Source organism: Rothia sp. HMSC078H08 (genome assembly GCF_001808955.1).
Classification (GTDB): domain Bacteria; phylum Actinomycetota; class Actinomycetes; order Actinomycetales; family Micrococcaceae; genus Rothia.
This window is the reverse complement of sequence record NZ_KV795257.1, coordinates 347227-404897: the sequence shown is the minus strand read 5'-3', so window position 1 is coordinate 404897 and position 57671 is coordinate 347227. Positions and strand designations below refer to the sequence as shown.

At 62.3% G+C, this 57671-nt stretch carries 39 protein-coding genes and 1 tRNA gene (1 of these 40 running past the window's edge); 27 read left to right on the top strand and 13 right to left on the bottom strand.

What is annotated here, in order from left to right; genetic code table 11:
• From HMPREF2528_RS08380 to HMPREF2528_RS08350, 7 genes are all read left to right on the top strand, one after another.
• A protein-coding gene (locus HMPREF2528_RS08380) for a FecCD family ABC transporter permease (RefSeq protein WP_083294445.1) crosses the window boundary here: on the top strand, positions 1-373 show its end. Its footprint begins 695 nt before the window's first position; only the last 373 of its 1068 coding nucleotides appear in the window; the start codon falls outside the window, past its left edge; the stop codon is at positions 371-373.
• Positions 373-1479: a FecCD family ABC transporter permease gene (locus tag HMPREF2528_RS08375; RefSeq protein ID WP_012903306.1), complete on the top strand. Its 1107-nt coding sequence runs from the start codon at positions 373-375 to the stop codon at positions 1477-1479. The genes HMPREF2528_RS08380 and HMPREF2528_RS08375 overlap by 1 nt, the downstream gene beginning before the upstream one ends.
• Positions 1479-2321, top strand: coding sequence for an ABC transporter ATP-binding protein (locus HMPREF2528_RS08370; protein WP_060824615.1), 843 nt, complete (start codon positions 1479-1481; stop codon positions 2319-2321). Before HMPREF2528_RS08375 ends, HMPREF2528_RS08370 begins: the two co-directional genes overlap by 1 nt.
• Positions 2322-2899: 578 nt before the next feature.
• Complete coding sequence (locus HMPREF2528_RS08365) at positions 2900-4288, top strand: enterochelin esterase domain-containing protein (protein WP_070543726.1); 1389 nt, start codon at positions 2900-2902, stop codon at positions 4286-4288.
• A gap of 245 nt (positions 4289-4533) precedes the next feature.
• Positions 4534-6234: a (2,3-dihydroxybenzoyl)adenylate synthase gene (locus HMPREF2528_RS08360; RefSeq protein WP_070543725.1), complete on the top strand. Its 1701-nt coding sequence runs from the start codon at positions 4534-4536 to the stop codon at positions 6232-6234.
• Positions 6235-6300: 66 nt separating this feature from the next.
• On the top strand, positions 6301-6528 hold the full coding sequence (locus tag HMPREF2528_RS08355; protein ID WP_005507422.1) for a phosphopantetheine-binding protein: 228 nt from the start codon (positions 6301-6303) through the stop codon (positions 6526-6528).
• Between the two features lie 241 nt (positions 6529-6769).
• On the top strand, positions 6770-11134 hold the full coding sequence (locus HMPREF2528_RS08350; protein ID WP_210397114.1) for a non-ribosomal peptide synthetase: 4365 nt from the start codon (positions 6770-6772) through the stop codon (positions 11132-11134).
• Positions 11135-11326: 192 nt separating this feature from the next.
• On the opposite strand, the gene aceE is transcribed toward HMPREF2528_RS08350, so the two are convergent.
• On the bottom strand, positions 11327-14059 hold the full coding sequence (gene aceE / locus HMPREF2528_RS08345; protein WP_049352774.1) for a pyruvate dehydrogenase (acetyl-transferring), homodimeric type: 2733 nt from the start codon (positions 14057-14059) through the stop codon (positions 11327-11329).
• 480 nt (positions 14060-14539) lie between these two features.
• Between aceE and HMPREF2528_RS08340 the strand changes: the two genes are divergently transcribed.
• Both HMPREF2528_RS08340 and gndA read left to right on the top strand, forming a co-directional pair.
• A tRNA-Val gene (locus HMPREF2528_RS08340) sits at positions 14540-14612 on the top strand.
• A gap of 156 nt (positions 14613-14768) precedes the next feature.
• Entirely contained in the window at positions 14769-16241 is a 1473-nt protein-coding gene (gene gndA / locus HMPREF2528_RS08335) for an NADP-dependent phosphogluconate dehydrogenase (protein ID WP_070506035.1), read from the top strand.
• 206 nt (positions 16242-16447) lie between these two features.
• On the opposite strand, the gene epsC is transcribed toward gndA, so the two are convergent.
• The 7 genes from epsC to HMPREF2528_RS08300 form a co-directional block, all read right to left on the bottom strand.
• A complete protein-coding gene (gene epsC / locus HMPREF2528_RS08330; RefSeq protein WP_005505599.1) occupies positions 16448-17032 on the bottom strand; it encodes a serine O-acetyltransferase EpsC in 585 nt (194 codons plus the stop codon).
• A gap of 298 nt (positions 17033-17330) precedes the next feature.
• Positions 17331-18266 carry a cysteine synthase A gene (cysK, locus tag HMPREF2528_RS08325; protein WP_070506037.1) on the bottom strand — a complete coding sequence of 312 codons (936 nt, stop codon included), beginning with the start codon at positions 18264-18266 and terminating at the stop codon, positions 17331-17333.
• 401 nt (positions 18267-18667) lie between these two features.
• Positions 18668-19444, bottom strand: a complete 777-nt coding sequence (locus tag HMPREF2528_RS08320; protein WP_070543724.1) for a DUF6318 family protein — start codon at positions 19442-19444, stop codon at positions 18668-18670.
• A gap of 117 nt (positions 19445-19561) precedes the next feature.
• Positions 19562-20497 (bottom strand): DUF6318 family protein, encoded by a 936-nt coding sequence (locus HMPREF2528_RS08315; RefSeq protein ID WP_070543723.1) that lies wholly within the window; start codon positions 20495-20497, stop codon positions 19562-19564.
• A gap of 106 nt (positions 20498-20603) precedes the next feature.
• On the bottom strand, positions 20604-21446 hold the full coding sequence (locus HMPREF2528_RS08310; RefSeq protein WP_070543722.1) for a DUF6318 family protein: 843 nt from the start codon (positions 21444-21446) through the stop codon (positions 20604-20606).
• A 266-nt stretch (positions 21447-21712) separates the two neighbouring features.
• Positions 21713-22900, bottom strand: a complete 1188-nt coding sequence (locus HMPREF2528_RS08305; protein WP_070543721.1) for a DUF6318 family protein — start codon at positions 22898-22900, stop codon at positions 21713-21715.
• Between the two features lie 268 nt (positions 22901-23168).
• The gene (locus HMPREF2528_RS08300; protein ID WP_246823921.1) at positions 23169-23996 is read right to left on the bottom strand and encodes a DUF6318 family protein; all 828 of its coding nucleotides are present in this window, start codon (positions 23994-23996) and stop codon (positions 23169-23171) included.
• A gap of 651 nt (positions 23997-24647) precedes the next feature.
• On the opposite strand from HMPREF2528_RS08300, the gene HMPREF2528_RS08295 reads away from it, so the two are divergent.
• Positions 24648-26558, top strand: coding sequence for a dynamin family protein (locus HMPREF2528_RS08295; protein WP_070543720.1), 1911 nt, complete (start codon positions 24648-24650; stop codon positions 26556-26558).
• Between the two features lie 48 nt (positions 26559-26606).
• Positions 26607-28481 (top strand): GTPase, encoded by a 1875-nt coding sequence (locus tag HMPREF2528_RS08290; RefSeq protein ID WP_070543719.1) that lies wholly within the window; start codon positions 26607-26609, stop codon positions 28479-28481.
• Positions 28482-28610: 129 nt separating this feature from the next.
• On the opposite strand, the gene HMPREF2528_RS08285 is transcribed toward HMPREF2528_RS08290, so the two are convergent.
• A complete protein-coding gene (locus tag HMPREF2528_RS08285) occupies positions 28611-29498 on the bottom strand; it encodes an IclR family transcriptional regulator (protein WP_371326313.1) in 888 nt (295 codons plus the stop codon).
• 411 nt (positions 29499-29909) lie between these two features.
• On the opposite strand from HMPREF2528_RS08285, the gene leuC reads away from it, so the two are divergent.
• Together leuC and leuD are read left to right on the top strand one after the other, a co-directional pair.
• Positions 29910-31352: a 3-isopropylmalate dehydratase large subunit gene (gene leuC, locus HMPREF2528_RS08280; RefSeq protein WP_070543718.1), complete on the top strand. Its 1443-nt coding sequence runs from the start codon at positions 29910-29912 to the stop codon at positions 31350-31352.
• Positions 31353-31378: 26 nt separating this feature from the next.
• Positions 31379-31972: a 3-isopropylmalate dehydratase small subunit gene (gene leuD / locus HMPREF2528_RS08275; protein ID WP_005505627.1), complete on the top strand. Its 594-nt coding sequence runs from the start codon at positions 31379-31381 to the stop codon at positions 31970-31972.
• Between the two features lie 191 nt (positions 31973-32163).
• Here the strand turns inward: leuD and HMPREF2528_RS08270 are convergent, their stop codons facing one another.
• A complete protein-coding gene (locus HMPREF2528_RS08270; RefSeq protein WP_049349034.1) occupies positions 32164-33612 on the bottom strand; it encodes a hypothetical protein in 1449 nt (482 codons plus the stop codon).
• 691 nt (positions 33613-34303) lie between these two features.
• Between HMPREF2528_RS08270 and murA the strand changes: the two genes are divergently transcribed.
• The 14 genes from murA to mutM all read left to right on the top strand — a co-directional run bounded on the left by murA (position 34304) and on the right by mutM (position 52353).
• Positions 34304-35737 (top strand): UDP-N-acetylglucosamine 1-carboxyvinyltransferase, encoded by a 1434-nt coding sequence (murA, locus tag HMPREF2528_RS08265; protein WP_012903332.1) that lies wholly within the window; start codon positions 34304-34306, stop codon positions 35735-35737.
• A complete protein-coding gene (locus HMPREF2528_RS08260) occupies positions 35737-36594 on the top strand; it encodes a lysophospholipid acyltransferase family protein (RefSeq protein ID WP_070506053.1) in 858 nt (285 codons plus the stop codon). The genes murA and HMPREF2528_RS08260 overlap by 1 nt, the downstream gene beginning before the upstream one ends.
• A gap of 102 nt (positions 36595-36696) precedes the next feature.
• A complete protein-coding gene (locus tag HMPREF2528_RS08255; protein ID WP_070543717.1) occupies positions 36697-37815 on the top strand; it encodes an NAD(P)H-dependent glycerol-3-phosphate dehydrogenase in 1119 nt (372 codons plus the stop codon).
• A gap of 225 nt (positions 37816-38040) precedes the next feature.
• Positions 38041-39159 (top strand): D-alanine--D-alanine ligase family protein, encoded by a 1119-nt coding sequence (locus tag HMPREF2528_RS08250; RefSeq protein ID WP_070543716.1) that lies wholly within the window; start codon positions 38041-38043, stop codon positions 39157-39159.
• Positions 39160-39689: 530 nt separating this feature from the next.
• The gene (locus tag HMPREF2528_RS08245) at positions 39690-41357 is read left to right on the top strand and encodes a PT domain-containing protein (RefSeq protein WP_070543715.1); all 1668 of its coding nucleotides are present in this window, start codon (positions 39690-39692) and stop codon (positions 41355-41357) included.
• Positions 41358-41435: 78 nt separating this feature from the next.
• The gene (locus HMPREF2528_RS08240) at positions 41436-42791 is read left to right on the top strand and encodes a thiamine-phosphate kinase (RefSeq protein WP_070543714.1); all 1356 of its coding nucleotides are present in this window, start codon (positions 41436-41438) and stop codon (positions 42789-42791) included.
• Between the two features lie 313 nt (positions 42792-43104).
• Positions 43105-44445, top strand: a complete 1341-nt coding sequence (locus HMPREF2528_RS08235; protein ID WP_070543713.1) for a DAK2 domain-containing protein — start codon at positions 43105-43107, stop codon at positions 44443-44445.
• Entirely contained in the window at positions 44442-48101 is a 3660-nt protein-coding gene (locus HMPREF2528_RS08230; RefSeq protein WP_083297894.1) for an ATP-dependent DNA helicase RecG, read from the top strand. The genes HMPREF2528_RS08235 and HMPREF2528_RS08230 overlap by 4 nt, the downstream gene beginning before the upstream one ends.
• A 110-nt stretch (positions 48102-48211) precedes the next feature.
• Positions 48212-48871 carry a 16S rRNA (guanine(966)-N(2))-methyltransferase RsmD gene (gene rsmD, locus HMPREF2528_RS08225; RefSeq protein WP_070506062.1) on the top strand — a complete coding sequence of 220 codons (660 nt, stop codon included), beginning with the start codon at positions 48212-48214 and terminating at the stop codon, positions 48869-48871.
• Between the two features lie 105 nt (positions 48872-48976).
• Positions 48977-49453, top strand: coding sequence for a pantetheine-phosphate adenylyltransferase (gene coaD / locus HMPREF2528_RS08220; RefSeq protein ID WP_070543712.1), 477 nt, complete (start codon positions 48977-48979; stop codon positions 49451-49453).
• Positions 49454-49676: 223 nt separating this feature from the next.
• The gene (locus tag HMPREF2528_RS08215; RefSeq protein ID WP_371326312.1) at positions 49677-50279 is read left to right on the top strand and encodes a YceD family protein; all 603 of its coding nucleotides are present in this window, start codon (positions 49677-49679) and stop codon (positions 50277-50279) included.
• A 30-nt stretch (positions 50280-50309) separates the two neighbouring features.
• Positions 50310-50513: a 50S ribosomal protein L32 gene (rpmF, locus tag HMPREF2528_RS08210; protein WP_005505656.1), complete on the top strand. Its 204-nt coding sequence runs from the start codon at positions 50310-50312 to the stop codon at positions 50511-50513.
• 16 nt (positions 50514-50529) lie between these two features.
• Positions 50530-51219 (top strand): ribonuclease III, encoded by a 690-nt coding sequence (rnc, locus tag HMPREF2528_RS08205; RefSeq protein WP_012903342.1) that lies wholly within the window; start codon positions 50530-50532, stop codon positions 51217-51219.
• Positions 51220-51294: 75 nt separating this feature from the next.
• Complete coding sequence (gene mutM, locus HMPREF2528_RS08200; protein ID WP_070543711.1) at positions 51295-52353, top strand: bifunctional DNA-formamidopyrimidine glycosylase/DNA-(apurinic or apyrimidinic site) lyase; 1059 nt, start codon at positions 51295-51297, stop codon at positions 52351-52353.
• Between the two features lie 177 nt (positions 52354-52530).
• Here mutM and HMPREF2528_RS08195 read toward each other — a convergent pair whose 3' ends face one another.
• The 3 genes from HMPREF2528_RS08195 to HMPREF2528_RS08185 form a co-directional block, all read right to left on the bottom strand.
• Entirely contained in the window at positions 52531-53757 is a 1227-nt protein-coding gene (locus tag HMPREF2528_RS08195; protein ID WP_070543710.1) for an NAD-dependent epimerase/dehydratase family protein, read from the bottom strand.
• Positions 53758-53790: 33 nt separating this feature from the next.
• Entirely contained in the window at positions 53791-56802 is a 3012-nt protein-coding gene (locus tag HMPREF2528_RS08190) for an alpha/beta fold hydrolase (RefSeq protein ID WP_070543709.1), read from the bottom strand.
• 86 nt (positions 56803-56888) lie between these two features.
• Positions 56889-57671: 3-oxoacyl-ACP synthase III (locus HMPREF2528_RS08185; RefSeq protein WP_246823920.1), on the bottom strand; the 783-nt coding region annotated here is incomplete at its 5' end.

Here is a 57671-nt window from a genome sequence, read left to right as displayed (position 1 = left end):
TGTGGCTCCTGCGATTAATGCTTTGAGTATGGGCGAGGAAGCTGCGACCAGCCTCGGCGTGAGTGTGCGTACGACCCAGAATCTGACTCTTCTGGCGGTGACGGTGCTTGCCGGTGCGGCGACTGCTGCGGTGGGTCCGATTGGTTTTGTGGGTTTGGCGGTGCCGTTTGTGGTGCGTGCCCTACTCGGTAATGATGTGCGCTGGGTGAATTATGGTTCGGCGTTGTTGGGTCCGGTGTGGCTGCTGTGTGCTGACGTGTTGGCGCGTGTGCTGGTGGCTCCGCAGGAGACTCAGGTGGGTATTGTGGCGACTCTTGCCGGTGCCCCGGTGTTCTTGTTCTTGATGACTCGTCGTAAGGTGGAGGCTCTCTAATGTCGAATTCTTCCGCTCTTTCGATGGCGACTGCCACCACCTCCGCTAATCGTTCGGCGCGTCGTCGTGGCCGCGATTTGGGTGGCCGCCCGGTGCTGACTGTGCGCGGTCCTGTGAGCGCTCAGGTGCCGTGGCGCGTACTGATTCTGAATGTGGCGTTGGTGGTGCTGATTGCGGCGCTGGCGTTTTGGGGCATGTTGCAGGGTGACTACAATATCGCCTCGGATAAGGTGATCCCGGCGTTGCTGGGTGAGGGCAAGCAGATTACGGTGGCTTTCGCTCAGCAGCGTGCGGCGCGTATTGTGGCGGCGCTTCTGGTGGGCGCGGCGCTTGGTCTGTCGGGTGCGATTTTCCAGGTGATTTCGGGTAATGCTCTGGGTTCGCCGGATATTATCGGCTTCACGAATGGTGCCGCGACCGGTGCGCTTCTGCAGATTATTGTGTTCAATTCCGGCCCCGTTGAGGTTGCTCTGGGTGCCGTTGTTGGTGGCTTGGCGACCTCGGTGCTGGTGTGGTTGTTGACTCGCCGTACGGGTCTGCACGGCTTCCGCCTGGTGCTGGTCGGTATTGGTGTGGGCTCGACCCTGGCGGCGTTCAACGCGTTGCTGGTGGTGCGTGCCTCGCTGACTCAGGCGCAGACCGCGGCGTCCTGGCTTGCAGGTTCGCTCAATGACATCACCTGGGAGCGCACCTACGCGCTGCTGGGCCTGCTACTCGTGGTGACTCCGCTGCTGCTGATGCTGGTCCGCCCGCTGGGCGCGATTCGTTTTGGCGACCAGGTGGCATCCGGTTTGGGTGTGAGCGTGAACGCGTACCGTGTGGCGGCGCTGTTCATCGGTGTGCTTCTGGTGTCGCTGGCGACCGCGACGACTGGCCCGATTGCCTTTGTCGCCTTGGCGGCACCGCACATCGCGAAGACCCTGTCTCGCAGCGGCGGGGTGGGTTTCACCTCCGCGGCACTCATGGGTGCGCTCATGGTGCTCGGCTCTGACCTGATTGGCCGATTCGCTGTTCCCGGACGCATCATTCAGGTGGGCGTAGTGACCGGCGCGATTGGCGGCCTGTACCTGATTTACCTGATTTACCTCGAAAGGAAGAAGAGCTAGTGAACACTAGTGTGACGACCCGCCTTGAAGGCGAGAACATGGTGGTTGCCTACGGTGAGCATACGGTGCTCAACGGGGTAGATTTTCAGGTGCCGGAGGGGGAGCTGACCGTTATCCTGGGCCCGAACGCCTGCGGTAAGTCGACCACCCTGAAGGCTCTTGCCCGCGTGAACCCGCTCAAGAAGGGCGAGGTTCGCCTGGACGGCACCCCGCTGCCGCAGATGAAGTCCCGCGCTATCGCCAAGATCCTGGCGATGCTGCCGCAGACCCCGGAGGCGCCTAGCGGCGTGACCGTGGCGGATGTGGTGGCGCGCGGCCGCTACCCGCACCAGTCGCTGCTGCGTTCCTGGTCTGATGAGGACGAGCGCGCCTGTGTGGAGGCGATGCAGGCGGCGAACGTGCTGGAGCTTGCTGAGCGTCCCATTGAGGCGCTTTCGGGTGGTCAGCGTCAGCGTGTGTGGATTGCCATGACCCTGGCGCAGCAGACCCCGCTGATTCTGCTCGATGAGCCGACCACCTACCTGGACATCACGCACCAGATTGAGGTGCTGAACCTGACGAAGAAATTGCATTCCGAAGGGCGAACGGTAGCCGTGGTGTTGCATGACCTGAACCTTGCTTTCAGGTATGCTACTCATGTTGTGTTAATGAAGCAGGGCCGGATTATCGCTCAGGGTGATCCGCGTGCGATAATTACACCGGAACTTATTCAGGAAGTTTTTGACCTGCAATCGGTCATTATTCCTGATCCGTGCACTGGTACCCCTTTGGTTATTCCGAAGGAGAACCAAACAATTCATATTGCCGCTGACGCTATTTCGGCGGCCCGCGAAAGCGAATAGTTTTCGCCCCTAAGCCGCGTGGGAGTTTGCACCAACCGTCTCAGTACGGGTGGAAAAGTTTGGCATTGCGCCGAGCAGCGAACGTTAGGATCTGAGGGACCCAGGATCCCCTGCGCGTAGGGCGCCTACCCGGTGCTCGCCCGTCTTTGACGCATGAACGGATCCGAGCACTGGGTAGGTTCCATTTTGGGAACCCGTAGATGAGGCACCGAGACTGCCGCATGAGACTTTGAAAGTTGCGACTTGAGAGGTTTGATGCACGGTCTCGGTGCCTCATCTCTTTTAACTTCTGAGCCGGGCTGGGATGAGCTGGTCTGGGCGGGGCTGGGCTGGGTTGCTCTGAGCCGGTCTGGGCGGGGCTGTGCCGGTCTGGGCGGGGCTGCGGCGGCTTCGTGCTTGGGTTTTAGCAGCGTGTGTTCGCTGTCATGAATGTCATCTTTTGGTTCTTTCGTTTTTCCCTTTGGCTGGAGTTTGGGTAAGGGATACCATAGAGTGAGGTAGTAGAGGCTAACTAACAATAATGCGCCTCCTCACCGATTCTCACCGATTGAGTGTTTCCACAGACCAAGGAGGAACCGTTGGGCGAGCACGAACCCACCGCGATCGTTCCCACGCAGAACGCTTCTGAACAAGCTGCTTCCGTGCAGCCGCGTACCGTTGCGCCGACCGTGCGCCCGGCCCCTCCCAAGATCCCGCGCCCCGTACCGGCACCGCGCGTGGACAGCCCCCTCGTCAGCGCCATTATCGCCAATGCGGTCAGCCCCGAAGAGCTGAATGCCCGCATCGTTGAGGTCGTCTCCGAAGGCACCCCCATTATCGAACCGGTGCACCGCGAAGACGGCAGCATCAGTGAGAACGAGCGCATCGTCACCTTCCTGTACCACAACGAGCAGGCGGAGCAGGTGCTCATGTTCATCAACCGCCTGACCGATGAGAAGAACCTTGACCGTTCCCTTATGGCCCGCATCGAGGGCACTGGCTGGTGGCAGCTGAGCATGCAGATGGAAACCACCTGGCGTGCCTCCTACAACTTCTTGCCGGCGCTGCCCGGCGAGCGCCCCGCCTGGCTGGGTGATGACGATCAGGTGCGCCTGCGCGCCGCCCTGGACTCCGGCGAGGGTGACCCGCTGAACCCCGAGACCGCGTGCAACCGTATCGGTCGTTGCATGGGGGTGGTGCAGCTTGAGCATGCGCCGGTGCAGGAGTTCATCCTGACTCAGGAAGAGATTGACGCGCTGCCCGCCCCCGAGTGGATGCAGACCTCTGACGGTCACCAGTATGTGCTCGGCCGCGTGGGTGACCCCGCCCCGGATGCGCCGCTGTTCATCCAGTTCGACGGTGAGATGTGGTTCAGCCAGGGTATGGAGCAGACCCTCAACCGCGCCCATGAGGCGGGCCGTATTCCGGCGATGCACGTGTTCTTCCTGCACTCCGGCGGCCGCGAGAACCGTTGGAAGGAACTGAACGGCGACAATCCGATTGCCGACTACCTGGTGGAGATTGCGTTCCCGCACCTGGAAGCGGTGCACGGCATTAAGACCGACCCGCAGAACATTGTGATTAACGGTCAGTCGCTGGGTGGCCTGTCCTCCCTGCTGGCGGTGCTGAGCCGTCCGGAGGCGTTTGGTGGCGCGATTGCGCAGTCTTCGTCGCTGTGGCAACCGCAGGTCATGGACCGCCTGGACGAGCTGGAGGCGGCGGGCGAGATTGACCGTCTGCGCCACCTGTACCTTGAGATTGAGGTGGGGGAGCAGGAGTGGGTTCTGGTGCCTCCTCACCGTGAGCTGAAGGAGCGCCTGGAAAAGCTGGGCCTGGAGAGAGCGCGTTGCACGACCTTCAACGGCGGTCACGATTATGCGTGCTGGCGCGGTGCGATTGTGCCGACCCTGGAGCGTATTATTGCTGCCAGCCGGGAGGCTGAACGCACTGAGCTGGGCTTTGCAGAGGACCTGCGAGAGGCTGCTTAGGGCTCCCGCACGGTAGAGCACGCCCCGCATGGTGGGCGTGCGGGGTTCCCGTTAGGGTAAACACCGCCGCGCCCGTATCCTAGAGAAGTACAGCCTAAGAGAAGTGCAACACTACCGCGCCGCGAGGGGTACCGAAGGGTACCCGGCGTAGGCTGCGCACCCGCCCTCATTGATGAGATGGCATCACGCTGCGAACACAACGTGAGCGCTATAGAAACCGCAAACGACACAGAAATCGAGAGAAGATGACCGTAGAACGTAGCCCCCTGGCCCCCACGCCGCTCATCCCCGAGTCTTTTGCCGCGAAGTACCGCGAAGCCGGCTACTGGATTGACCAGACCATCCCCGAGTTCCTGCTAGATGCATGCCGCGCAAAGCCGCACTTCCCGGCGCTGGTGGCGCTTTCGCACGCGCAGCTCGATGAAGACGGCAAGCCCCAGCAGGTTCGCCTCTCCTACGGTGAGCTGGAGGCGGCAGGTCGTGCCGCTGCGGCGCGCCTCGTTCAGGCTGGCGTGCAGCCCGGTGACCGTGTGCTGCTGCAGCTGGGCAACACCGCCGAGTACCTGGTGTATCTGCTGGGTATTTTCTGGGCGGCGGCGCTGCCGGTGTTCTGCCTGCCGCAGCACCGTACCACCGAGCTCGTGCACTTTGCGACCCGCACCGACGCTGCGGCGCACGTGTTCTCTTCGCTGACCCCGGGCGCAGATTTCACCGCCCTGCACGAGGACGTTGCCGCCGAGCTGCGCAAGAACTCCCTGGAGCCGCCGGTCGCTATTGATGTTGCGGAGCCGCTGACCCCGCTGACCGAAGAGGAACTCGCTGAAGAGTTCGTGCCCGGCGTCATTCAGAACACCGAGAACCTGCGTGCGAGCGAGCAGGTGGCGTTCCTGCAGCTCTCCGGCGGTACGACCGGCATTTCGAAGCTGATTCCTCGAACCCACGCCGCCTACCTGTACTCGGTGCGCGGCTCGGTCGATATCTGCAAGCTGAACAACAACACGACCATGCTCGTGGTGTTGCCCGCCGCGCACAACTTCACGATGAGCTCGCCCGGTATTCTGGGCGTCATGTGCGCCTCCGGCAAGCTGGTGTTTGCGGCGGATCCGTCCCCGCAGACTGCGTTCCACCTCATTGAGATGGAGGGTGTGACCACCTCCGCGCTGGTGCCGCCGCTGGCTCAGGCGTGGGTCGCCTCCGCGGAGAAGCGCGGCGTGTCCCTGCCGTCTCTGCAGACCCTGCAGGTGGGCGGTTCGAAGCTGGCCCCGGCGGTTGCGGGCAAGATTGAGTCGGTGCTCGGCTGCACCGTTCAGCAGGTGTTCGGCATGGCTGAGGGTCTGGTGAACTACACCCGCTCGACCGACCCGATTGAGCTGCGCCTGAGGACTCAGGGTTACCCGATTAGCCCCGACGATGAAATCCTGATTGTTGATGATCAGGACCAGCCGGTTAAGCGCGGCGAGAGCGGCCACCTGCTCACCCGCGGCCCCTACACGATTCGCGGCTACTACCTGGAGGAGAACGCAAACCGTTACGGATTCACCGAGGACGGCTTCTACCGCACCGGCGACATTGTGCGACTGGTCGCAGGCAAGTACCTTGAGGTGACCGGCCGCGCGAAGGACCAGATTAACCGCAACGGCGAGAAGATTGCCGTGGACGAAATCGAAGAGCTGGCGCTGACCCACCCCGACGTTTTTGACGCCGTGGTTCTGGGTATCCCGGATGAGACCGTGGGCGAGCGCGTGGGCCTGGTCATTGTGCCGCAGGAAGGCGCCGACCTGGGCGAGAACCCGCGCCGTACGATGCACGAGTTCTTCACCTCGAAGAAGCTCGCCGACTTCAAGATCCCGGAGCGCGTGCAGGTTCTGCAGGAGCTGCCCACCACGAACGTGGGTAAGATTTCTCGCCGCGAGCTGCGCGCCAAGCTTGCCGAAATTTTCGGCTAAACCCTTTGAGCTGATCATTTTCAGCTAAACCGTACGCCCTTATTCCTACCCCTATTGAGGAGAAAAATGTCCGCATTTGAGACCCTGCGCCCCATCATGGAGAAGTACATCGTCGAGCCCGACTCCCTGCAGACCGCTTTTGACGAGCCGACCACCGACCTGTTCTCCCTGGGCATGGATTCTATGGGCGCATTCGCCCTGCTCGACGACCTTGCCGCCGAGGGCGCCGTGATTGAGTTTACCGAGCTGGTGGAGAACCCGACCGTGGAGTTCATCGCCTCCCGCCTGGGCTAAGCGTTACCGCACCCCGAGTGCCCGCCTGCCGCGAATGCAGACGGGTGCCCGGGGTGTTTGCTACTCGCCTCGTTTTTCTGTGCGCCGGTTTTACGCCGTGTTGTGTAGCTGCGTTTGCACTTGTCAGCGCACTTCTGTTAGTGCACTTCTGCCAGCGCGAAACGGCGGGGGAGTAGCCCGACCCTTCACACACACCTCATCCCTAATCCAGATCCCTAATCCAGACCTTTGAGAGGCCACCATGGGCGTAGCTGATACTACCGCACCCGCTAGCTTCGGGACTGCTTCCGACCTTCGCACCGCCGCGAACCCCTCCGCACAGCACAGCGCTGACAGCCCCTGGCTGCCGCTGACCACTAACGCGCGCGGCATCTATTTTGCCGCCGCGATTGACCCGACGAACCCCTGCTACAACACCGCGGAGGTTCTGCAATGCCCCGCAGACACCGACCTCGCTCTGCTGCGTGAGGCTTTTGAGCAGCTCTACCGCGAGAACGAGGGCTTCCGCGTGCGCACCCGCATTGCCGATGGTGCCGCCTCCCAGCAGATTCTGACCGAGGAGGCGTTCCTTTCGGGCATTGACCTGCTCGTAGATGAAGGGGAGCTGAGCGGCACCGCCGAGGCGGGGGAGGAGAACGCCTCTGACCTGCCCGAATCGGCCCTGCCTGACTCTGATTTGCCCGCGCCGGTGAGCGCCTGGGCGCAGCGCCTGCTCGCCCAGCCCCTCGCCACCGATGAGGGCGTGACCGTGCGTAGCGCAGTGGTGCGTTACGGCGGGTTCCTCTGGGTGTACCATTCCTTCTCCCACGTGGTTGCCGACGGGTTCGCCGCGTTCAACGGCCTATCCCGCGTGGCGGCGATATACCGTGCCCTGTTCGCCGGTCAGCCGGTTCCGGCAACCCGCCGCATGAGCCTGCATCAGCTGCTCGATGCCGACGATGCCGCCTCCGGCGCCCGTGACGAAGACGTCGCCTTCTGGGAGGCGAGCGGCGCCCTGGAGCAGGAAGACACCTCGCTGGCGGGTCGTACGGCCTCCCCGTCGGCGCGGTCTGTGCGCCTGGCGTTCAGCATTGACGTGCCCACCCAGCAGGCTCTGCTGGATGCGGCAAAGCAGCACGCCGTCTCCTGGCCCGTGTTGGCGACCGCCGCCGTCGGCTCGTACCTGGCGCGTGTGGGCGGCTACCCGCAGGCTTCGTTCGGTGTGCCGCAGATGAACCGCATGTTCGCCCGCACCCTGCCGGAGGCGACCCGCGCCCTGGGTGCGGCGAGCGCGCAGACCGGCTGTACCGCGGTGAACGTGCTGCCGGTGCAGGTCGCGGCGACCGGTTCCATCGCAGAGTCCCTGCACTCGGTGAAGGAACAGTACGCCCGCAACGCTGAGCACCCGCTGGCTCGTCAGGAAGACCTGGAACGTACCGCACGTAACGCCCAGTCAAGGCTGTTTGGTGCGCAGATTAACGTGGTGCCCTTTGACGCGGTGCTGCCGCTGGCGGCACCCTCCAAGGACGAGTCCGGAACCGCGGTACCGACCGCGCGCATTCACAATATCTCTGCCGGTCCCGTTGCCGACGCGACCTTCACCCTGCGCGGCATGCCCGGCCGCGGCAACAGCATCTCCTGCGAGATTGACATGAACCCGGCGCTCTACACCGCTGAGGAGCTGGAACGTCACGCCGCCCGCCTGAGCGAGTGGCTGCCCGCCTACGCGGCGGAGGCGCAGCGCGAGGACGCTTCCCTGAACAACCTCGGCTTGGCGACCGAGGCGGAGCTTGCGACCCTGCGCGAGCTGACCGCCCCGGCGCTTACCGAGCACCCGATGGAGTACAAGACCCTGCTGGATCGTTTCCGTGACGCGGTGGCAGCGCATCCGCAGGCGCTCGCCGTGCTGGATTCTGCCCCCGTGCCCGGTGAGGTGCTCACCCCAGAGTCGGATCGCGCCTACGCTTTTGACCGCGCCCTCACCTACGCCGAGCTGGACGAGCGCGCCCGTGCGCTTGCCGCGCAGCTGCTGGACTGGGGCGTTCGCCCTTCCGATGCGGTGGGTCTGCGTGTGCACCGCGGCGCCGAGCAGTACGTGGCGCTGTACGCCCTGCTGTACGCTGGCGCCACCTACGTGCCGGTGCTTCCGGATCTGCCCGCCGAGCGTGTGGGCGTGATGATGGAGGACGCCGAATGTTCCCTGCTGCTGCACGGCCCCGGTCTGCAGCCCCTGAGCGCGGAAGAGCTGAACCCGCAGGAGCCGCAGCGTCACGCGAACCTGCCGCAGCATACTCTGCCCCTACTGAGCGCCGAGGAACCCAACGGGGAACACTCCTCAGCACCCGCCGCCGAGGAGCTTCCGGGCATGAAAACCGGCCTGGACGAGGACGCTTACGTGCTCTTCACCTCCGGCTCCACGGGCAGGCCTAAGGGCGTTGCCATCAGCCACCGCGCGATTGATAACCGCCTGCGCTGGCAGCAGCATCAGATTCCGGTGGGGGAGGGCGACCGCGTTCTGCACAAGACCCCCATCTCCTTTGACGTGCACGTGTGGGAGCTGTACTGGCCTCTCGCCGAGGGTGCCGCCGTGGTCATTGCCGCCCCGGAGGGTCACCGCGACCCCGCCTACCTGGCGCGCGTGTTTGCCGAGCAGTCCGTCACGGCGGTGCACTTTGTGCCGACCATGCTGTCGGCGCTGACCTCTTCGCCGGCGGCGCGCCGCATCCTGGCTGATGCTGGCTTCGGTCAGGATCGAGAGCAGCCCCTGCGCTACGTGGTCTGCTCGGGTGAGGCGCTGCAGAAGGACCAGGTGCAGGCTGCGGGCGAGGTTCTGGGCGTGTACCCGCTGAACCTGTACGGCCCGACCGAGGCGGCGGTGGACGTAACCTTCTGGGAGACCGCCGCCGACCCGCAGCGCGAGAGCGTGCCCATTGGCGAGCCCGTCTGGAACACCGGCACCCTGATTCTTGACCCGACCGGCCACCCCGTGCCGGTGGGTGTGACGGGCGAACTGCACCTGTCGGGCGTGCAGCTGGCGCGCGGCTACAAGAACAACCCGCAGGCGACCGCCGCGGCTTTCGTGGAGCAGGCTCCTGCTGGTGCGCTCGCACTGCTGAACGGTGAGAGTCAGCGCCTGTACCGTACGGGCGATTTGGCGTGCTGGGAGATTCTTCCCGATGGCCGTGCCGTCATTGGTTACCGCGGCCGCACGGACTATCAGATTAAGGTGCGCGGTCAGCGCCTGGAGCTGGGCGATATTGAGATGGCTCTTGCCGCGGTTGAGGGTGTGAGCGCTTCGGTGGCTCTGCTGTACCGCGGTTTGCGCGAGCCTGCCCTGGCGGCGGTGCTGGAGGTGGGCGATGTGCCCGCCGAGCGTGCCGCGCAGCTGGTGGAGACGGCGCGTGAGCATTGTGCGCAGGTTCTGCCGGATTACATGGTGCCGACCCTGTGGCATACCCTGCCTGCGTTGCCGGTGAGCCCCTCCGGTAAGGCGGATCGCAAGCTGTTGGCGTCCCTGGACCTGACCCCTCAGACTTCCGATGCCGAGGGTCCGCACGGTCTGCTGGAGCAGCAGCTGTGCTCGATTATTGCGGGTGTGCTGGGTCGTGAGCGTTTTGGCGTGGACGAGGATTTCTTCGCCTCGGGCGGTCATTCGCTGGCGGCTCTTGAGGTGATTGCCGCGGTTGAGGAGCAGCTGGGTCTGAGCGTGAGCATCGGTGCGCTGTTTGCGCATCCGACCGTGCAGGCTTTGGCGGCGTCCATTGCGGGCGAGCGTGGCGAGGGTGCCGAGTTCGCGCCGGTTCTGCCGCTGCGTGAGCACGTTTTGACTCAGCGCGAACACGTTGTGACTCAGCGTGAGCAGCCCGTTGTCCCCGATACTACCGAGGCCCCCGCGCCGCTGTTTATCCTGCCGCCTGCGGGTGGTTTGGGCTGGTGCTATGCGGGGTACCTTTCGCATCTTCCGGCTCAGCAGGGTGTGTATGCTGTGCAGGCTGAGGCGTTCTCTGATCCGCAGGCTGGGTTTGCGTCGAGCCTGCAGGAGCTGGCTGAGGGCTACCTGAAGCTGATTGAGAAGACCCTGGCGGAGCGTTCGTTGCCGCGTCGTTTTGCGTTGATGGGCTGGTCTGTTGGCGGTACTGCCGCGGTGCAGGTTGCGGCTCTGGCGCAGGCTGCGGGTGCGCAGGTTGAGCGCGTCATCCTGTTGGATGCGTATCCTTCGGAGCAGTGGCAGGGCGTGCCTGCGCCGGATGAGCAGGAGAGCTTCCGTGCGCTGTTGCGTATGGGCGGTTTGCCGGAGCCTGCGGCTGGTGAGCAGCTTGACCTGCCGGGTACGTTGGAGCGTCTGCAGCGGGCGGGTTCGGCGATGGGTTACCTACCGGAGGAGAAGTTGGGTGTGTGCTTGGGTAGTATGCGTGCTTCGGCGGCGTTGATGCGTGGTGCTGAGCAGGCGTTCTTTGATGGTGATGTGTTGCTGGTGGGTGTGCCGCATGAGGATCAGCCGTATTTGGACGCGGCGGGTTGGTCGGCGCATGCGTCGTCGTTCCGTGCGGTGCTGCTGGAGGGTACGCACCCTGATCTGGTGAATCCGGCGCGTTTGGCGGAGGTGACCGGCCACTTCGCAGGCTAACTCCCTATAACTGTTTTCCCCATAACTGATGTAGCCCGGAGGTAATAGTCGTTACCTCCGGGCTACATCAGTTAAAACATGCAGTCCAGCTACAGCACAAAGTTAAAACACGAATGCCCCCGGTCGATGAATCATCAACCGGGGGCATTCGTTTAGCTTCTAACGCAGAACCGGGGTTCTACAGTCAAATGCTTAGTGCTGCTCCAGCTCGGAGTTAGCGTTCACGTTCAGCAGGTCGTACTTAGCGAATGCCTTCGCGGGAACGTCTGCTGCAACCTCGCCGCGCTTTGCCAGCATCTGCAGGGTGCGGACAACAACCGACTCTGCATCGATGTGGAAGAAGCGACGTGCACCCGGGCGGGTGTCTGCGAAGCCGAAGCCGTCAGCACCCAGGGTTGCGAAGTCGTTCGGAACGAACTGGCGGATCTGGTCGGGAACATCCGAAGCGAAGTCGGTGGTCGCGACGATCGGGCCAGCAGCGCCAGCCAGCTTCTGGGTCACGTAAGGAACGCGAGCGGGCTGGTTCGGGTTCAGCAGAGCCTCTTCCTCAGCGGCAATGCCGTCGCGGCGCAGCTCGGTCCACGAGGTGACAGACCAGACGTCTGCGGAGACGCCCCAGTCCTCAGCCAGCAGCTGCTGAGCCTTCTCAGCCCACGGAACAGCAACGCCGGATGCCAGCAGCTGTGCCTTGGGGCCGGAGGTCAGCGGGGACTCGCTAATCTTGTGGATACCCTTGATGATGCCCTCAACGTCAACGTTTGCCGGCTCAGCAGGCTGGTGAATCGGCTCGTTGTACACGGTCAGGTAGTACATGACGTTGTGGTCTTCGTCCTTGGTACCGTACATCTGCTCGATACCGCGCTCCACGATGTGAGCGATCTCGTAGCCGTAAGCCGGGTCGTAGATCTTGAACGCCGGGTTGGTGGACGCCAGAATCGGGGAGTGGCCATCGTTGTGCTGCAGACCCTCACCGGACAGGGTGGTACGACCTGCGGTTGCACCGATGACGAAGCCGCGGCACAGCTGGTCGGCAGCAGCCCAGAAGCCGTCGCCAGTGCGCTGGAAGCCGAACATCGAGTAGAAGATGTAAATCGGGATCATCGGCTCGCCGTGGGTGTCGTAGGAGGAGCCCAGTGCGATGAACGCAGCGGTTGCGCCTGCCTCGTTAATACCCACGTGAACGATCTGGCCCTCGGGGGACTCGGTGTAGGTGAGCATGAGCTGGTGGTCAACGGGCACGTAGTTCTGACCGTTGGGGTTGTACAGCTTAGCCGAGGGGAAGAAGGAGTCCATACCGAAGGTACGTGCCTCATCGGGGGTGATGGGAGCGATACGGTGACCGAAGCCCTTCACGCGCATGAGGTCCTTCATCAGGCGGACGAACGCCATGGTGGTAGCAGCGGTCTGCTTGCCGGAGCCCTTCTTGGTCTGTGCGTAGACCTTGGACTCGGGCAGGATAATCTCAGGCTGGGTGTTTGCACGGCCGGGGATGTAACCGCCGAGTTCCTTACGGCGTGCGTGCATGTACTGCAGTGCCGGGTGGCTTGCCTCGGGCACGTAGTACGGCGGGTTGTACAGATCCTTCTCCAGCTCCTCGTCGGAGATGGGGATGTTCAGGTGGTCACGGAAGCCCTTCAGTGCTTCCATGGTGAACTTCTTGATCTGGTGGGTGGAGTTACGTGCCTCGAAGTAGGGGCCGAGCTCCGCACCCTTAATGGACTGTGCCAGGATGACGGTGGGCTTGCCCTTGGTCTCCATAGCTTCCTTGTAGGCTGCGTAGAGCTTCTTGTCGTCGTGGCCACCCAGGCGCAGGTTGAAGATCTGCTCGTCGGTCAGGTCTGCAACCAGTTCCTTGGTTTCGGGGTACTTGCCGAAGAAGTGCTCGCGGATGTAGCCACCGTCTTCGCCACGGAAGGTCTGGTAGTCACCGTCGAGGGTCTCGTTCATCAGCTGGATGAGCTTGCCGCTCTTGTCCTTCTTGAGCAGCTCGTCGTAGTCGGAGCCCCACAGGACCTTGATGACGTGCCAGCCTGCGCCGCGGAAGAATGCCTCGAGCTCCTGAACGATCTTGCCGTTACCGCGAACGGGGCCGTCCAGACGCTGCAGGTTGCAGTTGACGACGAAGGTCAGGTTGTCCAGGTGCTCGTTTGCAGCCAGCTGCAGTGCACCACGCGACTCGGGCTCGTCCATTTCGCCGTCGCCCAGGAATGCCCAGACGTGCTGCTCGGAGGTGTCCTTGATCTTGTGGTTGTGCAGGTACTTGTTGAAGGATGCCTGGTGGATTGCGTTCAGGGGGCCCAGACCCATGGAAACGGTCGGGAACTGCCAGAACTCGGGCATGCAACGGGGGTGCGGGTACGAAGGAATACCGTTTGCGCCCTTGGTCTTCTCCTGGCGGAAGCCGTCCATCTGCTCTTCGGTCAGGACGCCCTCAACGAATGCGCGGGAGTAGACACCGGGGGAGGAGTGACCCTGGAAGAAGACCTGGTCACCGCCACCGGGGTGGTTACGGCCGCGGAAGAAGTGGTTCTGGCCCATTTCGTAGAGGTCAGCCACACCTGCGAAGGTGGAGATGTGACCGCCAACGCCGATGCCCTTCTTCTGGGCACGCTGAACCATGATTGCTGCGTTCCAACGAATCCATGCGCGGTACTGGCGCTCGAGTTCCTCATCACCGGGGTACTCGGGCTGCTGGTCGACGGGGATGGTGTTGATGTAGTCGGTCTTGACCAGAGTCGGGACCTTAACACCCTTTGCGCCAGCCTCCTTGAGCAGTGCGCGAAGGATGTACTCTGCACGCTCGGTGCCGTGAGTCTTGATAAGGTCCTCGAGGGACTCGGCCCACTCCTGGGTCTCTTCTACGTCGATGTCCTTGAAGCCATCGAGAAGGGTGCTCAGGGAGTGCTCGTTCGGTACGTTAGCCAAACTAATCCAACCTCTCTTCTGTGCGGTTGTGAGATCGCCCGCCGCGCGTTGTTGCGTTGTCGAACAATCTTTGTGTTTAAGCGCTATAGGTCTGTAAGACCCACTTCGCTTCTTATCTCTACTATCTTAGACCTAAAGGTGCCTCTCTTGGTCTCAAATGGGGGTTTTTGTGATGTGGGTTTCGCATTGTGACTATCTGAGTGGAAAAAATGCGCATCAAAAGTACTAGTTAGGGTCTTTTTGCACCTAAATGGCGCGGAATGGCGGGGTTGGCGGAATGGCGCGGAATGAGAGGGTGTGGCTTGTTTCTGAGGGGGAGGGTAGCTGTGGCTTGGTGTGGCTTGATGTTGGGTGCGGTGGGAAAATGAAAAAAATATTGAGACATAGAACACGTGTTCTGGATTTGCGTGGCACCTCAAAAGCCCGTATAGTTGTTTCTTGTGTTCGTCACTGGAATGGAAACGAAACAGTGAGAACTACGGGTCTTTAGCTCAGCTGGTAGAGCGCCACGTTTACACCGTGGATGTCATCGGTTCGATCCCGGTAGGACCCACCGATTACCCCGGTACCGCACGGTACCGGGGTTTTTCCGTTCTAAGCACTTTCTCCACGCGCTATATCTCTCCAAGAGTGAGAAGGGCGACTCTTCAGAGCATAAAAGTGCACTCCACCTATATATAGCCTGCCCTCAGCGCGTATCCTTATATACATGACTGAAAACAAGAAGGCACAGATTGGTGTCACCGGCCTTGCTGTCATGGGCGCGAACCTCGCCCGCAACCTGGCACGTAACGGCTACACCGTGGCACTGCACAACCGTTCCGTAGAGAAGACCGACGCACTGCTGGCTGAGCACGGCGCAGACGGCGACTTCATCCGTACCGAGTCCCTGCAGGAACTCGTCGACTCCCTCGAGTCTCCCCGCCGCATCCTGATTATGGTCAAGGCGGGCGCACCCGTCGACGCTGTTATCGAGCAGCTCACCCCCATGCTCGACGAGGGTGACATCATCATCGACGGCGGTAACTCCCACTTCCCCGACACCATCCGTCGCGAGCACGCCCTGGCTGAAAAGGGCCTGCACTTCGTGGGCGTCGGCGTGTCCGGTGGTGAGGAAGGCGCCCTCTGGGGCCCCTCCATGATGCCCGGCGGCTCCGCCGAGTCCTACAAGCACATCGGCCCCATGCTCGAGAAGATTGCCGCTAAGGCTCCCCAGGACGGCGCACCCTGCTGCGCATGGATCTCCACCGACGGCTCCGGCCACTTCGTGAAGATGGTCCACAACGGCATCGAGTACGCCGACATGCAGGTGATTGGCGAGGCCTACGACCTGCTGCGTTCCGTGGCCGGCATCGAACCCGCCGAGCAGGCAGAGATCTTCAAGGCCTGGAACAAGACCGAGCTGAACTCCTACCTGATCGAAATCACCTCCGAGGTGCTCGCACAGGTGGACGCCAAGACCGGCAAGCCCCTGGTCGACGTAATCGTTGACGCCGCCGGCCAGAAGGGTACCGGCCTGTGGACCGCTAAGGCTGGCCTGGACCTCGGTTCTCCCGTCTCCGCTATCGCAGAGTCCGTGTTCGCACGCGCCCTCTCCTCCTCCGAGCGTGAGCAGCGCGAGCAGGCACAGCGCGAACTGCCCGCAGGCCTAATCGCAACCACCGGTATCGGTGCAGGCGACCCCGAGTTCGTTGAGGATGTGCGCCGCGCGCTCTTCGCGTCCAAGCTCGTGGCCTACGCACAGGGCATGGACCTGCTCACCCGCGCAGGCAAGGAATACGGTTGGGACCTGAAGCTGGACACCATCGCATCGCTGTGGCGTGCAGGCTGCATCATCCGCGCCGAGCTGCTGGGCGACATCATGGCTGCTTACGCTGATGAGGCTCCCGCGAACATGCTGCTGGCACCCGCCTTCAAGAACCTTATGGAGGAGCTCGTTCCTTCCTGGCGTCGCGTGGTGGCTAAGGCAACCGCACTGGGCATCCCCGTGCCGGTGTTCGCTTCCGCACTGTCCTACTACGACGGTCTGCGCCGCGACCGCCTGCCCGCATCCCTGATTCAGGGCCAGCGTGACTTCTTCGGTGCGCACACCTACGGTCGTATCGACGAAGAGGGCGCCTTCCACACCATGTGGAGCGGTGACCGTTCCGAGGTGAACGCAGCGGACATTCACGTTCACTAAGCTCCCGTAGCTAAATACGTCAAAGCCCGCCTTCGGCTGGATGAGAATCCGGTCGAAGGCGGGCTTTCGTTATGTCTTCAATATGTTGTTGCGCAGGGTACTAGAGAGAAGCGCCCCTAGGGGAAGAACCGTAGGGGAGAGGCGCCACTGGAGCTTGCAGGAAGCCTCCAGGTGCGCCTCTACCGCCTCAAAACGCTTGCCAAGCGCTAAATCCACATGGCGGGGTCAATGTACTCCACAGCGTCCACCAGCGGCTTCTTCTTCTCCGGGGTACGCGGGCGGTGCTTCGCCGGAATACCGGTAATAATCGAATCGGCGGGGTGATCGTTGACGACCACAGCGTTCGCACCAATAGCGCTATCGGCACCAATCTCCACCGGGCCCAGCACCTTCGCGCCGGCGCCAATGGTCACACGGTCACCAATAGTGGGGTGACGCTTCACCTTCTCCAGGGAACGACCGCCCAGGGTCACGCCGTGGTACAGCATCACGTCGTCACCAACCTCAGCGGTCTCACCAATCACAATGCCCATGCCGTGATCAATGAAGAAACGGCGGCCAATGGTCGCACCGGGGTGAATCTCCACACCGGTCAGAAAACGAGCAAACTGCGAGAGAGTACGAGCCAGAGCCTTCGTCTCATCCTTCTGCCAGAGCTTATGGGTCAGACGGTGAACCCAAATCGCGTGCATACCCGAATAGTTCAGCGCAATCTCGACAGCGCCGCGCGCAGCAGGATCGTGCTGGCGGACGTTCTCAATATCTTCACGCAGACGCGCAATAAAACTCATGGGTTCCCTTTCCCTCATCGGTCGCGCTCTGTGTATGCGACCTTTCCAAAGGTACCAACAACGGTGCTCATTCACCTATTCCCGAACTCTGTCGTCGTCATAGTGAGTGCTCTCTTTAACATCTCGGTCACAATTGCGTGCGGAACGTAATATTCGGGCTCGGGCGGGTCTCAGCGGGGGAGCATCGCGAGAAAACGCAAACGCTCCGCCCCGGCATGCAACCGGGACGGAGCGTCGAACACTGCGTACTGTTCTAGATGGCGGCCTCACGGGGAGGGGTGCCGAAGACCGGGGCCTATTAGCCGCGGATATCCTCGTACAGAGCGGTAGAGATGTAACGCTCACCGAAGTCGGGAACGATAGCCACAATCAGCTTGTCCTTGTTCTCAGACTTCTTAGCCTCCTCCAGAGCAGCCCACACAGCCGCACCGGAAGAAATACCGCCCAGAATACCTTCCTGGGTAGCCAGCAGGCGGGAGGTGCGCATAGCATCCTCAGCGCTGACCGGAGTCACCGAATCGTAGATGCCGCGGTCCAGGGTGTCGGGAACGAAGTTAGCGCCCAGGCCCTGAATCTTGTGGGGGCCAACGCGACCCTCGGAGAGCAGCGGGGAGTCCTTCGGCTCAACCGCAACAACCTTCACGTCCGGGTTCTGCTCCTTCAGGTACTTACCGGTACCGGAGATGGTGCCGCCGGTGCCAATACCCGCCACGAAAATGTCGACCTTACCGTCGGTTGCTTCCCAAATCTCGGGGCCGGTGGTGTTGTAGTGAATGGTGGGGTTCGCCTCGTTGGAGAACTGGGACGCCAGGATAGCGTTCTCGGTGGTCGCAACGATTTCCTTAGCCTTCTCCACAGCGCCGCGCATACCCTCGGTACCGGGGGTCAGCACAATCTGAGCACCGTAAGCGCGCAGCAGCACGCGACGCTCAGCAGACATGGTCTCCGGCATGGTCAGGATGACGCGGTAACCGCGAGCAGCACCCACCATAGCCAGCGCAATACCGGTGTTACCGGAAGTGCCCTCAACAATGGTGCCGCCGGGCTTCAGCGCACCCGACTTCTCAGCAGCGTCAATGATGGCGCGACCGATGCGGTCCTTAACCGAACCAGCGGGGTTGTAGAACTCAAGCTTGACCGCTACGTTACCGGGAAGACCTTCGTCCAGTCGGTTCAGCTTAACCAGGGGGGTCTGGCCGGTTGCTTCAACAATGCTGTTGAGAATCTTTGCCATGGGGTGCTCCTTCATGAGCTTGGGGGAGGCCAGCCGCGACGGGGTCTCCGCAATGAATAATCGGTTACGTGGCAACTCTACTACTCACCGGCGGCAGGTTTAAACCTGCGGTCACAGTTCGTAATAATGCCAGAGAAAAACCTCAAGGAACGAGGTTCAGAAAGAGGGTACAGAAAAGCGCCGCACAAACCCTTTCTCGACAAAGGATGATGAATGTGCGGCGCTCTCTAGAAACATTATGTAGCCCAAAAGACAACCTCTGTATATAAGAGTAGTGATGAACTCCGTTCACCGCAAGCTGGAGCCACAAATTTTATTGCCATCAATGGAAAAAACAGTAGAAAACCGCATCCTGAGATGGAAAAGACGCAAAAGCGGGGGAGAAAACCAGCCTCAGAGGACTAGTTGATGTCCATGTGAAGGTCCCACTTGTTGTTCAGGTAGCGGCCAACAGCCTCACCAAACATCTTCACGTGACGCTTATCAGCCGCCACGGTCTGCTCCTTGCCGTCCTTGAACAGCTTCTCACCCAGATCAACGTTCAGAGTCACGGTCCAGTTGTACGCACCCTGCGCCAGAACCGGCTGCTTGGTGCCAATAGTCAGGGTAGCGGTCGGGTTCACGTACCAGGTCTTCTTCTCGTCAATACCTGCCTTGGTGGAGTCCGCGTACTTCTTCATCGCCGCCAGGGTCTCCTGGTCGGTGCTGACCTCGTTCATGTAGTGCATATCGCCGGTACGCAGCAGGTACTCAAACGCCGCACCGAAGTACGCCAGAGCCGCCGCGAAGCCAGCCACCGAATTCTGGTGCATAGCCTCCGGAACAATCGGGGACGGCACGTTCTGCGGCGGGTGCTCAGCATTACCCGGCTGGTACTCGCCGTGATCCTCCATCTTCTCCAGCTTCGCTACGCCGCTGTAATCCTTATTGTCGTTGGGCAGCGGAGAGTTCGTTGCAGTAGCCGAAGCGGACGCAGAAGCGGAAGGGGAAGCAGACGCCGATGCAGAAGCAGAGGGCGAAGCGGTAGCAGACTCAGAAGCAGCAGTAGAAGCGCTCTCAGAGCCAGAAGCGGAAGCAGACGCCTCAGAAGTAGCCTTAGAGCCACAAGCCGCCAGCAAAGCCATAGAGCTGACGCCCAGCACACCCAGCGCCGCGCGGCGGGTCAGGTTCTCGGACATAGTGATACCTTTCAGTCAGTCGGTGATTGCAACCAGTTTAGCCGCAAACCCAACGGGATACAGAGTTGAGTGGACGAAGCGTGAGAAGCGCCTCGCAGATAAAAGCGTTATGACGAACTATGACGCCGCGGAAGTGGCGGACGCCTCAGCAGAAGCGGCGGCAGAAGAGGGCACGGAAGCCGAACCGGATGCTGCCGCGCTCGCAGAGGAAACACCACCCTGAGCAGCGCTACCCTGAACAGTGGCACCGTACGCCACGCTCAGCTCCCACATCTTCGAATCAGCATGGTAGCGGCCGCGGAAATCGCACTCCTGAACCGTTACCTGAGACACCGGACCCGCCGCCGTCGCAGTGGGGGACGGCGCATCAGACACCAGCGCATCCTCAGAAGGCTCAGCAGAAGCGCTCGCGGAGGTAACCACCGGCTGGATCTTGCCCTCAGCCACCGCCTCCGTACCGAAGTCCAGGGTGTACTTGCCCTTAAACAGCAGGTTGCCATCACTCATAATGGACGGCTGCGCACTCGAAAGCGCATAGGAAGCCGACGGATTCACATACCAGGACCCCTTCTCCACACCCGCAAGAATAGAAGCCGACAGGGCATCCACCTCAGAGCGAGTCTTCGACGACAGCTGAATACCGGTCGAGAACGCATCCGTGTTACCGGTCTTCACCAGGTAATCCATAGCCGCTGCAAAATAAGCAATCGCCTCATGGAAACCCGTCACCGTATTCGCCGACAGAGCATCACTCACCTTCGGCTTCGGAGCGTTACGCGGCGGATGCTCCACCGTACCCTGCTCATAATTCACCGCACCCTCATAGTGGGTGTACTCCACCAGACCCGAATAGTTCTTACCATCATCGCTGTACCCATTCGGGTTAGCGCTCGACTTCAAACCATTCAGGCTACCACCCTGAGAACCCGACTGCTGGCTAGATCCACCCGAACCGCACGCGCTCAACAGCGCCGCAGAACCCGCAACAGCGGACGCACCCAAGCCCAAACGCAGCAGAGAACGGCGAGAGAAAGACTGAGAAAAAGAAGACATAAGAGAAAAACCTTGAATCCAGGAAAGCTCGTTATTACCAGAGTAAAACAGATCATGCCCTAACCCGAGTGCGAGTTAGGGCATGATGCCTCATCCATCTGAGGGCTTAAAGGTTGTCACCATTAGAATTGCCGCCATTACCGGAGTTGCCGGAATTGCCAGCATTACCGCCGTTAGCGGCACCACCATTAGCGCCACCATTCTGCGGCTGAGCCGAAGCCTGAGCCTCGTACTCATCCTGAATCGTCAGAGTCCAGTCATTATCGTGGCGCACACCGGTAACCACCAGACCGCGCTCAGTACGGCGCACCTTCTCAGACATCTCCGCGGGAGCACCGTCAATCACCACGGTCGGACCCAAATCAATCACCAGGTCAAAGGTCCACTGCACGCTCTTCTTCACCAGCGCAGGAACTGCAGTGAACGCAGACATGGTCACCTTCGGCGACACAAACCAATCACGATTCTGCGAGCTCTCATTCGACTCATCCATAAACGAAGAGAACGACGCAACGAATTTCTCATCAGCCTTCGAGTCACGCAGCGGAGCCGCATCACCGGTCAGCACCAGGTAATTGATCGCCGCATACACGAAAGCAATCGAATCGTACAGACCCTGCACCGAGTTCTCCGACGCGCTTGCCGGACGCTTGGGGAACGGCACGTTCTGAGCGGGCGCAGACTCGGTCGCCGGAACGAAATTACCCTTCTTCTCATAGTTGTCGAAGGTGACCTCGCCGCTAAAATCAGTACGCGCAGAAGCCGAAGGGGAAATCTGAGGGGTATCCGCATCAGCGTTCTCGCTAGAAGAAGAACCACCGCCGCACGCAACCAGCAGGGCGCTCAAAGACACGCCCGCAACGCCTGCACCCGCATAACGCAGAGCAGAACGGCGGCTGACGCCGGTAGTGGAACTGGGAAGCCCGGAGGTCATGGGGAAAAGCGCCACGGAATACCTTTCGAATGAGAATCTCAGGTGAGAGACGAGTGAGAGAACGCCTCGACGAGTGGATATCACACGCGGACATCCCTCTAGAGACAGTCCTAAGTATAACGCGCCCCCGCCTTCACACCCGTGCGTACCAGCGCTCATAGGAGCGTGATATGCCGCCCATCAGCGAACTTACCGCCGCCAGTGAACTCAGTGGAACCAGCGGGAGTATCGCACCGGATGGGGTGAAAGAGGGACGCGTTCATCGTCTATAGGGGGAGGGGCTACTGTGCGCCTTCACCAGGAATACCGCCGGGTGCCTCAGCGCCGGGAGCATTTACACCGCCAGCTACACCGCCCGCATCAGGGGCACCGGGCGCTGCGCTCGGCTGAGCCGTCGCAGCTGCAGGCTGAGTCGCCACGGGTTGCGCGGGAGCCGCAGGCGCCTGGGTAGCGGCAGGTTGAGGAGCCTGAGCCGCGCCACCCTGACCAGCAGACCCCTGACCGGCACCACCGTTCTGGGAGCCAGTGTACTGATGGGAACCGTTCTGGGCGGCAGGAGCCTGCGCACCACCGTTCTGCGCGGCACCATTCTGAGCAGTGCCCTGAGCCGCGCCGTTACCCGAAGTATTCGCGCCGGTGTGTGCGCCAGCATTAGCTGCCACGGTGCTGTCATCAGTTACCGTCGGGGTATAGGTCGAGGAAGGATGCGCACGCGGAGTCTGCGTCGGCTTCGGGGTCAATGCGGGATCGTACTGCTGAGGCGCAATCACCAACCAGCGCTTCGCCTCCTCATCGTACTCAGCGTAGAGAGCCTTAATCTCCTGTGCCTCAGTGTCTTCCAGAGGCTTGGTCGTATTGGTCGCCTTCTCAACCTGCATACCGTGCGCCTGAGTTACGGTGCACGCCCACGCATACTTAGTGCCGCGGGTCGTCGGCTGCTTATCGGTCAGGCGGAAAGTCCCCTCGCCGCCCACCAGCCAGTTCGTGCCGGGCGCATAGAAGGCGCGCAGCTTCTCCAGCGCCGCACGGTTGGTAGAGTTCTGAGCCTGAACCACCTGCAGAGCCGGACCGGGATCACCGGTCATGCGGGCGTAGTTCACCGCCGCCGCAAAATACGCGAAGGTGGCGCGCAGGCTGCGGGCGTTCTTCTCGTACATGGTCTCATCCTCAACCGGGATGGGCACGGCGCTCGCCTTAGAATCAACGCTCGCGGGGCCGGCGGTCGGCTCAATCGTGTAGACCTGACCGGTCTCCGGGTCGGTGCTACTCATCGGAGCAGCACCGGTACCGGCAACGTACTTGGTCCATTTCAGCTCGCCCGACAGGTTATCGTAGGCACCCGCAATCGAAGCGGAAGGAGTGGGGGAGGCGGTCGCCTCCGCAGTCTTTTTGGAACCGCAAGCGGCAAGCATCGCACCCAGGGCGGCAGTGCCCGTGAGCGCAATAAAGTGGCGGCGGCTGTGAATCATAGTGATCCCCTTGAATGTGCTGTGATGCGGAAGTATCGGTGATAGGTGAAGAGCTCACGCCCTAATCCTCAGCCTAACATCACGCCCCCATCAGAGGGCGTGAAGCAGTCACCCGCGGGGCGGGTAGAGGCGCATTGAGGTGAAAATGGGCGGACCTCATCTAGCCCTAGCCTATAGATTTCACGCGTGGCACACAAATAAAAGCCCTCATCCGTGCCTCATATCACCCAATATGACGGGATCTTTGAGGCACGGATGCAAAGAAGTTTTAGGCTGAGCCTCGAATGTAACGAGCCGCCTTAGAAGAGGCGCTCTCATTCGGGGTCGGGTGCGCGCTCGGGGCGTTCGCGGACGGTTCAGTGGTAGCCGCAGGGGTGGCGGTAGCACTCGGGGAAGACTTCGGATCCTCCAGCATCTGCCACCCCTCTTCACCAAAGTAGACGTAAGCATCCGCCTTCTGATTGCTGCCGTAGATACCGGTGAGCTGCTCACGCTGACGGGTCTCATGGTTGAACAGGAACGCGTTCTCGTCCACCTTCAGGGTCGCCTTCCAGCAGTAGACGTCCTGCTCGGTGGCGGGTACCGGCTGCGGGGAGCTTAGATTGATGCACATGGGGTGGTTGCTCTTAGAGACCAGCCAGCCAATGTTGTAGCGGTAAATGTCGCGGTACATCTGCGCCATGTGGCTAAAGTGCTCCTGGCCGGGCAGGCTCATGAAGGGGTCGGTATCACCGGTGAGGAGCATGTAGTTCTGCGCCGCACCCCAGTACTGCAGGAAGGCGTGCAGACCCTCAACGGTACGTTCCTTAGCCTCCGGGGGCATGATGGGTCGGGGGACATTGACGGCGCGGTGGCTGAGAGTGCCGTTCGAGAAATTGCCGACGCGCTCAAAGAACTGATCCGGCAGGATTGCCGGGCCGCGGCCGTCCAGAGCGGATTTGGGTAGAGGCTCGGCGTAGGTGATGCTACGCGTGGTGGTCGCAGATTTAGTCTGGGTGCTCTGAGGCGCCGGTGCGGCATCAGTGGGAGAGGGATCAGTGAGTGGTTGAGGGCGAGAAACTGCGCTGGGACTGCAGGCGCTTGTGAGTGCACTCAATGCTGCTCCGGAAGAAAGAGCAAGAAGATGGCGACGTGACAGCGAACCGAACATACGCAACCTTTCGCAAGAGTAAAGACGGGCAGGCAGTAATGGGTAGCTCGGATGCAGTGAACCTCAACGGCAGTTGATTGCAGTTGTATGAGGGGTCGGTGAGCGTTCCCGATGGGGGTGGCATACCGCGGTGAGTACGGATGCGATAGAAAGGGCAGGTCAGAAGCCGCCTGAAGGAATCGGTGTGGGTTATGACCTGCCTGGTTGTCGTGCTCAATGATTCTAAGCGTACTTTCAAGTTCGAAATGACCATATCTGCGCTTGAGCGTAAAAAGTTATCAAATCTTAATATTTGCCCGTTTTATGCGGGTTATAAAACGTACCAATGTGTTCCGGATAACCGTATTGAAATGTGCTGATTTCCTGCGGAAAATCAAGGATTTTCTTACCTGCTCTTCTTATGAATAAATCATAAATTGGAGTTGTTGCACCCTGTGCGCAAGTAGTATCTCAACCTCTTCAGGTTGTCCAAACACCTATCAAAAACAGCCCCTCACACAGCCTGGGCACTCCCATCCGCACAACCTAGCCACAACGCGACCGCGCCAACACCCAAACATGGCATGAAGCAGGTGCACCCTATGGGACAATAGCGCTGTGACTACCACCGACTATGCGCAGCTCAAAGCAGCTCGCGAACTGCTCACTCGAATCCCCCTCCCGCTCGACGTAGAAGCCGGCGAAACCCCCGGCACCCCCTACACCGTCACCCACGACGGCACCGCCGAGCACGGCACCGCCACCGCGCGCACCCTGCTCGCCGCCATGGCACGCCAACTCGACGACTACATCCTGCCGCGCAGTGCCAGCGTCGACAACCCCCTCACCATCGTGGTCGGAGGCTCCACCGGCGCCGGCAAATCCACCCTTGTGAACACCCTGCTCGGCGAACCGCTCACCCAGTCCGGCGCGATTCGACCCACCACCCGCCACCCCGTACTCCTGCACCGCGCAGAAGACGAGGCGGCACTGTCACCCGAACGCTTCCTGCCCACCCTGCCGCGCACCCGCACCTCCGGCATGAACGCCGGATCGCAGGCACTACCGGGCCTTGACCCGAAGATTGCGCGCGCCCTCATTCCTGTTACTACCTCGGCGCTACCGCAGGGCATCGCGCTCATTGATGCGCCCGATATCGACTCCGTCTCCGAGGAAAACCGCACCCTCGCCAAGGAATTGCTCTCCGCGGCAGACCTGTGGCTCTTCGTCACCACCGCCAACCGCTACGCCGACGCTGTGCCCTGGGAACTGCTCCACGAAGCAGCCACACGCTCCATCGCCATCGCCGTGGTGCTCAACCGCGTGCCCGAAGGCGACGAAGAAGCCATCGAAAACGACCTGCGACGCATGCTCGACGAGGCGGGAATCCACGCCGTACTGATTCACACCGTCACCGAACAGCCGCGCGACGAAAGCGGCATGCTCGCCCCCGTCAGCCTCGCCCCGCTGACCCTGTGGATCCGCGAACTCGGCGCCGACGCACCCGCCCGCGCCGCCATCGCCCGGCAGACCCTCGCCGGTGCCGTCGAAACCCTCGCCGGAAACCTGCAGGTGCTCGCCGCCGAACAGGCACGCCAGCAGGCGGCGCACCAGTCGCTTGCCACCATCGTCGCCGAAGAATACGAGGACGCGCTGACCACCATCGACGGGGCGCTCTCCGACGGCTCCCTGCTACGCGGCGAAGTGCTCTCGCGCTGGCACGATTTCGTGGGAACCGGCGACTTCTTCCGCTCCCTCGACAGCACCATCGGTCGCCTGCGCGACCGCGTCGGCTCTGCACTGCGCGGTCAGCCCGCCGCCGCCCAGAAGGTAGAGGACGCCCTTGAAAGCGGTATCCACGCCGTCGTGCTGGATGCCGCCGCCCGCGCCTCCGAAAACACCCGCACCCGCTGGCGTGCCAGCCGCGCCGGACGCTCCCTGCTGGCGCGCCTGGACGCGCCGACGCCCGAAAAGAATGCAGGCGCAAAGGGTGATGTGAAGGGTGAAGTGCAGTCCGCCGAAGACATCTTCTCCGCCGCTGTTGCCGAGCAGATTCGCCTCTGGCAGGGCTCAGTGCTCGAAATGATTCGCGAAGAAGGCGCCGACAAGCGCAAACGTGCTCGCTTCCTTTCCCTGGGCGTGAACGCTACCGCCGTGATGCTCATGGTCGCCGCGTTCAGCCTCACCGGCGGCATTACCGGTATTGAAGCGGGTATTGCGGGCGGTAGTGGCGTGGTCGGCACCAAGCTGCTCGAGTCCATCTTCGGTGAAGACGCGGTGCGCCGCATGGCAACCCGCGCCCGCACCGACCTGCTCGAACGCATGGCTGATCTGCTCACCGAGCACGCCCAGCCCTTCACCGCCGTGCTCGAAGAAACCGACCCGCAGGCTGATGCCGAGGACATTCACCGCGCCGCTGAGCAGGTACAGGCGATCGCCGCAGAAATGAGCACCCAGAGTCAAACCACACAGCGCCAAACCACACAGCGCCAAGCCGCAGCCCACACTAACGGCACGGTTGCCCGCTAAACCACTCCGGGCAGGCACCCCGCACCACAGACGAAGAAATAACGCACTATGACTACCCCCGAGAAAAAACTCGAGAACGCCGAGCGCAACACCGATCGCAACGCCGAGCGAGGCGCCACCCCCGCCGTGGCGACCTCGCCCTTCGCGCGCTCCGTTGCATCCCTCAAGGATGCCATCAGCTACGGCGAAGGACGAGTCCCCGAAACCGTGCTGCTCGACGCCGCCGAAACCCTCGAACGCCTCAGCCAGCGCCGCGAGCTCTCCACCGAGCACACCGTCATCGGCTTCTTCGGCGCGACCGGCAGCGGCAAATCCACCCTCTTCAATGCCATCGCCGGGCAGAACATTGCCCTCTCCGCTCCCACACGCCCGACCACCTCCACCGTGCAGGCGGCAATCTGGGAAGCCGAAGGCAGCGAAGAGCTACTTGACTGGCTCGGCATCGACAAGCGCGTCTACCCGCAAACTCAGGCGCTCGCCGCCGAAGGAGAGACAACCGAGGGTAATAAGGCAACCGGGGGAGTAGCGGCACCCAATACCGTCACCGAACCGGCGCCCGGACTCTTCAACCGCATCCGCCGCGCAGTAGGCGGACGCGGCGAAATGCGCACCCGCACCGGCGGCCTCATCCTGCTGGACATGCCCGACTTCGACTCGGTCACCACCACCAACCGCGACCTCGCCGCCCGCATGATGCGCTACGTGGACGTACTCGTCTGGGTTGTCGACCCCCAAAAGTACGCCGACGCCGTCATCCACCGCGACTTCATGGTGCCGCTTGCCACCTCCGGCGCGCAGGCGCTCTGCGTGCTCAACCAGGCGGACAAACTCGCACCCGCCGAGGTGCCCGCCGTGCTCGCCTCCCTCACCCGCCTGCTCCAGGCCGAGGGCACCGAAGCGCACCTGCTCTCCGCACCCATCGCCGTCTCTGCACGAACCGGTGAGGGCGTCGACGTGCTGCGCGACCTGCTCGCCCAGGTAGCCGCCGCCAAGAGCCTATCCCTGCAGCGAACCGACGCACAGCTGCACGCCACCGCATCCCAGCTGCGCACCTATGCCGGGGGAGAGGGGACCGTGCTCGCCGGAGCCTACGCCCTCGAAGCGGAACAGAAGCTCGCGAAGGCGTGCTACACCTCCAGCCAGGCAGAGCAGGTTTTGCAGGCGGCAACCGCCTCCTACCGCCGCGCCGCGGGTCAGCACACCGGCTGGATCCTCACCCGCTGGATGAGCCGTCTGAAAGCTGACCCCCTGCGCCGCCTGCACCTGGGGCAGCAGGACGAAACGAAGAGCGCGTCTAAGGCGGAGAAGTCCTCGGGCATGCTCGGCTCCGATAGCGAGAACGCACCCGAGCTGGTGGCATCCTCGCTACCCCCGCTGAGCGCCGCGCAGAAGGCAGGCATGGCAAATGCCGTGCGCCAATACAGCAAGCAGATGGCGGACCGCGTCGAAGACCCGTGGAAGCGCAGCATGAAGGAAGCCGCACTCTCTCGCGAGGCGGAGCTACCCGAACTGCTCGAACGTGACATGATGCGCATCGACTACGGCCTCGGCCGCACCCGCGCCCCCTGGGTCATCTTCAACGCGCTGCAATGGATTGCACTACTGAGCGCCCTGGTAGGCGTCGGCTGGCTGACCCTCATCTCCGGCATGGCGTACCTGCAGATTCAACTGCCGCCCGCCCCGACCCCCGAAGGCTCCCCGGTACCCCTGCCGACCCTGCTTCTGTTGCTGGGTATCCTGCTTGGTATTGCCTCGGCGGGTGTGGGCAGGTTGCTCACCGCCATGGGCTCACGCTACTACGCACGCAAGCTGCGCGGTCGCCTGCAGACCGGCGTTGAGAAGGCGGTGCAGTCCTGCGTGGTCGCCCCGGTGCAGCTGGAAGCTAAGCGCCTCAACTCCTACCGCAAGGCGCTGGACATTTAGCGGCGTATCATCTGAAAAACCGCATCAGGATAAGCTGCATCAGGCTAAGAGTGCATAAAAGAATCCCTCCCCACCTCTCAAACGAAGTGGGGAGGGATTCTTTTCGTGAAAACTATCTAGAACAGAGCCTTAGCTTTCCTCAACATCCGATGCCGAGTGAGAAGCAGAAAGCTCACGCAAACCGTCAGTAATCGCCTGAGCAGCCTTGACGACCAGCTCGGGGTAGTTGCGGTTCGGCTGGCGGGTCATACGATCAATCGGACCCGAGATAGACACAGCCGCAATCACCTTGCCACCGGGAGCACGCACCGGAGCGGACACCGAGGCGGTACCGCGCTCGCGCTCGCCCACGGACTGCGCCCAGCCGATGCGGCGCACAGCCGCGAGCATGGCTGCGCTGAAGTGTGCATCGCGCAGGCCTTCAACAATGCGGTTCTGATCTTCCCAAGCCAGCAGAACCTGGGCGGCGGAGCCTGCCTGCATGGACAGCTGGGTGCCGACCGGAATAGATTCGTGCATGCCGGAGGGGCGGGGGGAGGTGGCTGCGCACACGCGCCAGTCACCCTGGCGGCGGTACAGCTGGGTGGACTCGTCAGCTTCGAGGCTGAGCTTCTGCAGGATCGGGTCTGCCACGGTGATGAGCTCGTCAGCAATGGTTGCGGATGCGAGTTCGGTCAGGCGGGGTCCGAGCATGAAGCGTCCCTGCACGTCGCGGGCTACGAGGCGGTGGTGTGCCAACGCCACGGCGAGGCGGTGTGCGGTGGGGCGCGCCAGACCGGTTGCCTTGACGAGGTCACCCAGAGATACGGGTCCTGCCTCGAGGCAATCAAGAATGAGGGTCGCCTTGTCGAGCACGCCAACGCCGGAGGAGCCGTGGGAGTTTACCTCTACCATCTGCTCGTCGGCGGCCATGTGTTCGGGCGGCTTGACGGGGTCGACAATCGGTGCGTTGTGGTATGTGGATGCGTTGGGGTGACGCATTCCGTGTGCGTTAAAACGTGAAGCGGAAGGAGTCATTCTTATATTCTATCTCAGAATATGAAAGATACCCCGGACTTCGTGGACTCTTTCGGGTGCACAGCTGAAGATGGAATCACCCCCTACGGGATAAATTATGAGTTTTTCATAATAAGTGTTTATGTGTGTTTATGGGTTAAAATGTGTGAAAAAGCCGCAGGAAAATGCGCGCAACCCCGCAAAATTACCCTGGAGTCATAGAGTAAACCCACATAAAAACACTCGCTAGTTCGGGGTGTTTCTAGGCCGTCTCACAGGCTAAGAATCCGTGAAAAAATATGCGACACGCCGCAGGGAAATACCGATTTGAGGGTCCCATCGGGTACATAATCCGCCCCTTAACTCCGCAAACTTGCGGCACGCACCACACCGAACGCATCCACCGTAGGAACGCATCAAGCAGGAGAAAGCATGACTAGCGAACAGAACGCAACCACCGCGGGCACCCGTCCGCGCACCCTGGCAGAAAAAGTCTGGGACGCACACGTCGTCGTCCCCGGCGAAAACGGCAAGCCCGACCTGCTCTACATCGACCTGCAGCTACTGCACGAAGTGACCTCCCCCCAGGCATTCGAAGGTCTGCGCATCGAGAACCGCCCCCTGCGCCGCCTCGACCTGACCATCGCCACCGAGGACCACAACACCCCCACCGACAACATCTTCGGCACCATTGCCGACCTGACCAGCCGCACCCAGATCGAGACCCTGCGCCGCAACGCTGCAGAGTTCGGCGTGCGCATCCACTCCCTCGGCGACCAGGAACAGGGCATCGTACACGTGGTCGGCCCGCAGCTGGGTCTGACCATGCCCGGCATGACCATCGTCTGCGGCGACTCCCACACTTCCACCCACGGTGCGTTCGGCGCTCTCGCGTTCGGCATCGGCACCTCCGAGGTGGAGCACGTCATGGCAACCCAGACCCTGCCTCTGGCACGCTTCAAGACCATGGCAATCAACGTTGAAGGCACCCTCAAGCCCGGCGTGACCGCGAAGGACATCATCCTCGCCGTCATCGCGCAGATCGGCACCGGCGGCGGTCAGGGCTACGTGCTCGAATACCGCGGCTCCGCGATCCGCTCCCTCTCCATGGAGGGTCGTATGACCATGTGCAACATGTCCATTGAGGCGGGCGCACGCGCCGGCATGGTCGCCCCCGACGAGACCACCTTCGAATACATCAAGGGCCGTCAGCACGCACCTAAGGGTGAAGAGTGGGACAAGGCAGTCGAGTACTGGAAGACCCTGCCCACCGACGAAGGTGCCGTCTTCGACAAGGAAATCTTCATTAACGCTGACGAGCTCGAACCCTTCGTCACCTGGGGCACCAACCCCGGTCAGGGTATTCCGCTGAGCCACGCCGTTCCCTCCCCGGAGGACTTCGAGGACGAGAACGACAAGGTCGCAGCAGAACGCGCCCTCGAATACATGGACCTGAAGGCCGGCACCCCCATGAAGGAAATTCCCGTGGACGTCGTCTTCCTGGGCTCCTGCACCAACTCCCGCATTGAGGACCTGCGCGCCGCCGCAGACATCGTGCGTGGCCGCACCATCGCCGAGAACGTGCGCATGATGGTCGTGCCCGGCTCCCAGAAGGTCCGCGCGCAGGCAGAAGCAGAAGGCCTGGACAAGGTCTTCAAGGAGTTCGGTGCAGACTGGCGCTTCGCCGGCTGCTCCATGTGCCTGGGTATGAACCCCGACCAGCTGGCACCCGGTGAGCGTTGCGCCTCCACCTCGAACCGTAACTTTGAGGGCCGCCAGGGCAAGGGCGGCCGCACCCACCTGGTCTCCCCGGTGGTTGCCGCCGCAACCGCTGTGCGCGGTACCCTGTCCGCCCCGTCCGACGTCGTGGCCTAGCACGCCGCTATAGCTAAGGAGCCATTATGGAACCCATTATTAAGCACACCGGCATTGGCGTGCCGCTGCGTTCTTCGAATGTTGACACCGACCAGATCATCCCCGCCGTCTACCTCAAGCGAGTGACCAAGACTGGCTTTGATGATGCCCTCTTCGCTAACTGGCGTAAGGACCCCGAGTTCATCCTGAACCAGGAGCCCTACAAGCACGGTAGCGTGCTGGTTGCGGGCCCGGACTTCGGTACCGGTTCCTCGCGTGAGCACGCCGTGTGGGCGCTGCGCGACTACGGTTTCAAGGTCGTTATCTCTGCTCGTTTTGCCGATATTTTCCGCGGCAACTCCGGTAAGCAGGGCCTGGTCACCGCACAGGTTGCACAGGACGATATCGAGCTGATTTGGAAGGCGCTGGAGCACGAGCCCGGCACCGAAATCACCGTTGACCTGGAGTCCAAGACCGTAACCGTGGGCGCGCTGGTTGTTCCCTTCGAGATTGACGACTACGTGCGCTGGCGCCTCATGGAGGGCCTGGACGATATCGGTCTGACCCTGCAGAACCTCGAAGCTATTGAAGCGTACGAGGCGAAGCGCCCCTCCTGGATGCCCCGCACTCAGGAACTCTAAGTAGGGACTCTCTAAGCCGAGCGCTCTAAACCCTAGAGACATAAAGCTCGAAGGCGGCGACTGAAACAGTTGCCGCCTTCGAGCTTTCTGCATCCTGAGCTTTTCTGCGTCCAAAACCTTGGCACGTATATAAAATGCGCCTCCCCGGAGCATCAGCTTCTGGGGAGGCACATTTATTGACGACCTAGAGCTTAGGCACCCTCAGTGATGGGGGTGTTCAAGGTTGCGTTCTCGGTGCAGCTGTACAGCGCCGCCGAACCGGGGGAGCGCACACCCGCGGTCGGGTTCGCGTTCTGTGCGGTGGCAAGAGCGAAGTCAGAAACCACCTCGTGGTTAATGTAGCTGCCGCCTGCGCCGCCGCCGCTGCTCAGAGCGCTGAGCGAGTAGATGTTGCCTTCGCCCTCGAACTGCACCTGACGGCCGAAAACGGCCTCGTAGTATGAGCCAACGGTCCAGATGTTCAGGCCTGCGCCACCGCCGCCGTAGCCGGCGCCACCACCGGATGCTACGGAAGTGAGGGAGAGCTTGCCGTAGGTGTGGGAGAGCAGCGCGCCCGAGCCGCCCTTACCGCGGTAAGAGCCGGTAGCGTCCGCACCGCCGGTTCCCTTTTCCTTATCACTCACGGAGTCGCCCTCGTAGCGGTAGTAGCGCGGGAAATCGTAGGAGTCGAACCAGGATTCGGACATGGGCATGAGCTTTAGCTCGTTGTTCTCGTCGAGGACGCCTGCCAGTGCCTCACCGAGGGTGCCAGCTACGCCGGAGCGACCAGCGGTACCGCCGGTGACCATGAAACGCATGTCGAGGGTCTTATCGTCCTCGTCGAGGGGCTTGAACTCCTGGTAGGGGCTTGCCATGAGCATGCCGCCCTGACCGGTGTTGTCGGTGCCCAGGTCGCCGCCCGCGCTGCCGCCTGCGGTGGTGGATGCATCGCGACCGTCCAGCGCCACGCGCAGTGCCGGGTTCAGCTGATCCTTGGGCTGGGCGTTGAAGAGGCTCTGGTGGGTGGTGAGGGTGCCCAGCTGCGCGCCGCCGCCGCCAGCACCGGCAACGGCTACGACGGTGACTGCGCCGTCGCGGACGAGCTCGACCGCGGAGGAGCCGCCGCCGGACGCGCCGTACACGTAGCCGCTATCGGTGCCTACTACCTGCGCTGCGCCGGTTGCGGTGCTGGAGCCGGTGGAGTCGCCGCCTGCTGCGTAGCCTTCGCCTCCGAGTGCGGGCTGTGCGCCGGCTGCGGAGCCGACGCCGCCGTTACCCGCCCAGACGCGCAGGATGTCGCCGGACTTGACCGCAAGAACACCGCTGAGCTGTGCACCGGCACCGCCGCCAGCCAGGGCCGCGTTCGTGACGTCGGTCAGGTATCGGGGAGTGAAGGAAGATGCGGCACCGCCGGCACCTCCCACGAGGTCGAAGCGTACTCGTCCAACGCCTTCAGGGACGAGCCATTCGGTGTATGCGCCAGCCTTGTCGTCGAAGCCGGTTGCGGTCGGCTTGAGGGTCAGAGCGGGGGAGCAGGTGGGCTCGCCGCTTGCCGCCCATGCAGGGACGGTTGCGCTGGCGAGGATAACGGGAGCACTCCACGCCGCACCCTGTACGAGGCGACGGCGCGAAATGCGTGATGCAGTGTTGTGATGTGTCATATTTGGGGTCCTCCGGTAGTTCGCGGATGCAGCCGCGAAGCGACCTGTGGTTGGTTGCGATGGGCCCTGGTTTTTAGTTGACTTTCGAATATTTACGGTGATGTTGAAGTGAATTTTTGAAGTTAAAGTGAATCAGGAAGCCGAACCGTTTTGGTTGGGTACCATCGCAAAGGTTTATGCAGTGAATGCACGCCACGCGCCCTCCCGTGAGGCTCTGTACTGCGCGGGTGCAAGGTCGGTGCCGGCGCCTATGCCGCAGTGTAGAGCTGATTGGCTCCTCCGTGAGAGCGGAGGCGCCGTTCAGTGGGCACGAGTGTGCACGTTATTGTAGGGGTGAGGTTGCTCTCAAGTTCAAATTCGGACGTTAAAAAGACGAAACTAACGTCAAATTTCGGCGAAGAAACAGAAAATGTTTGCATTAGTGTGAATGTTTGTGTATCTTTTTGTTTTTCTGGCTCTGAATCTGAGGGGGCCAGAGCGGTTTTTCACATACACAACAGAGCAAAATCTCAGTCACGAGTTCCAAAGGTTCTTCAGTGTTTGGAGCACCTTTACGCAGGGCTTAGAATAATGATGAATATATGCGCCCGTTTCGCCCTGCTACCGGCAGGGGCGCGGCACGACAGAACGCGGCGCATCGGCACACTGTTAAAGTTCGGCCTAAACCAGCCGACTCCACAAAGGATTTTTAATGACTGAGAACATCAGCAAGCTTCGCATTGAAGGTGGCACTCCGCTCGTTGGTGAGGTTCACGTTCGAGGCGCCAAGAACCTGGTGCCCAAGGCGATGGTCGCAGCACTGCATGGTTCGACCCCCTCGACCCTGCGTAACGTCCCTGACCTGAGCGATGTCGAAATCGTTACCACCCTCGTGGAGCTGCACGGTGCAAAGGTCGACTATGACCGCGACGCTGGTGTTCTGACTCTCAACCCCGCACAGGATGCAACCACCGCTGCAAAGAACGCAGAGGAGATTCAGCTCTTCGGTGGTAACTCCCGCATCCCGATTCTGATGGTGGGCCCGCTGCTACACACCCTCGGTACCGCACGCATCCCCAACCTGGGTGGTTGCAAGATTGGTGACCGCCCCATCGACTACCATATGGCGGCTCTGCGCAAGTTCGGTGCAGTCGTTGAAAAGGATGATGAAACCGGCACCACTCTGATTGTTCCCGAAGAGGGTCTGAAGGGCGCAGAGATTGTGCTGAACTACCCCTCCGTGGGTGCTACCGAGCAGGTTCTGCTTACCGGTGTGCGCGCTAAGGGTAAGACCATCCTGCGCAATGCAGCGATTGAGCCCGAAATTATTGACCTGATTGCTGTTCTGCAGAAGATGGGCGCCATCATCTTCATTAACGAGGACCGCACCATCGTCATTGAGGGCGTGGACGAGCTGACCGGCTACGATCACACGTCCCTGCCCGACCGTAACGAGTCCGCTTCCTGGGCTTCTGCAGCTCTGGCTACCGGCGGCGACATTTTCGTGCGCGGCGCAGATCAGAAGGATATGACCGCGTTCCTGAACCAGTTCCGCAAGATGGGTGGCCTGTACGAGGTGACCGCCGAAGGTATCCGCTTCACCCACCCGGCTCAGCACACCCCCGGTGCTCAGCTGAAGCCCATCGTCTTTGAGACCAACGTGCACCCCGGCTTCATGACCGACTGGCAGCAGCCCCTTGTCGTGGCGCTGACCCAGGCTAAGGGCGCATCCATCGTGCACGAGACCGTGTACGAGGAGCGTTTCGGCTTCACCAACGCCCTGAAGCAGATGGGCGCAGATATTGTCGTCATGCGTGATTGCGTGGGCGGCGCACCCTGCCGTTTCGAGGGTAAGGGCTACGGCCACTCCGCTATTATTTCTGGTCCCACCCCGCTGACCGGTGCCGACATTGAGGTTCCGGACCTGCGCGGCGGCTTCTCCCACATCATTGCTGCTCTGGCCGCTAAGGGCACCTCTCACGTGAGTGGTGTTGAGCTGATTGCTCGCGGCTACGAGAACTTTGAGGAGAAGCTCAAGAGCCTGGGTGCCAACTTTGAGGTGCTGGCACGCAAGGCGTCGAAGGCTCCCAAGCCCGATGCGGCAATCGTCGTTGTTGAGCCCGAGGAAGTTGAGGTTCAGGACTAGTGAGCGGACAGCAGGGAAAGCAGGCTCTGCCTGAGATTGAGCCCACCGCCTCCGGCGATGCTCTGTACAAGGTGCTCGGTAACGCTGCGCGCGGGCTGTACATGCTCATCGCACGCGTTGAGATTGCCGGCCGTGAGAACCTGCCCAAGAGCGGCGGGTACATTATCGTGGCTAACCACACCACCGAGCTTGACCCGGTGACCGTGGCTTTCCCTGCTTTCGTTGAGGGCGCCCTGCCGCGCTTCTTGGCGAAGGATTCGCTCTTCCGTGCACCCGTGCTCGGCTACATTATGCGCAAGCTCGCGCATATTCCAGTGGTTCGCGGTTCGGTGGATGCGCGTAAGTCCCTGATTACCGCCCGCAAGATTGTTGAGGCTGGCGGTGCCGTCGTGATTTTCCCGGAGGGCACCACCACCCACGATCCGCAACTGTGGCCCATGCAGGCGCGTACCGGTGCGGCTCGTCTGGCTCTTGCGACCGGCGCGCCCGTCTTCCCGGTGGCGCACTGGGGGGATGAGCAGATTCTCGGCTACGTGGATGAGCCCGGCGAGGACGGCCGCATCAAGGAGAAGCGTAAGATTTCGCTGTTCCCGCGCAAGACCGTCCGCGTGAAGGTTGGCAAGGCACTGGATATTGCCTCCCTCGTTGAGGACACCAGCCCCGAGGCTAAGCACACCCGCACCGAACTGGGCGTGGTCACCGACGCCATGCTGGATGCTATTACCGCCGAGCTGGAGCAAATCCGCGGCGAGAAGGCTCCTGAGGGGCGTTGGAATCCGCGCACTAAGCGTCGTGAAGCCCCCGGCACCCCCTCCGGTCCGGTCGGTGGCGCACTCGGCGAACCGGACGAAAAGTAGTATTCCCGCTGGGAATCATATGAGAGCCACCGATAGGTGCCCGACCGGGCGCCTTCGGTGGCTCACCCAAGGACCTCACAAGGAAGAGAGGCTGGTGTTTTCGTGACTTTCTTTGGACGCACCCCCGCAGCAAGCCCTGAATTTACCCCTCCGGCAACCGTACAGTCTATTGCGGTGCTGGGTGCCGGTAGCTGGGGCACCGCTTTCGCTAAGATCGCGGCGGATGCTGCCCGTGAGCGTGGAGATGACACTCGTGTGACCCTCATTGGTCGTGATGAGCAGGTGATGGCTGAGTGCGAGCGCACCCGCGAGAACGCCCGCTATTTTCCGGGAATGAAGCTGCCGGACAACATGCACTTCACGGCGGATGCCCCCGCGGCGCTGACCGGCGCCGATATCGTGGTTCTTGCCCTGCCTGCGCAGGTTCTGCGTTCGCAGTTGCAGAGCTTCGCCCGCTATATTGAGCCGAACGCCATGCTGGTGTCTTTGGCGAAGGGCCTGGAGACCGGTACGGGTCTGCGCATGTCGCAGGTCATTACCGAGGAGCTGGAAGAGGCTATGGCTCTGCGCGGTGCTGATGTGCGCGCGATCGGTCATATTCCGCACCGCGTGTGCGTGCTCTCGGGCCCGAACCTGGCGAAGGAAATCATGGGGGAGGAGCCTACCGCCTCCGTGGTTGCGGCTCGTACCCTGCCGGTGGCTGAGTCTGTTGCTCACGCGATTGCGTGCGCGTACTTCCGCCCGTACACCAACACGGATGTGGTGGGTACCGAAATTGGCGGCCTGGTGAAGAACGTGATTGCGCTTTGCGTGGGTATTTGCGAGGGCCGTAATTACGGCGATAATTCGAAGGCGTCCATTATGACGCGCGGCCTGGCGGAGATTACCCGCCTGGCGGTGGCGTTGGGCGGCGAGGCTGCGACCATGAGCGGTCTTGCTGGCATGGGCGACTTGATTGCGACCTGCTCTTCGCCGCTGTCTCGTAACCACACGGCGGGCCGCCTGCTGGCCCAGGGCATTACCCCTGACCGTCTGCACGAGCACATGAGCCAGACTGCCGAGTCGATTAAGTCGGCGCCCGTGGTGGCTGAGCTGGCTCGCCGTCACGGCGTGGAGATGCCCATTGTTGAGGCTGTGGTGGCTGTGCTTTCGGGCCGTATTGGCATTGAGGAGTTGGCGCCTCAGCTGCTGGGTCGCCGCCTCAAGCACGAGAGCCACTAAGGTTAAAGCTTTCTGGTGTGCTGGCACCCCTTGATTCGGGTTGTGTGCCAGGACATACTAGAAGAAGATTGAATGTAGACATCCGAGGACGGATACCGTTGCGGAAAACCGGTGCGTGAGAAACGCATCAGTGACCGCGACGGTATTCGTGCGTTAGGATTATTGACGCATTGCCGTTCCACCTTCCGGACCTGAGGGTAGGGGAACATTGACTAGGAGAAATATATGACCGAGAAGAAGACCGTCGCCCTGCTGTGCGGTGGCCGCTCCTCCGAGCACCCCATTTCGCTCATTACCGCCGCTGGCGTGCTGAGCGCCATTGACCGCACCGCCTACGAGGTCATCACTATCGGCATTACCCGTGACGGCCGCTGGTATCTGACTGACGAGCAGGAGCTCGCCGACCTGACTGCTGGCACTCGCGGTACCGCAGAGTTCCCCGAGGGTACCCAGCAGGTGTTCCTGCCGATGGGTGCCGGCGATTCCCGCCTGACCCTGGTGGATGCTGAGGGTAACGTTACCCGCACCGCACCGGTGGACGTTGTGTTCCCGCTGCTGCACGGCCCCTTCGGTGAGGACGGCACCGTGCAGGGCCTGCTGGAAATGGCTGACCTGCGCTATGTGGGTTGTGGTGTGACCGCATCCGCTGTGGGTATGGATAAGCACTTCATGAAGGTTGCTTTCGAGTCTGCTGGCCTGGAGGTTGGCCCCTACGAGGTCATCACCAACCGCCAGTGGGAGCACGAGGACCGCGAGCAGATTCTGGAGCGCGTGCTGAAGCTGGGCTTCCCCATGTTTGTGAAGCCGACTCGTGCAGGTTCTTCCTTCGGTATTACCAAGGTGGATTCGGTGGAGGAGCTCGTGCCCGCGATTGAAGAGGCGCGCCGCCACGACCCGAAGATCATTATTGAGGCGGGTATTGTGGGCCGCGAAATTGAGTGCGCTGTGCTCGATGGCCACCACGGCGAGATGCCCCGCGCATCCTACCCCGGTGAGATTGAGGTTGTGGACGAGGACCACGGCTTCTACGACTTTGAGGCGAAGTACGTTTCTGAGTCTTCCGCTGTGACCGTGTGCCCGGCGAACCTGCCGCAGGACGTGCAGGACCGTCTGCGCGAGCTGGCTGTGAAGGCGTTCCTGGCGTTGGATGGCGAGGGTCTGTCGCGTGCGGACTTCTTCTACACCGAGGATGGCCGCCTGGTCATCAATGAGGTGAACACCATGCCCGGCTTTACTCCGATTTCGATGTACAAGACCATGTGGGAGAACACCGGCATCTCTTACACTGACCTGATTAGCGAGCTGCTGACCCTGGCGATGGAACGACCCCTGGGTCTGCGCTAGTTCTTGAGGCTGCGTTAGTTCTTGGGCGCACCGTCGTTTTGACTGCGCTTAGCAATTGAATACGTAACGGCGGGGAGTAGCCCCTGTTGTAAGGCGCCTCGGTGCGGATTCTTGAGGGATTCGCGCCGGGGCGCTTTTTGCGCGGTGGGCAAGTTAATGCCTTTGTGGGAAGGGTAATTGGTACGTATTGAGCCCCAAAAAGCTTATGAGAATCGCTCGTTTTTCACTCATGAGAAAAATCACTTACATTCGCCTCGGGGTCGCTTGGACGGTGGAGTGCAAGTTTTAAAGTGGTATTGATAAGGCAAAACGTAATTCTGCTCACAAGTGCATGAAATGATGCTTCTAGGTAATGAAAAGATGTTGTTGATGGTCGTTGCACATCTTGAAGCTCAAAGATTGGTATGAAAGCGCTAAAATGAGTAATGAAGAAAAAGCCGATTCGGTAGAATAGATGAAGGTATATCCAATCTGCCCTAGCGATTGGGTATCTATTCACTCACAACGTATCAGAAAGTCAAGGACAACCTTTGGGAAAACGAAACCGTAAGGTGGTCTCTGCGAGTCTGGCGACAGCACTGGTTGCTTCCGGAAGCCCTTACGTAGCCTCATTTGCTCAAGATGTGCAAGAGGCGGCGTCTCAGGTTCCGCCCAACCCTGCCGCCACCGCAGAACAAACCCAAGACCCCGCCGCGGCCGCGGCATCTTCCTCTCAGGCGGCAGTACCCACGCTCGCAACCGTGAGCGCATGGCCCACCGCTCAGGGAGATAAACAGGGGGACAATAAGACTGACAACGCGCAGGCAGAGCCCACCGCTCAGCCTAGCGCTTCTTCGAGCGCGCAGCCCACCGCTAGCGCCGAGCCCTCCGCGAGTGCTACGCCCAGTCCGAACGCTACCGCGCAGCCTACTGCCGAGCCCACCGCTTCTGCGAGTGCTACCGCAACCCCGAGTGCTACGGCGAGTCCTAGCGTAGAGCCCTCTAAGGATGCGACCGCTGAACCTACCGCTACGCCGACCGTAGCTCCTAGCGCAAGTGCCGAACCGAGTGTTGCTCCTACCGCAACTCCGACGGCTGAGCCGACTGTAGCTCCGACTGCGGAGCCTACGGTCCAGCCGACGGCAGAACCTACTGTTGCTCCCACTCCGGAGCCGACCGTAGCGCCTACTGTGGAGCCCACCGCAGAACCCACCAAGGATGCAACTCCTGAGCCTACGGTAGAGCCCACCCCTGAACCTACTCCCGAGCCGACGAAGGACGTAACTCCCGAGCCGACCCCGGAGCCTACTCAGGATCCGACTCCGGAACCGAATCCGGAACCTACTCCCGAACCGACCCCGGAGCCGACCCAGGACCCCGCTCCGGAACCGAATCCGGTGCCCGCTCCTGAACCGACCAAGGACGTAACTCCCGAGCCGACTCAGGAACCGACTGAGGCACCCACCCAGGATCCTTCTCAGGTTCCGGTAGTCCCGGCCCCGGTTCAGGATCCGACTAACGAGCCGACCAAGGATGCGGTTATCCCCGTGATTCCGGTAGCTCCCGTAGCTCCGGTAGAGGATAACAAGGACAGCTCGGACTCCAAGTCGGTTACCCCGATTGAGACCGAACCTGTTGCTCCGATTCCTCCGGCGAACAACCCGGTGACCACCCCCGGCACCCGTAAGGAAATCTCTGGGGAAGATGTCGTCATCTCCATTGAGCTTCCGCGACCGGGCAGCTCCTCTGACTCCTCAAGTTCCTCTTCGGGATCTTCGAGCTCTTCACCGAGCAAGGCACCGAGCGACAGGCTTGATGGCGACGATGACGATCCGTTGCGTTCTGGCGGCACCACCCTCGGACGAATCGCAGCCAATAACGGCTCGAATGACTCCATCCCCGGTGCGGCAGACTGGGTTGCTGGATACCTCTCGCGTAATAAGACCGACGAGGACCACTCCCATGAGGCAAGCCCCTCGAGCTCCTCAAGCTCGGTATCGGCTTCGAAGTCGCCTAGCTCCTCCACCTCGGCTAGCGCCAGCCGCTCCGCAAAGAGCGTGGCAAAGGCTGACGGCGCGAACGCCGCCCAGGAGCAGGCCGTGAAGAATGCGGACGCGGACGATTCCGGACTTTCCGGCATTGCACCGCTGATCCTCTTCTCACTCATCGGTCTGGTGCTGATTGCTCTGGCAATCCGCTACTTCAGCCGCGGAGCATAAGGCAAACATAACGCGTAAGAATACGCGATAATAGAGGATGTGAATCCTCAGACTTTTAGCGAAACGCGGGACAACCCCATGCGAGAGACACCTCTCTCAAAGCTGGGGGAGTCCCGCGTTCTGCGCGCTTTCATGCCGATTATCAACGCCCACAACGAGCAGGTTGCCGCTGCAGCACGCCAGGCGGGGCGCATCGAACCCCTCGAGGTGGGCCCCGGCGACGACTGTGCCGTTCTCGCCGAGCCCGCGCCCGGTCAGCGTACCGTGGTCACCACCGACACTCTCGTTGAGGACCAGGACTTTATGAACCTCTGGCCCGGCGGTATCGCACGGGCGGGCGAAGACGGTGAGTTCAATCTGGAACCCGCCCGCAGTAGCGGCTACGATGTGGGGCGCAAAGCCGCGACCCAGAACCTCGCCGACGTTGCCGCTATGGGTGCGCGCCCGGCGAGCCTCTTCATCTCCTTGAGCCTGCCCGGTAGCACTCCTTACGGCTGGATTGACGGCTTCGCCCACGGCATTGTGGACGGAATCAACGCCTGCGGAGCCACCGAATGCGTGATTGGCGGCGGCGATATTGGCGACTCCACCGAAATGTCGGTGACCGTTACCGCCCTCGGCTACACGGACCGCGCCGTGCTACGCTCCGGCGCGCGCCCCGGTGACACTATCGCCCTGGCGGGGCGTACCGCCTGGTCCGATGCCGGTCTGCGCCTGCTACTCAACCCGCTCTCCCTGCCCGCCACGGCACTGTTGCGTGCCATCGCCGCAGGCCAGGAAGTCGAAGCGGCGCTGGATGCGGTGGGACAGGCGTGGGCTCAGAAGCAGATTGAAAAGCAGGGCGAGGGATCGGCTGTTGCTCTTCCCGAGGGGCTCATCGAGCTCGCCCGCACCCTCACCCCCGAAGATGCCGCGCACATGATTGCGGTCTGCGAGCGCGCCGTCGAATCACAGCACCACCCGGTCAGCTCCATCCCCGCCGGTGAGGTGGCACGCCAGCATAAGGCAAGCTCCATGCTGGATCTTTCCGACGGACTCGTCAAGGACGCCGGGCGAGTTGCCGCCGCCTCCGGGGTGCAGATGCGCCTCGACCGCGCCGCCGTGGATGCTTTCGCCGAGCCGCTGCTACCGTTGGCGCGCCTGCTGCTGGCGATTGGTGAGCGCAACGAGGCGGGAGAGAGCCCCGTATCCCTGGCGCGCACCTTTGTGCTGGTCGGTGGAGAAGACCACGGCCTGCTGGCGACCTTCCCCGGTGAGGTACCCGAAGAGTTCGTGCCCCTGGGCACCTGCGTGGCGGACGCCCCGGAGCGCGGTCTGAGCGCTGAACTCTACGGTGCCGAGCGCCGCCACAATGCGGTGACCGGCGCGGCGGTCGTGATGGACGGCCGCTCCCTGGACGGTATGGGCTGGGAACACTACGGGGCTTCCGCGTAGGAGCTCCGCTGAGTGTTGCCGAATGTTGCCGAGTGCCGCGAGGTGCGTGCGGTTTTGTATGTTTAGTCCGTGCTTTCATCCTCCGTGCTTTCATCCCGCGGGATAGACGACGGGCAATACCGTACATTTAACCGAAATTGCCTAGAATAGAAGTACGAAATAGGCTGGATTCTGCCCGTGCCGCGGGCACTGAGAAATCAGTCGGGAACTAACCGGGAAATCAGTCGGGAACTAGCCAAAAACTCAGCCGTGAACTAGTTGAGAACTCAGCCGAGAACCGCGCGAAACTGACGAAACTGACGAGGAGGGTAGCGTGAACGCAGAACAGAACCAGCGCACCGAAGAACGCGAGATTTACCGCCGCGCCTGCGTGCGCGCCTACCGCTTCGGCGTAGCGTGGTCCACCGCCGCCCGCACCACCATCGAACGCTACCGCGAGGCGCTCAACGAACTCAACGGGTTCCCCGTGCCCGATAAGGACACCGGCTCCAATATTGCCCACACCCTGCTGACCCTGACCGAAGAGTTTGAGCGGGGCATGGAACAGGTTCTGCCCAGTGAGGATCTGCCCCGTAAGGTTCTGCCCAGCGAGGTTCTTCCCGCTGGCGAAATTCCCGGCGGGGAGGGCGCGTGCGTGCCCGAGGCGGCGGGCGCCTCCGAAGAAGAAACCCTCGCCCACCTGTGGATTCAGCTGGGCGGAATCTACGAGCACGCGATTATGCGCGCATCCCGCGTGGCGCGCGGCAACTCCGGTACTCTGCTCTGCGCTTGGGCGCTGGAGGCGGTGCGTAGCTACTGGTTCCTGCCCGGAAACCTCGCCCAGGAGCTCGGCGACGCAGGCGATGAGCTGCCGCTCGTGCGCGCTCTGGAAGCAGACTACGAACGTGTGCTGGCTGGCGGTTCCCTGCCGAAGCACCGCGAAGTGAAGCTGGAGTACGCCCACGCTGAGGCGCGCGCGATGGCGTTCGCGGCTGAGCGTATTCGCGCCAGCGTGGGGGAGCAGATGGTGCCCTCCACGATGCTGTCGGTTATGGTGGAGCTCGCCCGCCTGGACGCACACTATGATGCATCGCAGGACGCAGAAGTTGCTGACGAGGTGCTGAAAGAGCGTCGACGTGCGCTGATGCGTGCCGCCCTGGAACGTACCGCGCAGTTCCCTCCCTCGCCTGAGCTTGCTGGTTTCGTGGATGCCGGCGCGCTCGGCTTCTACCTTGCCGTGGTGTACTCCAACCCGCGTTGGGAGGGCGCAACTCTGAGCGAGGCGCAGGTAGAGTCCATGCTCCGTGCGCCCTCTGCCGGTGTGACTTCTGTAGCCGGTTCTGCGGCACGAGTGGGTTCTGAACAGGCGGGCGCTGAACCTGTCGGGCACGCAGAACACGCGGGGCAGAGCGGCTGGGAGCTCATGGGTACGCTGACCTGCGAGCCCCTCGCCCTGGCGCAGTTGCGCCCGGAGCTTGAAGCCATAGGTGACAGCCTGCTCATTACGCCCCTGGACATGGCGGCTGGACTCTGGGCGTTGCACGTGCACGTTCCCGACATCGACCCCGCCCGCGAGCTGATCATGGGCTACGGTCAGTGGTCAGATGAGCGTATTTCCTCCCTGGCGGATGGTCGTCACGCCGACCACGCGTGCGGTGCGGAGGGCGGCGCATGAGCCCCGCCCGACGTTCCGTAAATCCGCAGCAGGAAGCCCTGGACTTGGGGCTTCCTGAGCCTGCTCCCGCCAAAACTAAGCCGACAAATACTAAGCCTGCAAAAGCTGAGGCAGCGCAGAGTGAGCCCGTAGATTCTGAGTCCGTAGATTCAACGGTTGTGGAGCCTGCCCGTGCCGGTTCTGCGACCCGTGCTGATTCCGCGACCCGAGCTCGGCAGCGGAAAAAGGATGCGCCGCTACTGAGCGATGAGCAGCTCCGCACCACCGCCGAGCTGACCGTGCGCGATCTTGCCGCCTACGCCCGAGGCGAGGTGAACCGCGCCGAGCTGAGCGAACGCGCGGCACAGCGCGCCAGCGCCCCCTACCGTAAGGCACTCAAGACGCTCAAACATTCGCTGGGTCCCGCCGCGCACACCATGACCGACGACGCTATCTACGAGCTGGTCGATATTGCGTTGGCGGCACGGCAGGCAACGCAACCGGATTTAAAACAGCCGGAAGTACATCAGCCGGGGGAACCTGCACGGAAAGCACCCGCCCGGAAGAAGCCGGCTCAGAAGAAGCTGGCTCAGAAGGAACTAACTCAGAACGAACCGATCCCGCAGGAGAGCGAAACTGCCGCGCGGGATATTTCGGCGCGCCCGCAAAAGGTAACGAAGGCAAGCGAAAAGGGCGAGCAGAAGCCTGCGCCGAAGAAGAGCGCGCCCGAGGCGGAAGCTGAAAAGCCTGCGCCCAAAAAGGCTGTAGCGAAGAAGACTGCGCCCGCAGAGAAAGCTCCCGCTTCCAAAGCCTCGGTATCGAAAACCGCAGCGCCGAAAACCCCTGCAAAGCCGAAAACTGCGCCGAAGAAGACTGCTCCTGCGAAGAAAACAACCGCTGCGAAGGTTGCGGCTGAGAAGCCCGCATCAGCCGCCGCGGAGGCTAAGAGCCGTGCCCTGGCGCGCTACGCCTCCGAAGACCGCATCGAAAACGCGCCGCTCAAAAAGTACCTTCCCGCACCCAGCGCCAAGGCAATCGCCACGCACCTGGACCTGCACACCGTCGGGGAGATGCTCGAATACTTCCCGCGCAAATACCTGCCGCGCGGCGAGCTCAGCTCCTTCGCCGAACTCGTTGAAGGCCAGGACGTCACCATCATCGCCCGCGTGGTGCACGTGAGCACTCGAACCATGGCGGCGCGCCGCGGCAAAATCACGGAAGTGACCATCACCGACCGGCTCTCCGACGCCACCGGGCAGGACGCACCCGCAGGTTTTGGGGCTGCCGGTTTTGGGGCTGGCGGTCCTGTATCCGTGGTGCCCGGGCGCGCTAACCGCCCCGGCGCATCCAGCGTATCCAGAGTATCCGGCGTGCCCGCGCAGAGCTGGCAGGCGACCGGGATGCACAACCCGCGCATTAATGCGCTCGCTAACTCCACGCAGAACCCAGCTGCCCAGAACCCGGCACAGGGCAGGGGAGCGCAACCCGCCTCCTACAGCGGCTACGCAGATAGCTACGGCCAAGATTCGTTCGCGCAGGACAGTTTTGCGCAGGATAGTTTCGCGCAGGGAGGCCTCTTTGGCGTGCCCGCGCCCAGTATGACGAACCCCGGTGCGCTCATCGGCTCGCAGATGAAGCTTTCCTTCTTCAACGCTTGGACCGCCGCCCGGGAAATCCGCGAGGGTGAAACCATGATGTTCTCGGGCAGGGTCGACATCTACCGCGGCGAATACACCCTCACCAACCCACACTACGCCCTGCTCTCGAAGGACGCCTCCGGCGCGGACGTCACCGACGCCGCCACCGCCCCCGTGCCCGTCTACCGCGCCCCCGTGAAGCTGCCCACCGACCGCATTAGCGGCTACATGGCGCAGCTGCTCGAAAAGGTGCCGCTCAAAGAACTTGAAGACCCGGTACCCTACACGATTCGTCGCGCCCGCAAGGTGCCCTCGCTGGAGTGGACGTACCGCGCCCTACACACCCCCGACTCGGAGGACACCTGGCGTGCCGCGCAGGCGCAGATGCGTTACCGCGAGGCGTTCGTGCTGCAGAGCGCGCTCGCCCGCCTGCATTCGGTGCGTGCCGCGCACCTGACCCAGCCGCGCCCCGCCGTGGAGGGCGGCCTCGCCGATCGACTGCTTCAGGTTCTGCCTTACGAGCTGACCGAGGGGCAGCAGAAGGTGGGCGCTGAGATTGCCGCCGATCTGTCGAGTGAATCGCCCATGAACCGCCTGCTGCAAGGTGATGTGGGTTCCGGTAAGACCGTGGTGGCTCTGCGCGCCATGCTGCAGGTTGCCGATGCGGGCGGCCAGTCCGCGATGCTCGCCCCGACCGAGGTGCTTGCCGAGCAGCATTTGCGTTCGGTGCTGGACATCCTGGGGGATATGGCGGCGCCCGAAGACTCTGACGCTGATGATTCTGCCGCCGGTTCTGCCGAGGGAGCTCCCGCGGGGAGCGGGGAGGAACCCTGCCGTGTGCGTGTGCGCCTGCTGACCGCCTCCATGGGTACCCGCGCCAAGCGCAAGGTACTGCAGGAGCTCGCCGACGGCACCGCCCAGATTGTGATTGGCACCCACGCCCTGCTTTCCGACGAGGTGAGCTTCCACGATTTGGGTCTGGTCGTCGTGGACGAGCAGCACCGTTTCGGCGTGGAGCAGCGCGACAGCCTGCGCGGCACTGACGGCGCCCTGCCGCACCGCCTGGTCATGACCGCAACGCCCATTCCGCGTACCGTCGCCATGACCGTGTTCGGTGACCTGGACGTGTCCGTGCTCGACACCCTGCCCGCGGGCCGACAGAAAATCTCAACCCACGTGGTGCCCCTTGCCGAGAAGCCCGCCTGGGCGTCCCGGCTGTGGAGGCGCGCCCGCGAAGAAATCGACGCGGGTCACCAGGTGTATGTTGTCGTACCCAAAATCGGGGAGGAGGGCGACAGCTTGGAGGAGGGCGCCGCGTTCTTTGGCGCATCCAACCTGAACGGTGCAGGAACCGGTGGGGGCGCGGGCAACTCTGCCCAGGGCTATTTCGGTCAGGGCGGTAGCGCCAGTAGCGACGGCAAGGTTCAGCTGACCTCGGTCGCCTCAATGTACTCCTACCTGAGCGCCGAGGACGCCCTCGTCGGCGTGCGTATCGGCACCCTGCACGGCCGCATGGACCCGGCGGAGAAGACCGCCGTCATGACCGCTTTCGAGCGCGGTGAGATTGACCTGCTCATCAGCACCACCGTCATTGAGGTGGGCGTGAACGTCCCGAACGCCACGCTCATGATCATCATGGACGCCGACCGCTTCGGCATCTCGGGCCTGCACCAGCTGCGCGGTCGTGTGGGTCGCGGCGGCTACGCGGGCACCTGCCTGCTGGTGACCCGCCAGGAGGAGGGCGGCGTGTCCCGCGAGCGCCTGGATGCGGTCGCCTCCACCACGGACGGCTTTGAGCTTTCCCGCATCGACCTGGCGCAGCGCCGCGAGGGTGATATTCTGGGTGCTGCACAATCGGGCTCGAAGAGCACCCTGCGGTTCTTGCGGGCGCTCGCCGATGCCGACATTATTGAGCGTGCTCGCGAGGATGCCCGCTCGGTGGTGGAGAAGGACCCGACGCTGGCTAAGCATCCGTCTTTGGCGCGTACGATTGACCGTGCCCTGGACGCTGACCGTGAGGCGTTTCTCGGCAGGGGATAAGTACCCGGCAGGGGTGAGTGCTCTGCCCGCCTTGCTCACCAGCCCGCCCCGCCCATCGCTTACCAAAACCGCAGCTACCTAGCTGTTAACTACTTCAGAGGAGAGACCCTATGAGCCGTATTATTTCCGGTGCTGCCGGAGGCGTTCGCCTTGCTTCGGTTCCGGGGGATAATACTCGCCCGACCACCGACCGGGTGAAGGAATCCCTCTTCTCCAAGTTGGAGAGCTACGACATTATTCGTGGCGCCCGCGTGCTGGACGCTTTCGGCGGCTCGGGTGCGCTGGGTTGCGAGGCGCTCTCACGCGGTGCCGCCTCCGTGACTCTGCTGGATACCTACCCGAAGGCTGTTGCGGTGATTCGTAAGAACGTTGCCGCGGTGGAGAAGGCGATGGGCCGCACCGGCACCGGTTCTTCTGGTGCTACCGGTTCTGCGGCGCGCGTGCAGCAGTCTCAGGCGCTGACCTACGTGAAGTCCGCCTCCGGGCCGTGGGATCTGGTGTTTGTTGACCCGCCCTACGCCATGCCGAATGAGCAGGTCAGTGAGCTGCTGGAGGCGCTCACCCCCAAGCTTGCCGAGGGTGCCGTGGTCGTGGTGGAGCGTTCTTCGCGCGATGCGGAGCCGGTGTGGGGCGAGGGCCTGTACTGTTTTTCGACCCGTCAGCACGGCGAGACGGCTCTCTACTATGTGGAGCCTGACGAGGTGGAGGAGCAGGCGGGCGACGAGTTCGGCAACGAATCTGGCGAGGACGCTGAAGAGCTAGCCGCCTAAAATCGCCGCCCGACCTTTCTGCCCCCAGCCTGCGCTCACCCGCATCCTAAATTCGCCCGCATCTACTCATTCCAACCTCTGATATTTATTCGTGAAGGGACCGCCATGATTGCCCTCTGCCCCGGATCTTTTGACCCCGTGCACCACGGCCACCTGGAAATCATTGCCCGCGCCGCTCAGCTCTTTGACAAGGTGATCGTGGGCGTGGCGCACAATAGCTCCAAGAAGTACCGCTTTACCCTGGAGGAGCGCGTGCAGCTGGTGCGTGAGTCCCTGCAGGAGCTCGGCATTGAGAGTGCGAGCGTGGAGCCAATTCCGCCGGACGTGCTGCTTGCCGAGTACGCGGCGGAGCGTGGTGCGAAGGTGCTGGTGAAGGGTCTGCGTTCGGCGACGGACTACAGCTATGAGGCTCCGATGGCGAGCATGAACCGCCACCTGGCGCAGGTTGAGACGGTGTTCCTAGCGGGTGAGGACCGCTACGGTGCGGTGTCGTCCACGATTATTCGTGAGGTGGCGTCGCTGGGTGGTGACGTGACTCCCTTCGTGCCGGAGGCGGTCGCCCGCGCCCTGAAAAACGCCTAGATAAACGCCTCATCAGCCCGGGCCAACCCGGATGCGCACCCGTCCGACACGCCCGACACGCACACGGCGCAGCAAACTGCGCCGCCGGCCGGACGCTTAATTACCTCTGGAATGCTCCGGCCGGCTGGTTATGTGCCGCGCGGCGCCTCCTTAAGGGGATATTTAAGAGGTGAGCGCCACTTAAAGAGATTTAAAAGGGGCTTAATCTTGATTAACGGTGCGAATGACCCCTAGAATGGGACTTTGGTTTATACATTTCGTAAGGAGAAACGCCATTTCACGTGCAGACGCATCGCCGCTGGTTGTATCAGTCACTAACCTGATTCACCGCCCCGGCACCATGGAAACTCTCACTGAGGTTCTGCCCGCACCGGCAGACCTGGGTAACGCGCTCATCGGCGTGGAAGAGGGTTCGGATATTGACCTCGATATTCGTATGGAGTCTGTTGTTGATGGTATCCTAGTAACCGGCTCCGTTGTCGTGGATGTACACGGCGAGTGTAGCCTTTGCTTGGATCCGATTGATTACGAGATGTCGGCCAATATTCAAGAGCTTTTCGTCTTTGAGAAGGCCCCGGCTGGCGGCCCCGAAGACGAAGTAGATGAGCAGTACGCCGTTGAGGATGATTCCATCGACCTTGAACCGGCTCTGCGGGACGCAGTAATCCTTCAACTGCCGTTCCAGCCTGTTTGTAGGGATACCTGCCAGGGTCTGTGCGCCGATTGCGGTGCGCGCCTGGAGGATGACCCCGGGCATCATCACGAGGTGTTGGATCCGCGCTGGTCGGCCCTACAGGGCCTGCTCGGTGCAGATACCGAAAACTAAATTGTTGTTACTAGAGATTGTGAGATAGCTGTGGCTGTTCCCAAGCGCAAGATGTCCCGCGCTAACACCCGCGCACGCCGTTCCCAGTGGAAGGCATCCGTGCCCCAGCTGGTTAAGACCGTTGAAAACGGTCGCGTGACCTACAGCCTGCCCCACCAGGCAAAGGTTGTAACCGACGCTGCAGGCAACGCCCTGTTCCTGGAGTACAAGGGCCGTAAGGTTGCAGACGCCTAAGAAGCGGTGAATCCTTATGACTGAATTTCCTAGTGTTGATACTAGGGAGTTGCGTAAACGTCTCGGAGTCGATATCGACGCCGAGACGTTTTTGCTATCCCTAACCCACCGCTCCTACGCCTTCGAGAACCCCGGAGTGGAGCATAATGAGCGCCTGGAGTTCCTGGGCGATTCGGTGCTTTCCCTGGCGATCGCTGAAGAAGTGTACCGACGCTACCCCGACCTGCCCGAGGGTGAGCTCGTGAAGCTGCACCACGTGGTGGTGTCTACGGTGGCGTTGGCGAAGGTGGCACGCGACCTGGATCTGGGCAGGTACATCCTGCTCGGTAAGGGCGAGATTCACACCGGCGGCGCCGATAAGGACTCAATCCTTGCCGACACCATGGAGGCGATTTTCGGCCTGACCTACCTGGAGTGCGGTCGCGAGGCGGCTCGTGACCTGGTGTTGCGCCTGATTGCGCCGCTGCTCGACGATGAGAAGGTCCTGAACTCTGGACGCGACTGGAAGACCGAGCTGCTGAACCTTGCCACCGCCCGCGGTTGGGGAGACGTGCGCTACGAGGTCACCGGCGAGGGCCCCGATCACGCGCGCGTGTACACTGCGGTCGCTATTGTGGCGAACCAGCAGGCCGGTACCGGTGTGGGTCCGAGCAAGAAGGAGGCGGAGCGCCTTGCTGCTGAGCAGGCGTACCGCGTTCTGGTTTAGGCTCATTCAAGCATCCTGCAGGTCTGTTAGCTCTGTGGGCTCTTGATTCTGCAGCCCCGCTGATTGGAGGGAACCATGCCCGAACTGCCCGAGGTGGAAACCGTTCGCGCAGGTCTAGCCGACCATTCGTTGGGTCGGCCCGTGCGGGCGGTGCGCGTGGTTGATGCCCGTTCGCTACGCAGGCACCTGCCCGGTCCCGCACACTTTGAGGCGGCACTCACCGGCAGGACGCTGCGCGGTGCCTACCGCCGCGGCAAGTACCTGTGGCTGACCCTGAGCGAGGCGGATGGCGCGCTTGCCGACGAGGCGCTCGTGGTGCATCTGGGTATGAGCGGTCAGCTGCTCGTGCGCGATGAGCCGGGCAGTGACTCGGGTAATGATGCGGAGGCTCGCGCGGCCTTTGACGAGCAGCCGCGGCACCTGCGTGTGGCGCTCGAGCTAGGACCGGCGGGAGCTACCAGCACTGCGGGAGCTACCGGTAGCATGGTGAGCGCCAACCGGGCGAGCACCGGGCAGCGCTTGCTCTTCGTAGATCAGCGCATCTTCGGCGGCATGTTCCTCAGTCCGCTGGTGCCGGACGTACCCGCAACGGTTGCAACGAATGAAGTAGCGCCGGGTGAAGTACCGTTGGATGAAGTACCGGAGCGTTTTCTAGTACCGGAAGCGGTCAAGCACATTGCCCGCGACCCGCTGGACGAATTCTTCGACCCCGCAGCGGTGCGCCGCAAGTTCCTGCGCACCTCCAGCGGCATTAAGAAGGTGCTGCTGGACCAGTCGGTGATCTCCGGCGTGGGCAATATCTACGCCGACGAGGCGCTGTGGCGTGCGCGGCTGCACTACGCGAAGCCCGCACGCACCCTCAGTGCCGCGCAAACCCGCGAACTGCTGGAGGCGGTCACGCAGGTACTGCGCGAGTCCCTGGCGGCTGGCGGCACAAGCTTCGACGCCCTGTACGTGAACGTGCTGGGGGAGTCTGGCTACTTTGAGCGCTCGCTGAACGCCTACGGCCGTGCCGGGGAGCCCTGCCACCGTTGCGCGGAGGCGGGCCGCACAACCCTGATGGTGCGCGAACCGTTCCAGAACCGTTCGTCCTATCGTTGCCCGCACTGCCAGCGGGCGCCGCGTTCTCGCTAGATAAAGGCTCACGACAGGCACAAGCTCACGCTAGATATGCGAATGACGGTGTAGCCACGTTCCTCCCATACGGGGGATGTAGCTACGCCGTCATTCGTTTAAACCTCAGTTGTATAAAACAGGGGCGGGGGAGCCAGCCCGAAAGCCACCCCGATAAGAAGCAACTGGCGGCTGTACCTATCGCTTGTACCTGTCCCCGTAGAACAAGCCCAGACGCTCGTAGCCTTCTTCAATCGACACGGCGGGTTCCCACTGCAGCAACTCACGGGTGCGGCGCTGATCAAACCAGTGTGCGGTCGACAGCTGCTCGGCGAGGAACTCCGTCATCGGCGGCTCATCACCGGCGGTCACGTTCTTTGGCAGACGCTCCCAGACGCGCTCAATGACCTTACCCGCCAGGGCCGCAACCTTCGCCGGAACCGAGAAGCGCGGGGCGGGAACGCCCACCGCCTCACAGAAACCACCCAGTAGTTCAGCGATAGTGCGCGGCTGGCCGTTCGTGACCACCAGCGCCTTGCCTGCAAAAGCGTCGAGGCGCTGATAGCCGCGCACCAACGCATCCGCGGCGTTATCAATGTAGAGTGTGTCAATTAGGCCCGTACCGCCAGAGAGCAGCGGCAGGCGCCCGGTGGCGGAACGCTCCAGAATACGCTCCACCAGCTGGGTATCGCCCGGACCCCACATCAGGTGCGGGCGCAACGCGCCGGTGTGCATGACCCCGCCCGAGGGCAGGGGCGTGCCGTTCGCCTCCAGAACCAGCAGCTCGGCGGCCGCCTTGGAACGGGCGTAGTTGCCGCGCGCGTGCTCCGGGGATGCCACGCCGGCGCCGTCACCCACGATGGAAGATCCCGCGTGCGCCACCGAGGGCGAAGAAATGTACAGGAAGGTGCGCACCGAGTGGTTCAGCGCCGCCTGCAACATGGTGCGGGTGCCCTCAATGTTGATGCGCTCATAGTCAGCCCACTCGCCGCTGACCGAAACCTTTGCCGCGGCATGCACCACGCCATTCACGCCGGTCATCGCCAGATCCACAGCCTGCGCGTTCGTAATATCGCCGCGCACCTGCTCAAAACGCGGGCGAATCAGATCGGGCAGAAGCGCCGCAATACCCGAATCACCACGCTGAAAAACGCGCACATCATAACCGGCACGCAACAACGCCAGCACGCTCTCACGACCCAGTAGGCCGCTCGCGCCGGTAAAGAGGATGCGCTCGCCAATACGCGGCGCAAAATCGGGCTCCTCAACCGGGCGCAGCGAACGCGGGGCGGGATCGGTGTAGCGTGCCGCCAGCGGCTGCGCAGGCTTGCGGAACCGAGCCGTCGGGGAAGTCACCGCATGCGCAGTCGACAGGCGGGGTGAGGGCTCATGGGAAGAGGACTCACGCGAAGAATGAGGGGACATCATACTCCTTAGACTTAGGGATCCGGCAGGCGCTTACGCCCCCGCAAGGACCTTCGACGCCCACTCACCCAGGGCGGGGCGGTCAATCTTCGAATTATGGCGAATATCGGTCGGATGCTCGTGCACCACCAGCACCGCGGCAAGCTCCACGCCGGTATCCTCGGCAACCTTCTGACGCACCAGCTGCGACAGCTCGAAGGGTGCCACACCCTCCGCAATGGGGAAGCGGCGAGCGCCGGGCACGCGATCGAGCAGGGCACGCTTGAACGAGGATGCCGACTGGCGCGCCTCCAAAGCGGCAGTATTTGCGGACGCCTCAATGACCAGCACCGGAGCGGCAGTACCGGCAGGGCCCACCGCCACCAGGGCGGCGCGGCGCACCTCCGGCAGGGACTCGGCGGACTGCTCAGCCGCAACCGGGGTCAGCACACCCTGCGAAGTCAGCAGCACGTGCGCGAGGCGACCCTCAACCCACAGGCGACCCGAAGCATCCAGGTGCCCGACGTCACCGGTGTGATGCCAACCCGGAGTGCTAATGGACTGCTCCTCAGTCACCCACAGGGTATCGTAGCGGTCCTTCACATGCGGTGCCGAGACCAGAATCTCACCGGTCACACCCGGCTCATGGGTCAGCTCATCCGCCACCGAACCGTCCTGCAGCAGCGGCGCAATAGCCACCGCCGCACCGTACACCGCAAAACCAACGCACACGCCGTCACGGGCGAACGGGTCAAGCACCTCACCGGCAGCATTCGGGGTGCCCTCAGCAATCGCCTGACGAATCATCTCGAAAGACACATCGGTCACCGGCAGACCCTCGGTCATGCCGTACGGGGTGTGCAGGGAGGCGTTCGGCACCAGGGCGGAGAGCGCCTCCAGCAGTGGCACAGGAATCGGCGCGCCAGCACTCAGCACGGTCTGAACCTTGGCCAACGCCGCACGCTGCTCAGCGTTCAGCTCATCGGCGGTCGCCACCACATTCACCAGGGCGGCGGGGGAAGCAAACACGACCGACGCATCAATAGCCGCCGCAGCCGACGCCAATGCCGAAGCCGTCAGAGTCTTCGGGCGGGTCACATCCATCGTCGGGGTCACGCTGGTAGCACCCAGCGCCGGGCCCAACAGTGCAAACGGCGCGAAGCCAGCCACCAGACCGCTACCGGGCGCAAAACCGTACGTATTCGCAATGGCATCACGCATACCCGCCAGCTGACGCTGCGTGTACACCACACCCTTAGCCGGGCCGGTCGAACCGGAGGTGTACAGCACCGCCGCATCAGCATCCGGCACGGGGGAGGGGAACTCCACCACGGTCGGGGTGGGCACCGGCGCACCCGGAGTACCGTCAGCGGCGGGCGCGGTAAACACCGAACCGGCAACGCCCAACAGCTTCTCCTGCACCGAACCCAGCGGCTCCACAGAAATACGCACACCCGGCCACAGCAGGGTACGGGCGGCACTGAGCGCGGCGGGAATACCCACCAGGAAGCTCGGGTTAGCGCCCTTCAACGCGCGAGTCAGACCCGGAATACCCAGACCGGTATCAGCCACCACAATGACAGCGCCCAGCTTCATGCAGGCGTAAATCAGGGTGGTCAGGCGGGCACCCGGAGGCACCATCAGGTTCACGCGGTCGCCCGGACGCACACCCAGAGCATGCAGGCGGGTCGCGGCGGCGTTGACCTGCTGGTTCAGCTCAGCCCAGGTCAGGGTCACAGAAACGGAGGTGCCATCACCCTTGGGGTCCATGTCCACCACGGCGGTGGAGGCATCATTGGCGCGTTCGGTCAGGGCTGCGAGCATGGGGCGGAACGCCGCGGGAACAGCACCCTCAGCGGCAGTGCCCTCAGCGGCAGCGCCCTCGCCGGTAGTCAGACCGTGGCGGCGTGCGCGGGCGGCACGATGCTCCGCCTCCGCATTACGCGCCGGAACCAGCATGCCGTCCTCCAGCGTGCCGAAAGTCTGCGCAAGCCACGAAATCATGGGGGAGGCAATATCGTAATCCTCAATGACCAGATGCGAGGCCTTCTCGTAGCGGTGCACCTTTGCCTGCGGCATGCGCTCCATCAGGTCGAACAAGTAGCGGCGCTGGAACACCGGGTCCTTCGTGCCCCACTGGAAGAACGCGGGCACGTCCAGGTCACGGATCTGCTCGGCAATACGCTGCATCGGCGTATAGGAAGGAATATCGGTGCCGGTCGGAATATCGCCCACAAAATTACGCACACCCTCACGCCACGCCGAATGAGCGTACGGCGCACGGTACGTACGGTAAATCGCCTCGTTCAGAGGGCTCGGGTACAGGCGCTTGGGCTGCTGACCCACCGGCTGCGGCAGGGCACCATCAAGCGCCCCGGCACCGGCAGAACCCGGCGCGGGCAGGCGGCCCTCATTCTGAGCCAAACCCAAGGTCACATCAATAAATGCGGTCGAATCGTGAGTACCCCACTCGTGCACTCCCAACGCCAGGCGCAGGGCGGCAGGGATATTCTCAATGCCGTCATGGTAGACCGCGGTGTTCGTCAGCATCACGCCCGAAAGAATCTCGCGATGCTCCAGCGCCCAACCAAAGGACACCAGCCCACCCCAGTCATGGGCGAGGGTCACGAGCGGCTTATCGGTCTCATCCAGACCGAGCGCCTTCGTGAAATCACCCAGGTCAGCGATACGGTCGGTCAGGGTGCGGCGCTCACCCTCCAAATCCAGGTGGGTGCGCTCCGAATAACCCATATCAATCTGATCAACCGCAACCACACGCCACGGGGCGCGCTCATTCACGCCCGCATCCAGCACGGTACGCCACAGGTACGACCAGGTCGGGTTACCGTGCACGCACAGGATCGTGCCAATCGGCTCCAAACCCTGCTCGACCAGCACCGGAAGGTTATCCAGGTAGTGCCAGCGGCGCGCGCCAGCCTGCTGCGCCCGCTGCTCAATGGGGGCGGAGGTGGGCACCTCCAGAAGGTGGGAGTAGCGCGGGTTCACGCCCGCCCATTCCTCCGGATTGTAGGGAGGCTGAGCCTTAGGGAAGTTCAAATGGCGCATGCTGGGGGAATCCTTCCGGATCGAATCGGTGAATGTCTACCGCACAAAAGCTATAGGTTGCCGGCTAAGGGCTGCCGGCTAACGGGTTACCACTGAATCTCAAGTAGGGCAGTGTTCAGGCCAGAACCCACACCCATGCACAGAATACGGTCGCCACTCTTGTAAGTCGGTGCGCACTCGGCGAGAGTCATCGGCAGAGCCGCCGCAGCCACATTGCCCCACTTCGGGAAGGTCAAGGGGATGCGCTCACGCTTAATACCGACCGCCTCAATAATGGCGTTCGTGTGGGCGTTAGAAATCTGATGGGTCACGTAGGAGGTCATGTCGTTCCACTCCCAGCCGTCCTGATGCGCCTGCTCCCAGGCCTGCGCCACCAGCTCCAGGCCGTGCTTAAGCAGGCCCTCGGCGTCAGTGTTCATGCCCTGATCCGCCTCGCCACCGATGCACAGGTTACGGTGCTCAGTGCCCGCGCGGGACACCGAACCAACGATGCGGTGGCCCTCCGGGTGGCGGTCAGCGCGACCAATCACAGCCGCTGCCGCACCCGAACCGAGGGTCAGGGTCGCGAACTGAGCCAGCACATCCTCGCGGGTCGAATCGGGGTTGTTCAGGATGCGCACCGCGGTACGGTGCCACGGGGAGGGGTCCTCGCCAGCGACAATCAGGGCATAGTCGATAGCGCCCGCATCAATCATGGTGGAGGCGACAGTCATCGCGTTCACGAAGCCCAGGCAGGCGTTCGTAATATCGAAGTTCAGGGCGTGACGCGGCAACTCCAGGCGGTCATGCACACCCACCGAAACGGCGGGCTCAAAGTTATCGCGAGTCACCGAAGCGTTAATCAGCAGGCCAATCTGGGAACGGTCAAT

Bases quoted from the DNA above. Each gene is read 5' to 3' on its own strand.
- HMPREF2528_RS08270 (WP_049349034.1), bottom strand. From the start codon at position 33,612: ATGACACATCACAACACTGCATCACGCATTTCGCGCCGTCGCCTCGTA.
- HMPREF2528_RS08285 (WP_371326313.1), bottom strand. From the start codon at position 29,498: ATGACTCCTTCCGCTTCACGTTTTAACGCACACGGAATGCGTCACCCC.
- rsmD (WP_070506062.1), top strand. From the start codon at position 48,212: ATGAGCCGTATTATTTCCGGTGCTGCCGGAGGCGTTCGCCTTGCTTCG.
- cysK (WP_070506037.1), bottom strand. From the start codon at position 18,266: ATGGCAAAGATTCTCAACAGCATTGTTGAAGCAACCGGCCAGACCCCC.
- HMPREF2528_RS08360 (WP_070543725.1), top strand. From the start codon at position 4,534: ATGACCGTAGAACGTAGCCCCCTGGCCCCCACGCCGCTCATCCCCGAG.
- HMPREF2528_RS08215 (WP_371326312.1), top strand. From the start codon at position 49,677: ATGACCCCTAGAATGGGACTTTGGTTTATACATTTCGTAAGGAGAAAC.
- epsC (WP_005505599.1), bottom strand. From the start codon at position 17,032: ATGAGTTTTATTGCGCGTCTGCGTGAAGATATTGAGAACGTCCGCCAG.
- murA (WP_012903332.1), top strand. From the start codon at position 34,304: ATGACTGAGAACATCAGCAAGCTTCGCATTGAAGGTGGCACTCCGCTC.
- leuD (WP_005505627.1), top strand. From the start codon at position 31,379: ATGGAACCCATTATTAAGCACACCGGCATTGGCGTGCCGCTGCGTTCT.
- HMPREF2528_RS08195 (WP_070543710.1), bottom strand. From the start codon at position 53,757: ATGTCCCCTCATTCTTCGCGTGAGTCCTCTTCCCATGAGCCCTCACCC.
- HMPREF2528_RS08240 (WP_070543714.1), top strand. From the start codon at position 41,436: ATGCGAGAGACACCTCTCTCAAAGCTGGGGGAGTCCCGCGTTCTGCGC.
- HMPREF2528_RS08290 (WP_070543719.1), top strand. From the start codon at position 26,607: ATGACTACCCCCGAGAAAAAACTCGAGAACGCCGAGCGCAACACCGAT.
- HMPREF2528_RS08250 (WP_070543716.1), top strand. From the start codon at position 38,041: ATGACCGAGAAGAAGACCGTCGCCCTGCTGTGCGGTGGCCGCTCCTCC.
- HMPREF2528_RS08230 (WP_083297894.1), top strand. From the start codon at position 44,442: ATGAGCCCCGCCCGACGTTCCGTAAATCCGCAGCAGGAAGCCCTGGAC.
- HMPREF2528_RS08375 (WP_012903306.1), top strand. From the start codon at position 373: ATGTCGAATTCTTCCGCTCTTTCGATGGCGACTGCCACCACCTCCGCT.
- HMPREF2528_RS08305 (WP_070543721.1), bottom strand. From the start codon at position 22,900: ATGATTCACAGCCGCCGCCACTTTATTGCGCTCACGGGCACTGCCGCC.
- HMPREF2528_RS08355 (WP_005507422.1), top strand. From the start codon at position 6,301: ATGTCCGCATTTGAGACCCTGCGCCCCATCATGGAGAAGTACATCGTC.
- leuC (WP_070543718.1), top strand. From the start codon at position 29,910: ATGACTAGCGAACAGAACGCAACCACCGCGGGCACCCGTCCGCGCACC.
- HMPREF2528_RS08320 (WP_070543724.1), bottom strand. From the start codon at position 19,444: ATGTCCGAGAACCTGACCCGCCGCGCGGCGCTGGGTGTGCTGGGCGTC.
- HMPREF2528_RS08350 (WP_210397114.1), top strand. From the start codon at position 6,770: ATGGGCGTAGCTGATACTACCGCACCCGCTAGCTTCGGGACTGCTTCC.
- HMPREF2528_RS08315 (WP_070543723.1), bottom strand. From the start codon at position 20,497: ATGTCTTCTTTTTCTCAGTCTTTCTCTCGCCGTTCTCTGCTGCGTTTG.
- HMPREF2528_RS08190 (WP_070543709.1), bottom strand. From the start codon at position 56,802: ATGCGCCATTTGAACTTCCCTAAGGCTCAGCCTCCCTACAATCCGGAG.
- rnc (WP_012903342.1), top strand. From the start codon at position 50,530: ATGACTGAATTTCCTAGTGTTGATACTAGGGAGTTGCGTAAACGTCTC.
- coaD (WP_070543712.1), top strand. From the start codon at position 48,977: ATGATTGCCCTCTGCCCCGGATCTTTTGACCCCGTGCACCACGGCCAC.
- gndA (WP_070506035.1), top strand. From the start codon at position 14,769: ATGACTGAAAACAAGAAGGCACAGATTGGTGTCACCGGCCTTGCTGTC.
- mutM (WP_070543711.1), top strand. From the start codon at position 51,295: ATGCCCGAACTGCCCGAGGTGGAAACCGTTCGCGCAGGTCTAGCCGAC.